59 protein-coding genes and 2 tRNA genes (1 of these 61 only partly in view) are annotated in these 53,719 nt (G+C 62.7%); 28 read left to right on the top strand and 33 right to left on the bottom strand.

The genetic code is table 11. The features are described 5' to 3' along the window. Window positions 1–88: 88 nt before the first annotated feature. Genes ACGYLY_RS18090 through ACGYLY_RS18075 form a run of 4 tightly spaced genes read left to right on the top strand, consistent with a single transcriptional unit; the run spans window position 89 to window position 1,700 of the window. The gene (locus ACGYLY_RS18090; RefSeq protein ID WP_395283503.1) at window positions 89–364 is read left to right on the top strand and encodes a 4a-hydroxytetrahydrobiopterin dehydratase; all 276 of its coding nucleotides are present in this window, start codon (window positions 89–91) and stop codon (window positions 362–364) included. Continuing rightward, entirely contained in the window at window positions 364–735 is a 372-nt protein-coding gene (lwrS, locus tag ACGYLY_RS18085; RefSeq protein ID WP_395283502.1) for an LWR-salt protein, read from the top strand. The genes ACGYLY_RS18090 and lwrS overlap by 1 nt, the downstream gene beginning before the upstream one ends. Before the next feature lie 38 nt (window positions 736–773). After that, complete coding sequence (locus ACGYLY_RS18080) at window positions 774–1,247, top strand: pyruvoyl-dependent arginine decarboxylase (protein ID WP_395283501.1); 474 nt, start codon at window positions 774–776, stop codon at window positions 1,245–1,247. Between the two features lie 57 nt (window positions 1,248–1,304). Next, window positions 1,305–1,700, top strand: a complete 396-nt coding sequence (locus ACGYLY_RS18075) for a DUF5811 family protein (protein WP_395283500.1) — start codon at window positions 1,305–1,307, stop codon at window positions 1,698–1,700. Here the strand turns inward: ACGYLY_RS18075 and ACGYLY_RS18070 are convergent. After that, window positions 1,681–1,911, bottom strand: coding sequence for a hypothetical protein (locus tag ACGYLY_RS18070; RefSeq protein WP_395283499.1), 231 nt, complete (start codon window positions 1,909–1,911; stop codon window positions 1,681–1,683). The two genes, ACGYLY_RS18075 and ACGYLY_RS18070, sit on opposite strands and share 20 nt — an antisense overlap. 83 nt (window positions 1,912–1,994) lie before the next feature. Further along, on the bottom strand, window positions 1,995–3,800 hold the full coding sequence (gene infB, locus ACGYLY_RS18065; protein WP_395283498.1) for a translation initiation factor IF-2: 1,806 nt from the start codon (window positions 3,798–3,800) through the stop codon (window positions 1,995–1,997). A 161-nt stretch (window positions 3,801–3,961) separates the two neighbouring features. Here infB and ACGYLY_RS18060 point away from each other — a divergent pair, with 161 nt between their 5' ends. Continuing rightward, entirely contained in the window at window positions 3,962–4,207 is a 246-nt protein-coding gene (locus ACGYLY_RS18060) for a PRC-barrel domain-containing protein (RefSeq protein ID WP_231185508.1), read from the top strand. Beyond that, window positions 4,208–4,666, top strand: coding sequence for an NOB1 family endonuclease (locus tag ACGYLY_RS18055; protein WP_231185509.1), 459 nt, complete (start codon window positions 4,208–4,210; stop codon window positions 4,664–4,666). Window positions 4,667–4,705: 39 nt separating this feature from the next. Here the strand turns inward: ACGYLY_RS18055 and ACGYLY_RS18050 are convergent, their stop codons facing one another. The 5 genes from ACGYLY_RS18050 to pepF all read right to left on the bottom strand — a co-directional run bounded on the left by ACGYLY_RS18050 (window position 4,706) and on the right by pepF (window position 11,166). Next, window positions 4,706–5,467, bottom strand: coding sequence for a lysostaphin resistance A-like protein (locus ACGYLY_RS18050; protein WP_395283497.1), 762 nt, complete (start codon window positions 5,465–5,467; stop codon window positions 4,706–4,708). Window positions 5,468–5,509: 42 nt separating this feature from the next. Beyond that, window positions 5,510–6,112: a BGTF surface domain-containing protein gene (locus tag ACGYLY_RS18045; protein WP_395283496.1), complete on the bottom strand. Its 603-nt coding sequence runs from the start codon at window positions 6,110–6,112 to the stop codon at window positions 5,510–5,512. A 184-nt stretch (window positions 6,113–6,296) separates the two neighbouring features. Next, window positions 6,297–7,589 (bottom strand): glucose-6-phosphate isomerase, encoded by a 1,293-nt coding sequence (locus tag ACGYLY_RS18040; RefSeq protein WP_395283495.1) that lies wholly within the window; start codon window positions 7,587–7,589, stop codon window positions 6,297–6,299. Between the two features lie 410 nt (window positions 7,590–7,999). After that, on the bottom strand, window positions 8,000–9,223 hold the full coding sequence (locus tag ACGYLY_RS18035) for a proteasome-activating nucleotidase (RefSeq protein ID WP_395283494.1): 1,224 nt from the start codon (window positions 9,221–9,223) through the stop codon (window positions 8,000–8,002). A 152-nt stretch (window positions 9,224–9,375) separates the two neighbouring features. Beyond that, window positions 9,376–11,166: an oligoendopeptidase F gene (gene pepF, locus ACGYLY_RS18030; protein WP_395283493.1), complete on the bottom strand. Its 1,791-nt coding sequence runs from the start codon at window positions 11,164–11,166 to the stop codon at window positions 9,376–9,378. Window positions 11,167–11,254: 88 nt separating this feature from the next. Here pepF and ACGYLY_RS18025 point away from each other — a divergent pair, with 88 nt between their 5' ends. Continuing rightward, a complete protein-coding gene (locus ACGYLY_RS18025) occupies window positions 11,255–12,598 on the top strand; it encodes a M28 family peptidase (RefSeq protein WP_395283492.1) in 1,344 nt (447 codons plus the stop codon). Here ACGYLY_RS18025 and ACGYLY_RS18020 read toward each other — a convergent pair. The 6 genes from ACGYLY_RS18020 to ACGYLY_RS17995 all read right to left on the bottom strand — a co-directional run bounded on the left by ACGYLY_RS18020 (window position 12,595) and on the right by ACGYLY_RS17995 (window position 16,446). After that, complete coding sequence (locus ACGYLY_RS18020; RefSeq protein ID WP_395283491.1) at window positions 12,595–12,831, bottom strand: hypothetical protein; 237 nt, start codon at window positions 12,829–12,831, stop codon at window positions 12,595–12,597. The genes ACGYLY_RS18025 and ACGYLY_RS18020 overlap by 4 nt on opposite strands. A 31-nt stretch (window positions 12,832–12,862) precedes the next feature. Next, window positions 12,863–13,654 (bottom strand): tRNA pseudouridine(38-40) synthase TruA, encoded by a 792-nt coding sequence (truA, locus tag ACGYLY_RS18015; RefSeq protein WP_395283490.1) that lies wholly within the window; start codon window positions 13,652–13,654, stop codon window positions 12,863–12,865. 135 nt (window positions 13,655–13,789) lie between these two features. After that, a complete protein-coding gene (locus ACGYLY_RS18010; RefSeq protein ID WP_395283489.1) occupies window positions 13,790–14,389 on the bottom strand; it encodes an asparagine synthase-related protein in 600 nt (199 codons plus the stop codon). Between the two features lies 1 nt (window position 14,390). Further along, complete coding sequence (locus ACGYLY_RS18005; protein ID WP_231185519.1) at window positions 14,391–14,732, bottom strand: DNA-binding protein; 342 nt, start codon at window positions 14,730–14,732, stop codon at window positions 14,391–14,393. Between the two features lie 139 nt (window positions 14,733–14,871). Next, window positions 14,872–15,327: a 30S ribosomal protein S19e gene (locus tag ACGYLY_RS18000; protein ID WP_231185520.1), complete on the bottom strand. Its 456-nt coding sequence runs from the start codon at window positions 15,325–15,327 to the stop codon at window positions 14,872–14,874. A 69-nt stretch (window positions 15,328–15,396) separates the two neighbouring features. Further along, window positions 15,397–16,446 carry a lysylphosphatidylglycerol synthase transmembrane domain-containing protein gene (locus ACGYLY_RS17995; RefSeq protein ID WP_395283488.1) on the bottom strand — a complete coding sequence of 350 codons (1,050 nt, stop codon included), beginning with the start codon at window positions 16,444–16,446 and terminating at the stop codon, window positions 15,397–15,399. An 80-nt stretch (window positions 16,447–16,526) separates the two neighbouring features. Between ACGYLY_RS17995 and thiL the strand changes: the two genes are divergently transcribed. Then, window positions 16,527–17,429 (top strand): thiamine-phosphate kinase, encoded by a 903-nt coding sequence (gene thiL, locus ACGYLY_RS17990; RefSeq protein ID WP_395283487.1) that lies wholly within the window; start codon window positions 16,527–16,529, stop codon window positions 17,427–17,429. Between the two features lie 50 nt (window positions 17,430–17,479). Here thiL and ACGYLY_RS17985 read toward each other — a convergent pair whose 3' ends face one another. The 4 genes from ACGYLY_RS17985 to ACGYLY_RS17970 all read right to left on the bottom strand — a co-directional run bounded on the left by ACGYLY_RS17985 (window position 17,480) and on the right by ACGYLY_RS17970 (window position 21,277). Continuing rightward, complete coding sequence (locus tag ACGYLY_RS17985; RefSeq protein ID WP_395283486.1) at window positions 17,480–18,601, bottom strand: site-2 protease family protein; 1,122 nt, start codon at window positions 18,599–18,601, stop codon at window positions 17,480–17,482. Window positions 18,602–18,635: 34 nt separating this feature from the next. After that, window positions 18,636–19,589 carry an AEC family transporter gene (locus ACGYLY_RS17980; RefSeq protein ID WP_395283485.1) on the bottom strand — a complete coding sequence of 318 codons (954 nt, stop codon included), beginning with the start codon at window positions 19,587–19,589 and terminating at the stop codon, window positions 18,636–18,638. 371 nt (window positions 19,590–19,960) lie between these two features. After that, entirely contained in the window at window positions 19,961–20,212 is a 252-nt protein-coding gene (locus ACGYLY_RS17975; protein WP_395283484.1) for a hypothetical protein, read from the bottom strand. Between the two features lie 243 nt (window positions 20,213–20,455). Continuing rightward, complete coding sequence (locus ACGYLY_RS17970) at window positions 20,456–21,277, bottom strand: molybdopterin synthase (protein ID WP_395283483.1); 822 nt, start codon at window positions 21,275–21,277, stop codon at window positions 20,456–20,458. Between the two features lie 87 nt (window positions 21,278–21,364). Between ACGYLY_RS17970 and pyrH the strand changes: the two genes are divergently transcribed. The 4 genes from pyrH (at window position 21,365) to ACGYLY_RS17950 (ending at window position 26,065) form a co-directional block, all read left to right on the top strand. Beyond that, entirely contained in the window at window positions 21,365–22,084 is a 720-nt protein-coding gene (gene pyrH, locus ACGYLY_RS17965; protein ID WP_231185527.1) for a UMP kinase, read from the top strand. After that, window positions 22,081–23,736: a lysine--tRNA ligase gene (gene lysS / locus ACGYLY_RS17960; RefSeq protein WP_395283482.1), complete on the top strand. Its 1,656-nt coding sequence runs from the start codon at window positions 22,081–22,083 to the stop codon at window positions 23,734–23,736. Before pyrH ends, lysS begins: the two co-directional genes overlap by 4 nt. Window positions 23,737–23,881: 145 nt before the next feature. Continuing rightward, window positions 23,882–24,184, top strand: a complete 303-nt coding sequence (locus ACGYLY_RS17955; RefSeq protein ID WP_395283481.1) for a hypothetical protein — start codon at window positions 23,882–23,884, stop codon at window positions 24,182–24,184. A 72-nt stretch (window positions 24,185–24,256) separates the two neighbouring features. Beyond that, the gene (locus ACGYLY_RS17950) at window positions 24,257–26,065 is read left to right on the top strand and encodes a site-2 protease family protein (protein ID WP_395283480.1); all 1,809 of its coding nucleotides are present in this window, start codon (window positions 24,257–24,259) and stop codon (window positions 26,063–26,065) included. A 55-nt stretch (window positions 26,066–26,120) separates the two neighbouring features. Here ACGYLY_RS17950 and ACGYLY_RS17945 read toward each other — a convergent pair whose 3' ends face one another. Beyond that, complete coding sequence (locus ACGYLY_RS17945) at window positions 26,121–26,636, bottom strand: PadR family transcriptional regulator (protein ID WP_395283479.1); 516 nt, start codon at window positions 26,634–26,636, stop codon at window positions 26,121–26,123. Window positions 26,637–26,761: 125 nt separating this feature from the next. Here ACGYLY_RS17945 and ACGYLY_RS17940 point away from each other — a divergent pair, with 125 nt between their 5' ends. From ACGYLY_RS17940 to ACGYLY_RS17920, 5 genes are all read left to right on the top strand, one after another. After that, window positions 26,762–28,300 (top strand): heme-binding protein, encoded by a 1,539-nt coding sequence (locus tag ACGYLY_RS17940; protein ID WP_395283478.1) that lies wholly within the window; start codon window positions 26,762–26,764, stop codon window positions 28,298–28,300. A gap of 206 nt (window positions 28,301–28,506) precedes the next feature. Next, a complete protein-coding gene (locus ACGYLY_RS17935) occupies window positions 28,507–29,406 on the top strand; it encodes an acyltransferase (RefSeq protein ID WP_395283477.1) in 900 nt (299 codons plus the stop codon). Window positions 29,407–29,445: 39 nt separating this feature from the next. Further along, a complete protein-coding gene (locus ACGYLY_RS17930; RefSeq protein ID WP_395283476.1) occupies window positions 29,446–30,525 on the top strand; it encodes a PQQ-dependent sugar dehydrogenase in 1,080 nt (359 codons plus the stop codon). A gap of 147 nt (window positions 30,526–30,672) precedes the next feature. Continuing rightward, window positions 30,673–30,951, top strand: a complete 279-nt coding sequence (locus tag ACGYLY_RS17925) for a zinc ribbon domain-containing protein (RefSeq protein ID WP_395283475.1) — start codon at window positions 30,673–30,675, stop codon at window positions 30,949–30,951. 35 nt (window positions 30,952–30,986) lie between these two features. Continuing rightward, the gene (locus ACGYLY_RS17920) at window positions 30,987–31,694 is read left to right on the top strand and encodes a hypothetical protein (protein WP_395283474.1); all 708 of its coding nucleotides are present in this window, start codon (window positions 30,987–30,989) and stop codon (window positions 31,692–31,694) included. Window positions 31,695–31,731: 37 nt separating this feature from the next. Here the strand turns inward: ACGYLY_RS17920 and ACGYLY_RS17915 are convergent. Next, window positions 31,732–31,802 (bottom strand) — tRNA-Gly (locus ACGYLY_RS17915). 219 nt (window positions 31,803–32,021) lie between these two features. Here ACGYLY_RS17915 and ACGYLY_RS17910 point away from each other — a divergent pair. Next, window positions 32,022–32,816: an NAD+ synthase gene (locus tag ACGYLY_RS17910; RefSeq protein WP_395283473.1), complete on the top strand. Its 795-nt coding sequence runs from the start codon at window positions 32,022–32,024 to the stop codon at window positions 32,814–32,816. Window positions 32,817–32,935: 119 nt separating this feature from the next. On the opposite strand, the gene ACGYLY_RS17905 is transcribed toward ACGYLY_RS17910, so the two are convergent. Further along, window positions 32,936–33,634 carry an enoyl-CoA hydratase/isomerase family protein gene (locus tag ACGYLY_RS17905; protein WP_395283472.1) on the bottom strand — a complete coding sequence of 233 codons (699 nt, stop codon included), beginning with the start codon at window positions 33,632–33,634 and terminating at the stop codon, window positions 32,936–32,938. 59 nt (window positions 33,635–33,693) lie between these two features. Here ACGYLY_RS17905 and ACGYLY_RS17900 point away from each other — a divergent pair, with 59 nt between their 5' ends. The 5 genes from ACGYLY_RS17900 (at window position 33,694) to ACGYLY_RS17880 (ending at window position 38,494) form a co-directional block, all read left to right on the top strand. Then, window positions 33,694–34,335, top strand: a complete 642-nt coding sequence (locus tag ACGYLY_RS17900; protein ID WP_395283471.1) for a hypothetical protein — start codon at window positions 33,694–33,696, stop codon at window positions 34,333–34,335. A gap of 50 nt (window positions 34,336–34,385) precedes the next feature. Further along, window positions 34,386–34,457 (top strand) — tRNA-Thr (locus tag ACGYLY_RS17895). A 165-nt stretch (window positions 34,458–34,622) separates the two neighbouring features. Then, a complete protein-coding gene (locus tag ACGYLY_RS17890; protein WP_395283470.1) occupies window positions 34,623–35,282 on the top strand; it encodes a potassium channel family protein in 660 nt (219 codons plus the stop codon). An 802-nt stretch (window positions 35,283–36,084) separates the two neighbouring features. Further along, window positions 36,085–37,911, top strand: a complete 1,827-nt coding sequence (locus ACGYLY_RS17885; protein ID WP_395283469.1) for an LEA type 2 family protein — start codon at window positions 36,085–36,087, stop codon at window positions 37,909–37,911. Between the two features lie 88 nt (window positions 37,912–37,999). After that, the gene (locus tag ACGYLY_RS17880; RefSeq protein WP_395283468.1) at window positions 38,000–38,494 is read left to right on the top strand and encodes a hypothetical protein; all 495 of its coding nucleotides are present in this window, start codon (window positions 38,000–38,002) and stop codon (window positions 38,492–38,494) included. 27 nt (window positions 38,495–38,521) lie between these two features. Here the strand turns inward: ACGYLY_RS17880 and ACGYLY_RS17875 are convergent, their stop codons facing one another. Continuing rightward, a complete protein-coding gene (locus tag ACGYLY_RS17875; RefSeq protein WP_395283467.1) occupies window positions 38,522–40,414 on the bottom strand; it encodes a PGF-CTERM sorting domain-containing protein in 1,893 nt (630 codons plus the stop codon). A gap of 235 nt (window positions 40,415–40,649) precedes the next feature. On the opposite strand from ACGYLY_RS17875, the gene ACGYLY_RS17870 reads away from it, so the two are divergent. Continuing rightward, window positions 40,650–41,120: a hypothetical protein gene (locus ACGYLY_RS17870; RefSeq protein WP_395283466.1), complete on the top strand. Its 471-nt coding sequence runs from the start codon at window positions 40,650–40,652 to the stop codon at window positions 41,118–41,120. 27 nt (window positions 41,121–41,147) lie between these two features. Here ACGYLY_RS17870 and ACGYLY_RS17865 read toward each other — a convergent pair whose 3' ends face one another. The 10 genes from ACGYLY_RS17865 to ACGYLY_RS17820 form a co-directional block, all read right to left on the bottom strand. Next, window positions 41,148–41,684 (bottom strand): XTP/dITP diphosphatase, encoded by a 537-nt coding sequence (locus ACGYLY_RS17865; protein WP_395283465.1) that lies wholly within the window; start codon window positions 41,682–41,684, stop codon window positions 41,148–41,150. Window positions 41,685–41,723: 39 nt separating this feature from the next. Beyond that, the gene (locus tag ACGYLY_RS17860; protein ID WP_231185550.1) at window positions 41,724–41,996 is read right to left on the bottom strand and encodes a DUF5808 domain-containing protein; all 273 of its coding nucleotides are present in this window, start codon (window positions 41,994–41,996) and stop codon (window positions 41,724–41,726) included. A gap of 378 nt (window positions 41,997–42,374) precedes the next feature. After that, window positions 42,375–43,949, bottom strand: coding sequence for a bifunctional N(6)-L-threonylcarbamoyladenine synthase/serine/threonine protein kinase (locus ACGYLY_RS17855; RefSeq protein WP_395283464.1), 1,575 nt, complete (start codon window positions 43,947–43,949; stop codon window positions 42,375–42,377). Next, window positions 43,950–44,084, bottom strand: a complete 135-nt coding sequence (locus tag ACGYLY_RS17850; protein ID WP_007976639.1) for a 30S ribosomal protein S27ae — start codon at window positions 44,082–44,084, stop codon at window positions 43,950–43,952. Further along, window positions 44,084–44,407 (bottom strand): 30S ribosomal protein S24e, encoded by a 324-nt coding sequence (locus ACGYLY_RS17845; RefSeq protein ID WP_231185553.1) that lies wholly within the window; start codon window positions 44,405–44,407, stop codon window positions 44,084–44,086. The genes ACGYLY_RS17850 and ACGYLY_RS17845 overlap by 1 nt, the downstream gene beginning before the upstream one ends. Before the next feature lie 219 nt (window positions 44,408–44,626). Further along, window positions 44,627–45,172, bottom strand: coding sequence for a GTP-dependent dephospho-CoA kinase family protein (locus tag ACGYLY_RS17840; protein WP_395283463.1), 546 nt, complete (start codon window positions 45,170–45,172; stop codon window positions 44,627–44,629). A 4-nt stretch (window positions 45,173–45,176) separates the two neighbouring features. Then, window positions 45,177–45,374 carry a transcription elongation factor subunit Spt4 gene (spt4, locus tag ACGYLY_RS17835; RefSeq protein ID WP_231185555.1) on the bottom strand — a complete coding sequence of 66 codons (198 nt, stop codon included), beginning with the start codon at window positions 45,372–45,374 and terminating at the stop codon, window positions 45,177–45,179. A gap of 2 nt (window positions 45,375–45,376) precedes the next feature. Then, entirely contained in the window at window positions 45,377–45,949 is a 573-nt protein-coding gene (locus tag ACGYLY_RS17830) for a DNA-directed RNA polymerase (RefSeq protein ID WP_231185556.1), read from the bottom strand. Between the two features lies 1 nt (window position 45,950). Further along, window positions 45,951–46,328, bottom strand: a complete 378-nt coding sequence (locus ACGYLY_RS17825; protein WP_395283462.1) for a PIN domain-containing protein — start codon at window positions 46,326–46,328, stop codon at window positions 45,951–45,953. Then, the gene (locus ACGYLY_RS17820) at window positions 46,328–47,566 is read right to left on the bottom strand and encodes a translation initiation factor IF-2 subunit gamma (RefSeq protein WP_395283461.1); all 1,239 of its coding nucleotides are present in this window, start codon (window positions 47,564–47,566) and stop codon (window positions 46,328–46,330) included. The genes ACGYLY_RS17825 and ACGYLY_RS17820 overlap by 1 nt, the downstream gene beginning before the upstream one ends. A 146-nt stretch (window positions 47,567–47,712) precedes the next feature. Here ACGYLY_RS17820 and ACGYLY_RS17815 point away from each other — a divergent pair, with 146 nt between their 5' ends. The 4 genes from ACGYLY_RS17815 to ACGYLY_RS17800 all read left to right on the top strand — a co-directional run bounded on the left by ACGYLY_RS17815 (window position 47,713) and on the right by ACGYLY_RS17800 (window position 52,097). Continuing rightward, the gene (locus ACGYLY_RS17815; protein ID WP_395283460.1) at window positions 47,713–48,624 is read left to right on the top strand and encodes a winged helix-turn-helix domain-containing protein; all 912 of its coding nucleotides are present in this window, start codon (window positions 47,713–47,715) and stop codon (window positions 48,622–48,624) included. Window positions 48,625–48,728: 104 nt separating this feature from the next. Beyond that, the gene (locus ACGYLY_RS17810) at window positions 48,729–48,995 is read left to right on the top strand and encodes a hypothetical protein (protein ID WP_395283459.1); all 267 of its coding nucleotides are present in this window, start codon (window positions 48,729–48,731) and stop codon (window positions 48,993–48,995) included. Between the two features lie 631 nt (window positions 48,996–49,626). Next, a complete protein-coding gene (locus ACGYLY_RS17805) occupies window positions 49,627–50,619 on the top strand; it encodes a DUF5787 family protein (protein ID WP_395283458.1) in 993 nt (330 codons plus the stop codon). A gap of 68 nt (window positions 50,620–50,687) precedes the next feature. Next, window positions 50,688–52,097, top strand: a complete 1,410-nt coding sequence (locus ACGYLY_RS17800) for an arylsulfotransferase family protein (RefSeq protein ID WP_395283457.1) — start codon at window positions 50,688–50,690, stop codon at window positions 52,095–52,097. On the opposite strand, the gene ACGYLY_RS17795 is transcribed toward ACGYLY_RS17800, so the two are convergent. Beyond that, window positions 52,094–52,912, bottom strand: a complete 819-nt coding sequence (locus tag ACGYLY_RS17795; protein WP_395283456.1) for an MBL fold metallo-hydrolase — start codon at window positions 52,910–52,912, stop codon at window positions 52,094–52,096. The genes ACGYLY_RS17800 and ACGYLY_RS17795 overlap by 4 nt on opposite strands. 74 nt (window positions 52,913–52,986) lie before the next feature. Then, on the bottom strand, window positions 52,987–53,719 hold the 3' portion of the coding sequence (locus ACGYLY_RS17790) for an ATP-binding protein (protein ID WP_395283455.1). 596 nt of this gene lie beyond the right edge of the window; the window shows 733 of its 1,329 coding nt (coding positions 597–1,329); its start codon lies beyond the right edge, outside the window — the gene reads right to left on this strand; its stop codon occupies window positions 52,987–52,989.

Below are 53,719 nucleotides of genomic sequence, written 5' to 3'. Positions count from 1 at the left end.
CGCGGGTCGATTCGACCCGCGCCGAACGCTCGACCGTCGTAAAAGCTGGGCGAGTGGCTTTATTTACGTCCCTCCCGTTCACGGGCGTATGGCGAATTTGCTCTCGGACGAGGAGATAGACAGTCAGAAACCGGACGACTGGGAGCGGGAGGGTGACGAAATCGTCCGCACATACGAGTTCGACGACTACTTGGACGGCGTCTCGTTCGCCACGGACGTCGGCGAAGTCGCAGAAGAGGAGTTCCATCACCCCGAAATAATTATCGGGTACAAGGAAGTCGAGGTTCGGTTGACGAGTCACGAGGAGGGCGGCATCACGGACGACGACGTGGAGATGGCGGAGCGGTTCGACGATCTGCGCTGATGGACGCCCGCTACGTCTTCGCTGTTCGGTTCCGCCTCGAACCGGACGTCCCGGGGGTCGGTCTCGACCCGCAGGAGTTCGAGACGCGGCTGTATCGCCGCGCCGACCCGCCGGGGGAGGACGGATGGCAGTTCTTCCGCGACAACCTCTGGCGGGGGAACATCGGCGACGAACGCTACTTTCGGACGTTGACGAGCGAAGCATTGGGCGTACCCGTGACGAGCGTCGAGTATCGCGTATTCGAAACGGACGAGGAGTATTACGACGCGTTGAAGGCCGAAATCGCCGAGGATTTGGCGGCGTTCAAGGCCGATTCGGTGTCGGAAGTGATTTCGAAGTACCTCGGGAGTTCGGTCGAAGTCGAGCGCTAATCGACAGACCCTTTCCCGCGACGGACCGACCACCGACCATGAGCACGATTCGGGTCGTCTGGGGAACCGCGAGCGGACCGACAAGGATGTCGTCGTACGACGCCGCGCTGGCGGAGGCGAACGTTCACAACTACAACCTCGTCTCCGTCTCGTCGGTCATCCCCGCCGACACGTCGGTCGAAACGGTCGGGACCGCACCCGACCTCGGACCGGCCGGAAATCGCCTGACGGTGGTAGAGGCACGCGCGACGCGCGCCGGACCGGGGCACGTCTCGGCCGGATTGGGATGGACGGAAAGCGACGGCGCGGGACTGTTCTACGAGGCCGCCGGCGACACCGACGCGACGGAGATCGAAGACCGCGTCCGGGCGGGGTTGGACGCGGGTCGCGACCTGCGCGACTGGAATTTTTCGGGAGAAGAGACGAAAATCGTCAGCACCGACGCCGAATCCGGGACGTACGTCACCGCCCTCGTCCTCGCGGTGTACGGCGAAAGCGAGCCGATTTGTTAGTTTCCGGGGACGACGGGTTTATACGGCACTCCCCCTTATCAAAGGGCAGTAGCCCGAATGAATGGAAATACTCCCTACGCTGGCACCCCCGACGTGACGCCGGCCGGCCAACAAGCGGCCGTCGATGTCGATGAACTTACTCCCGAGCAGCGGCGCCATCTACGGGACAGCGTTGCGGATATCGCAACGCTGACTCGCAAGTACCTCCCCGAGGAGTACGTCATCGGTTCGCAGGTGACGAACAGCCTCACCGGTCCGCAGGCGTCCGTGTCGGTGCAACCTCCCGTTGGTCACATCGTCAGCGCCGGGTTCGAACCGGAAACGCACGAACTCGACGACAACGAACTCATCGACGCCGAAGAGCGCGACGAAGTCGCCCGCGGCCTCGCGGCCAGCGCCGCCCTGCAAGTCAAGCAGGCGATCGAGGACAAAATCACGCCGACCGCCCGCTAGGCGGCCGGTTCGACGGCGGTCGATTGAACATCGCGTCGGCGATGAAACTCGCCGAGACGATACTTGCGACGGTTATTCCGAGGTGAAACGGAATCGAGAGCGTCGCCGCCGCAACCAACCCGACGAGCAACACGGACGGCACGGCGAGCAGGACGAGGTCGTAGTACGAAACCGGCCAGCGGGCGATACGACTGTCGAATCGGTTTCTCACACGCACGATTCATCCCTCCGGGGGAAACTATTACCGCGAAAAACTAAAGCGTAACTCCCGCACCGTATCGCCCGCCTCGGGTTTTACTTGCCCCAGAAGGGGTCGCGTTTGCGCTGCTTGTCGAGATACATCCGAAGCGCTTCGAGTTCGTCGCCGGGGATGTCGTCCGATAGCTCCTGTTCCAGAATCTTGGCGTGTTTTTCGGGGAGTTCGATCCACAACTCGTCGCCCTCGTCTATCTGCCGGCCGACCGTCGGGCCGTCGATGGCGACGCTGACGCGACTTCCCGCGCGTGCCTCGTCCACGTCCTCGCCCTGCTCCTGAATCCCTTTGATGGTGCCGACGCGCTTCGGTTCGTTCGCCTCGAACTTGGCGACGAAAGAGTTGTTCCGCACCGTGCCCGACATGACTTCGACGCCGACGACCGCCGGGTCGTTCTGTCGGAACACGTGGTCTTCGAGGATACGGAAGCGGGCCGGTCGGGAGATGTTGTCGAGGACGGTCCGTTGCTGGGCGCGCTCCATCTCGTCCACGTACTCCTCGTACTCCTCGATGAGTTGGTAGATGACGTCGCTGTCGAATAGTCGAACGTCACGCTGTTCCGCCTCGTCCGCCGCGTCGGCGAGGACATCCACGTTGAACGCCAGAATCGTCTCGTGCTTCCGTTCGTCCGCCGTGGTCGCAAAGCGGATGTCCCGCGGGGCCACGTCGCCGACCTCCGCACGCATGACCGGGATCTCTTCCTCTTCGAGCGTACTGACGATGGCTTCGAGGCTGCCGAGGGTGTCCGCCTTGACGACGACGCCCTCTTCTTGAGTACTGACCTCGACTTCCGCGAGTTCCGCTTGGACCTCCTCGACGACGTCCTCGATTTCGCGGTCGCGGACGACGCGGACGGGCGCACCCGCCATCGCCTCGTCCAAATTCGGTGCCGCGATCTTCACCCCGGCCGCCGCCGCGATGGAATCGACCTTCTCGAACCGGTCCTCGGTCCGGATTTCGGCCAGCGGTCGCGGTTTCAACAGGGCGCGGACGTCCGTCACGATGGGTTCGTTCATCCCACCGACGACGATGGTCTCGTCGGTTCGGATGGTGCCGTCGTACAGCACCACGTCGAGCGTCGTCCCGAAGCCCTTCTCCTCCTTGACTTCGAGGACGGTTCCGGCACCCGGTCCCGTCACGTCTATCTCCATGTCCTCGCGCATGTAGCGCTGGGCCAATCCCATCAACACCGTGAGGACGTCGGGGACGCCCTCGCCCGTCTCCGCGCTGACGGGGACGACGCCGATGTTGTTCTGGAAGTTCTGGACGCGCCAGTAGAGGTCCGCCGAAAAGCCCGCGTCGCTGAGTTCTCCGATGAGTTCGTACAGGCTGCTGTCGAGCGTCGAGCGCGCGCGGTCGCTTTGTGCGTCGTACGTTTGCTGGACCGGGGCGTCCATCTCGGGGTTCCATCCCGGCGTTGTGTCTATCTTGTTCGCGGCGACGATGAACGGCGTCTGTGACTGTTTGAGGATGTTGATGGCCTCCACCGTCTGCGGCTGGAAGCCGTCGTTTACGTCCACCACGAGGATGGCGATGTCCGCGAGCGCCCCGCCTCGTGAACGAAGGGTCGTAAACGAATGGTGACCCGGGGTATCGATGAAGAGTAGCCCCGGCAGGTCGAAGTCGTCCGGGTTGACCAGTTTCCCGGCGACTTTCGACACCACGTCGAGCGGCACGGCCGTCGCACCGATGTGTTGTGTAATCGCTCCCGCCTCGCCCTCGATGACCGTCGAGCCGCGGATCTTGTCGAGCAGGCTGGTCTTGCCGTGGTCGACGTGACCGAGGACTGCGACGATGGGAGTCCTGAGGGATCGAGTTTCCGTTTCGTGTGTATCTGTGTCCGACATACCTACCACCCGGGAGAAGTTCTTATCACAGAACAGCCCCGCACGGCATTTAACTCCATCGCCACGCTCGTCCGGCTGTCCCTCGATTCGCCGGACATTCCGTCGAAGCGGACGGCTACTCCCCGTGGAGTTTATGTAGTAGCGGTCGGTAATCACCTCGTATGCCGAGCATACTCGCGGAAAACCTCTCGGGAAAGGCCGTCATGGGTTCTGACGGTACGGAACTGGGAATGCTCTACAACATCACGATGAACCTGAAGACGGGGGGGCTATCGAGCCTCGTCGTCGAACCCGACGAACAGCTCGATACAGACACCGTCGACCTCGACACCAACGAAGACGGTCATTTCGAACTACCCGTAAACCGAGTGCAAGCGGTTAAAGACTACATCGTCGTTCAGCGGTAAATGTACGTTTTAGACTCCTCAGCCTTCATCAACGAGTATCACACCACCCAACAGACGGCGTCGATTCCGATGGTTCAGGACGAACTCGAAGGCGAACACGCCTTCCGATTCGACGCCATGGAGGGTTCGGGAATGCACATTCACATCCCCCGCGACGACGCCGTCGAGAAGGTGCAACGCGCGGCGGACCACACGGGCGATTTGGACGTGCTCTCGGATACCGACATCCGACTCGTCGCGTCCGCGTTCGAACTCGATGGAACCCTCGTCACGGACGATTACGCGATGCAGAACGTCGCCGACCGATTGGACGTGACCGTCGAGGTCATCGCGCAGGACGGTATCGAGGAACAGCTCGACTGGTCGTTCCAGTGTTCGGGCTGTGGTCGGGAGTTCGACGAGAACAAGGACCGGTGCCCCATCTGCGGCAGCCCGCTCTCGCGGAAGAATCCAAACTGACGGGGCGTACGGACGAACGCGGTTCCCGCTCGTCCGCATTCAGCCGGCGAACTGGAGATACATCAACGCAAAGAGGATGGCGTCGAACGTCCCGTGAACGAGAGCCGACGCCGTGAGGTTCCCCGTCTTCAGGTACACCGTTCCGAGGACGAGCGAGAGGAAGAAGATGACGAGGAGCGTCCCCGCCAGTTCGAGGAGCGTCGAACCCGTCGCGTAGGCGAGGACGTGGGCGAGCGCGAACACGATGCTCGCGACGACGACGGCACCGTACTCCGAGAAAGAATCGTACAGTGACTTCTGAATGATGTTCCGATACAGCAGCTCCTCGCACGGCCCGATGACGAGCCACGAGAGCGGGATGAAAAGCAGTAGAATGGCCGGATTGCCGTTTCGCGCCTGTTGCTCGACGCTGTGACTTGCCGTCCGGACGCCGAGTTGAGTCAGCAGGAACGACAGCAGGAACATCACGAGGAAGATTACGACGATTCCCGCGGCGGTGTAGCCGAGGTCACGTCGAGTCGGAATTTCGAAATCGAGGTAGGAGCGACCCAGTCCTCGCCCGGCGAGGAAAATGAGGGCGACGGTCCCCGTTCCGAGACCCAACGAAACGACACTGAGACCGGATTGAACCATGGTTCCGACCCGACCGCCGGCAAGAACGAGGAGGATCGACGCCCACACGGAGATGGCGAGGAGCCCCGAAAAACCGAGCGCGCCGCTTTGAAGCACTGCACGCACCATCTCGCCGAGCGATGTAGGGGCCGAAGATTCGCCGACGCCTGTCACGGTACCGTCTTCCATGTCGAAACGATGCGCCCACGACGGTAAATGTTCTCCGACCGGTCAGTCGGTTCGACGGAACAAGCCGAGGCCCAAAAGCCCGACGAGCGCGAGGAGGACGCCGAATCCCGGTTGCCCCTCGCTCTCGGTCCGCGGGTCCGCGGCCTTTTCGAGGTCCGTGCTGGCGGTTCGAGTGGTGGTTTCGGTCGCTTTCGAAGTGCTCGCCTCGGACGTCTCCGACGCCATCGCCGTGGTTTCGGTCGCGGTCGTGGACGTCATCGCTTCGGTCGTCGTCGCGGTGTCGTTCGCCGTCGTTTTCGACCGGGTTCGGAGGACGCCATGGACGGTGGCCAAGGCGTCGAGGTCCGTCGAGTTGTTTCGTGGTAACCCGACGACCACGCCGAACTCCGTGCCGGATTCGAAATCGGAGAAGTTGAACGTTACGGCGAACGTGCCGTCGGAGGAAACCGCCACCGATTGGGACATGAAGAACTGATTCGGGGCCTGAATCTGCACTTCGAGTTTCGTACCCGGGTCGAGCGTCGTGTTCCCGCGGATCGATTGGTCGCCCGCGGCTTCGAGAACGATGGGGGTCTCCTCGTGATTAATCGACACCGAACTGTTGTTCGCGGTGGTCTCCTCGTGGTTGAGCGGGGTAGTACGCATCACGCCGGATTCGTGTGATACCCACGCAGATGTCACGCCAGCAACGGCTGAGAGGAGAACGGCTATCATAACGACCATGCGAATCAAATGTCGCCTGTACATACTGAAAATGCGCCGTTCAGCGTCCGACGCAGTGGACATACGAGCGAAGTTCGTCGGTCGGTATATGCTTTGTGAACGGCGGTTATTCTACCGTAAGCGTCGATTTTTCTGCAACTTCGTCCGCTTCCTCGAAGTCGCCGCCGCCGAGAAGGCCGCGAGCGGCACGTTTCCCCCACTCGACCGCCGGTTGGTCGAACGTCTCGACGCTGTACAGTTCGCCCGCGAGAACGCACGCGGCTTCGAAACAGTAACAGAGTTCGCCGAGTCCGTACTCGTCGACGCGGTCGATTTCGAGGCGGACGTTGGGTTGGCCCGACGCCGCGAGACTCGCTTCGGTCGCCTCGAACTCGGCCGAGAGGAGTTCCCCGAGACTGGCACCGCCGAGGTATTCGAGGCCGGAAAGGTCGGTTTCGGGAATCGAGCGGTTCTCCCGCTCGGTCGGCCGAACGAACGTCACCATCTTGTCGCTGGGTCCGGCGCGATACAGTTGGAGCTGTGAGTGTTGGTCCGTCGCGCCGAGCGCCCGCACCGGCGTCTGTCCCAATCCGTCCTTGCCGAGGCTTTCGGCCCACAACTGCGCGAACCACTCCGCGAAGGTTTCGAGCGATTCCGCGTAGGGCATCACGGCGTTGATTCCCGCGCCGCGTTCGTCCAGCGCGTAGGTCGCCGCGCCGTAGGCGTAGGCGGGCGACTCGAACAGCGACCCCGAAAGTCGGTCGGCCTCGGCTTGCGCACCGTCGAGAACGGCGTCGATGTCGTGACCCTGAATCGCGGCACAGGCGAGTCCGACGGTCGAGAGCATCGAGAACCGACCCGGAACGCCGTCGGGGACGTCGAGCGCGGGCAGGTCGTGACGGTCGGCGAGGTTTCTGAGGTTTCCCTCCTCGCCCGTTGTGACGAACGTTCGGTCCGTCCAATCCACGTTCGCGTCCTCCATCGCGTCGCGGACGACGAGGAAATTCGCCAACGTCTCCGCCGTCGTTCCCGAGCGCGAGACGACGTTGACCGCCGTGTCGGAGAGCGGGAGTCGGTCGAGGAGCGACGCGACGTGTTCGGGGTCCACGTTGTCGAGGAAGTAGGCGTCCACGTCCGAGTCGAGTCCGTTCGCCAGCGTCGCCGCCCCGAGCGCGCTGCCGCCGATGCCGACGGTGAGCACCGCTTCCGCGTCGGCGAACGGTTCGACCGCGGTTCGGATTTCCTCCGCGTCGGTGGTTTGTGGGAGGTTCAACGACGCGTAGCCGTGTTCGTCGTTCGCGCGGCCGGTTTCGATTCGCTCGTGGGCGTCCGCGACGCGTTCGTCCAATCGGGAGAGTGCGTCGCGTGAAACGCCGGGTGAGGCAACTGTGTCGAGAGCGTTGCCGAGGTCAACTCGCATACGAAACTCCGCATCCTCGGACGTAAAAAAGACACCTCCTTCGACGCGGTGAACGGTAGTTTTCGGATAGCAGGTCGATTTTCCGTGGAGAGGGAATCTTCGACGAACGTCGTCGTTTCTCGGACTTTCACGACCGCTGGAATCGGCCGACGGCACAACCGCCAAATCAGCAATCGAGACAACCACCGAAACCCGAATGTTCACAACAGCCAGAGAACAGCAATCGACGCACCCGCAGGTTCCTCGTTACTTCCCGTGAGCGAAGCGAACGGACTCGGAGCGGACCGGAGAGGTGCTTCGCACCTCGCAGGGAGCACCGAGGTTTTGGTCCAGATTTTGCAAGGGAGGAAGGCCGAAAGCGACGCCGCTCGGCGTCGCTTTCGGCTCCCGACCACAGCAAAAGGTGGGTATTAGTACGCGTACCGCAGGTTCGGCACCGTCGACTGGTCGCCCGCCTCCATCGTTTCGAGCGCGCCCTCGAAGTCGTCCATGGTCACTTCGGTCCGCCCGTCGCGGATGGCGAACATGCCGGATTCGGTCGTCAGGCTCTCTATCTCCGCACCGCTGAAGTCCTCCGTCGCCCGGGAGAGTCGGTCGAAATCCACGTCGTCGTCGAGGTTCATGCCGTCCGTGTGGATTTCGAGGATGCGACGGCGACCCTCCGCGGTCGGGTTCGGGACTTCGATGAGGCGGTCGAAGCGACCCGGGCGGAGGATGGCGCTGTCGAGCATGTCGAAGCGGTTGGTCGCCGCGATGATGCGGATGTTGCCGCGATCCTCGAAGCCGTCCATCTCCGAGAGCAGTTGCATCATCGTCCGCTGGACCTCCGCGTCACCGGAGGTCTTCGAGTCGGTGCGCTTCGACGCCACGGCGTCGATTTCGTCGATGAAGATGACGGCAGGTTCGCGCTCCGCCGCGAGGGAGAACAGGTCGCGGACGAGTTTCGCGCCCTCGCCGATGAACTTCTGGACGAGTTCGGATCCGGCCATCTTGATGAACGTTGCGTCGGTTTCGTTGGCGACTGCTTTCGCCAACATCGTCTTCCCGGTGCCGGGCGGGCCGTAGAGCAGGACGCCGGACGGCGGTTCGATACCGGCCTCCTCGAACTGCTCGGGGTTGACGAGGGGTTCCTCGACCGCTTCCCGAACCTCCCGAATCTGGTCGTCGATGCCGCCGATGTCTCCGTAGGTGACGGCCGGGGACGCATCGACTTCCATCGCCTGCGCTCGGGCGTCCTTTTCGGTGTCCAACAACCGCTGGATGGTGAACGAATCGTTGACCGCGACGCGGTCACCCGCCTCGATGTCTTCCCGGAGTTGGACCGCCATGTCGGTCAGCACCTCCTGGTTGTTCCCGTGCTGTTTGATGATGACGCCGTCCTCGGTCACGTCCTCGACGGTTGCGACGTACAGCGAGGTCGTCTTCAGCATCTCGTTCTCGCGCTGGAGTTTGTCGACCTCCTCCGCGAGGTCCTCCCGCCGGTCGGCCGCCGCATCGACGCGCTCACCGAGTTTGTCGTTGACCTTCGTGATATCCGTGAAATGCTCTTGGAGCGCCGACAGGCGCTCTTCGTCGGACATCTCCGGGTCCAATTCGAGCGTCGGTCTGTCTGGGACGGATGGACTGCGTGACATTTCTTGTTCAAGCGTATGGCGCCACATTAAAAGTGCCTTTGGGTCGCGGGTGGACTCGGAAGGTCGGTATCAGTCGACCTTCGACGCTCACTCTCGGGGTTTCACGCGTAATACGGAGCAGAGATGACGCGAAACGTACGGAACCGTCCCTCTCAGAGCAGCGCTTCCATCTCGTCCAACTGCTCCCCGTACACGTCGAGGGCGCGCTGAATCGGTTCCGGCGAACTCATATCGACGCCGGCACCGCGAAGGAGTTCGAGGGGATACTCGCGCGACCCGTTGCTGAGGAAGTCGAGGTACCGCTCGGCGGCGGGTTCGCCCTCCTTCAGAATTTTGTCGGCCAGTGCGACGGCGGCGCTGATTCCCGTGCTGTACTGGTAGACGTAGTAGGCGCGGTAGAAGTGGGGGATACGCATCCACTCGCGCTCGATTCGCTCGTCGACGGCGGCGGGTTCGTAGAACTCGCGTTTCAGGTCGCCGTAAATCCCGTCCAACCTGTCGGGGGTGAGCGCCTCGTTGTTCTCCGCGACTTGGTGGGTGCGATACTCGAAGTCGGCGAACAGCGTCTGTCGGTACAGGGTCGAACGGAACCGTTCGAGGTACTCGTTGAGGACGTGGCGGCGGAAATCGGGGTCCTCGACGGTTTCGAGCAGGTGATGGGTCAACAGCGCCTCGTTGACGGTACTCGCCACCTCGGCGACGAATATCTCGTATCCGCTGTAGGCGTACGGTTGCGTCTCGCTCGTCAACTGCGAGTGCAGCGAGTGGCCGAGTTCGTGGGCCAACGTGTACATCGACGCGATGTCGTCCTGATAGTTCATCAGGATGAACGGCTGGGTGTCGTAGGTCCCGCCGCTGTAGGCACCGCTTCGCTTGTCCTGCGATTCGTACACGTCGATCCATCGGGACTCGATTCCCTCCGCGACGCGCGACTGGTAATCCTCGCCGAGCGCACCCACCGCGTCCACGACGTACTCGACCGCCTGGTCGTAGTCGAGGTCCGGGCTTTCGGTGTCGGTCATCGGCATGTAGACGTCCCACATCCGGAGTACGTCCACGTCGAGGCTTCGGCGCTTGAGTTCCGCGTGACGGTGGAGTTTGTCGAGGTTGTCCCGGACGGTGTCGAGGAGGTTGTCGTACACCTCGACGGGGACGTTCGGCCCGTCGAGCGCCGCCTCCCGTGCCGTGTCGTAGTTCCGGGCACGGGCGTACTTCACGTCGGCCTTGACGCTGTTCTTGTACGCCGCGCCGACGGCGTTTCGGACGTCGCTCCACTCGTCGAAGTAGCCCTCGTACACCGTCTGGCGGAACTCGCGGTCGGGGTTCTTGAGGAGGTTGACGAAGTTGCTCTGGGTGATTTCCACCGACTCCCCGTCGGGGTCTTCGACCGTCGGGAACGTCATGTCGGCGTTCGAGAGCATGCTGTAGATGTCGTTCGGCGCGCCCGTGACCTCGCCGAACTCCGCGAGGAGGTTCTCGATTTCCGCGGAACGGGTGTGTTCTTTCATCCGAATCACGTCGTCCAAGGCATGTTCGTACGTCTCCAGTCCGTCCGTCTCGGCTATCATCCGGTCGAGTTCGTCGCGGTCCAACGACTGGATTTCGGGTTCGACGAAACTCGTCGCGCTCCCGGCGCGCGACGCGAGAGACTGGGCGCGCGTGGCGAGCGCCTGATACTCCTGGTCGGACGTGTCCTCGTCGCTCCGCATTCGGGCGTAGGAGGCGACCATGGACACCTCGCGCCCGAGTTCGTCCGAAAGTTGGAGGACGGTGAACAGCGTTTCGCCGTCGTCCGTCACCTGACCTTCGTACTTCTCCAACTCGCCGAGGCGCTCCTCCACGTCCTCGTACGCCTCCTCCCACTCCTCGTCGGTCGCGTATATGCTCTCCAAATTCCACTTGTATTGGGCGTCGATATCGCTCCGTTCGGGAACAGAACTCATACCATACCTTGAACCACCCCGCCCGTAAACGTTGAGATTCCGGTGGCAGGAATTCCGCCAAAAAGAGGTTTTTAACGGATGACGACGCATGGCCAGTATGTCCGAGGAGATATGCGGCGCGCTCGGAGAGATGTGGCAGGACGACTATCCGTGGGAATTTCTGACGAAACTGACGGAGCTCGAAAACAGGATGGGCGGCCATCCCGGCGAGCGGCGGGCGGCAGAGTTGGTGGTAGAGGGATTCGAACGGGCCGGAGCGCGGAACGCCCACCTCGAACCGTTCGACATGGACTGTTGGAGTCGCGGGTCCGCGGAACTCGCCCTGACGGACCCCGTAGAACGGTCGTTCGAGACCATCGCGCTCCCGTATTCGATCGCGGGGGACGTCCGGGGGGAACTGGTGGACGTGGGTCACGGTATGCCGGACGAGATAGACGGAAAGGACGTGGCCGGAAAGATAGCCATCGCCAGCACGACGACCCCGGAGGGCAGCAGGTTCATCCACCGGATGGAGAAGTTCGGCTACGCCGCCGCCGCGGGTGCGGAGGGGTTCATCTTCCACAACCACGTTCCGGGTCAGCTACCGCCGACCGGTTCGCTCACGTTCGGCGACGAGGCCGCGCTTCCCGCCGTCGGCGTCAGCAAGGAGTCCGGCGCGTGGTTGACCGAATACGCGGCGAAAAACGGGACCGCACGGCTGGTCGTGGACGCCCGAACCGAACCGGGAACGAGCCACAACGCCGTCGCGGAACTCGGCCCGGAGACGGACGAGGAAGTGGTCGTCGTCGCGCACTTGGACGCACACGATATCGCGGAGGGTGCCCTCGACAACGGGTGTGGAATCACCGTGGTCGTCGCGATGGCGCACCTGCTCTCGAAGGTGGACCTCGACGCCCGCGTCCGGGTCGTGGGCGTCGGCTGTGAGGAAATCGGCCTGCTGGGTGCCGAAGCGCTGGTCGAGTCGCTCGACACGGACCGGGTCAAAGCGGTCGTGAACGTCGACGGCGCGGGACGGTTCCGCGACATGCGGGCGTACCTCCACGGTTCTGAGACGATGCGTTCGGTCGTCGAAACCGTCTCCGGGGAGTCGAATCAGCCGATTCTGCTTCAGGAGGGCGTCCACCCGTTCAGCGACCACTGGCCGTTCCTAAAGGCGGGCGTCCCGGCGCTGCAACTGCACAGCGAACCGGACAACAGTGCGCCCGGCGAACGCGGCCGAGGGTGGGGTCACACCCACGCCGACACGCGGGACAAGGTGGACGACCGGAACCTCCGCGAACACGCCATGCTGGCGGCGCTTCTCGTCCGCGAGGTGGCCGCCCGCGAAGACATTCCGCGACCGAAACCCGAAGACCTCGTGGAAAACCTCCGCGAGCAGGAGTACGAAGAAGGGATGCGGGCGGCCGGTGTTTGGCCGGAGGACTGGAACTAAGCCCGGTGTCTGACTTCGCGCCGGACTATTTCTTCGACGAGTTTTCCGGCCCCGCGAACGACGAGGTAGACGCCGATGACCAGCGAGGCGAGCGCGAAGAGGGCATACAGAATTATTCCGAAGAAACCGAAAGCGCTCGCGGCGATACCGCCGAGGACCTGTCCGACGGAGATGGCAACGACGCCGAGAACGACGTTCGTCGTTACGTCCCACAATAGTTCATCGTTAACCATGCACGCGAAAAAGAGGGGAGCCGGGATAAAATTATTCCACGCCGAGGCGGATGTCGCGTGCCACGCGGCTTCTGCTTCGGCGTTCAACCGCGAGGTCCCCGAACACGTCGCGGAGGGTTTTCACCGCCGCGCCGTCCACCGAGAACTCACAGTCGTACTCGACGTGGGAGAGGTAGAGCGGATGCGCGGGTGCACAGGGAACGCCCTCATTTCCGTCGAGGGAGTCCGGCGCGAGGACGGAATCGATTTTCGACATCTCGGCGTCACCGGTCGCGATGGAGTGAATCAGCGAGACGACTCGGCGGACGAGGTTTCTGGCGAACCCACCCGCGGAGAGCGTGAAGACGAGGTAATCGCCGTCCCGAACGACCTGAACGTCGAGATCCCGGACCGTCCCATCGGTGTCCGACGTCAGGTTGTGAAAGTCGTGTTCGCCCGACAGTCGCTCGGATGCGTCCTTCGCCAATCCGAGGTTCGCACGCGGCGCATAGCAGTGGTAGACGTACTCCCGATAGTAGACGTCGTGGGTCGCGTGGAACGCGGGAACGACGTCCGTACTCGCCCACGCGCGAATTTCGCCCGGGAGTTCGCTGTTGAACGCCGACGGCGTGAGCCAATCGGGACAGTCGAACGCGACCGTCTGTGCGAGGGCGGACACCCCCGAATCCGTCCGACCGGCGGCGGCATACCCGTCCGGGACGGTGTCGGTGACACCGAGCGCACGAAGCGACTCGAACATCGCATCTTCGACCGTCGGAACGTCCGGCTGTCGTTGAAATCCGTAGAACGGACGACCATCATAGGCGATTCGAAAGGCACGCATCGACATTCGATACAGAAGCCGAGGGTATAGTTCGTCGGTTGTTACCGTGTCTGCACGCGTCCGTTGAGAAACCGTCACGAAAAACAGGGCCGACGTTCGAGGACAGTATCGGTGGGATATGGTCGAATGTGGGAGTTACGGTCGCTCGGTGAATCCAGTAACGTAGGTCTGTTCGTGAGCAGGGAACACCTCGTCCACGGTTTGCGCGCCGTGCTCGCGGGCGAGAAGCGTTCGGAGTTCTGCCTCGTAGTCCGCCTTCCGAATCTCGTCGCTCGGCCCGGACTCCACATCGAGCGTCGCCGCGACGAGGCGGTCGACCGCCCCGCGACCGAACCCGGAAAGCGGAACGATGTAGTCGATATCGTGTCGGTCTTCGAGGCTCTGAGCCTGTGCGCGCGAGACGCTCGGAACGCGGTCGTCGCGTCGAGTGCCGTCCGCGATGGCGTCGAAACCCATCGACGCGACGGCTTCCAACGCGTGGAGGTGCACGTGCTGGATGCCGTTTCGCGGGTAGCCGTCCTCGACCATGCGTTCGACCGCCGTCGCCGCGGCGTCGCCGTCGAGTTCGACCGTCTCGAAGTCGAATCCCGTCGTCTCGGCGGTGTCGCGGGCGTTTTTCCAATCGTCCGTCACGCCGAAATGGGCGGTGATGAGGGTGACGTCGTAGAAGTCGTCGAGCAAGAGGGCGGCGAGCGTCGAATCCTTGCCGCCGCTGTAGAGGAGTCCGAGGTCCATCTCAGCGGCGCTTGATGTTGAAGCTCTTCTTGTCGGGTTTCAGTTCGCGGAGCAACTCCTTCATCTTCGCGTCGTCTATTTTACCGTTGATTCGGCCGCTCTGTGCGATGGCGAGTATCTGCTGTTCGACCTGGTCCGCGAACTGCGGTTTGCTCATTCGAACCGAGTTCAGTCGCTTTCGCGCGCCGTCGGTCAGGTACTGGCGAAGGAGCGCTTGTTTCTGCGCGTCCGCCTGTTGCTGGGCCTGCTGTTGGGCTTCCTCCTGCTGTTGTTGGTCCTGTAGCTCCTCCATCTTCTGTTTCCGAAGCTCTTCGAGTCGGTCGTCGTCGGGACTTCCACTCATACCTTATCGGTTGTTTACCGCGCACGACCAAAAACAATTACGGAGGCGGTCGTTCCGCGAGGAACATGGGTGATGTGTCTCGAACAGTCGAATACGGGAGACTATCGGGGAGAGAATAGCCGAAAAGACTGCGGTCGGTTTACGCGTAGCGTTCGAGTTCCGGACGGTCGAGGTCCGAGAGGACTTCGCCGGCCGTGTCGTCCAGGAAGCTGCGACCCTCGGCCGTGATTTCGCGGCCGCGGTGTTCGTTGGACTGGATGAGATCTTCCTCTTCGAGTTGCTGGAGGATGGCGCGGATGACCTTCTTGCTGCCGTCGGAACGGTGGGCCGGTGCGACGGCGTAGCGGTTCGAACCGCTCTTGCTGCCACCGTACTCGGTCGAGAGGCGTTCGACGCCGATCGGGCCGTTCATGGCGACCTTTCGGAGGAGGCTTCCCGCACGGACGTACCAGAAGTTCTCCTGTTCGGGCGGGAGTTCGCGCTGTGCGCCCGTCTTCGTGAATTCGGCCCAGTCAGGTCGGTCGAATCGATCCTCGAGTTTGTCGGCGAGCGCGTCGATAAGCGCATCCGCCGGAACGTCGTAAAGCGTCGTCATACGACAGATTTCCGTGCGGCGGCGTTTAAAGCCATCGTTACGGAGTTCGACGGGGGCGAGCGATTCCCGTCAATCGCTGTTGATGCTGCCGGTTTTGGCGTTGTCGGCCTCCAACATCGCGGTCGTGGAGCCGCCGATGAGGACCGGGAGGAAGTACGTCGCACCGCGGTGGATGATGGCCGCCGCGCTGGCCGTCGGTACCGAAACGCCGGCCATCGGAACGAGCAGGAGGACCAGCGCGGCGTCCACGCCGCCGAGACCGCCGGGAAGCGGCGCGATACTGGCCATGCTACCGATGGGAACGACGAACAACACCGCGGCGAACGGGACGGTGTAGCCGAGCGCGTAGAACGATAGCCACAGCGACACCGACGAGAGGAGCCATCCGAGCGCGGAGAAGAAGACCGAGAGCAACAGTCCGCGGCGGTCCCCGGCGATGCGTTCGATGGCACCGAAGAATCCGCGGAGTCGATGGATCACCGCTGGCTTCGTCGGCGGGGAGAGCCGCGGGATAAATCGGGCGAGAGCACCGGCTACGCGCACAACGTTGTTCGCGATAGCGAACTCGACCTTGGTCCTGTTTCGCCATCCGAAGACAGCGGCGGCGGGAACCACGACGGCGATTGCAACGATGGCGAGCGCTATCATCACCACCGTGTCGCCGAGCGTGAGCACCGTCGCGTAGTAGGCGACGCCGACGAGCGCGAACGAAATGGAGGGCACGAAGTTGATGGAGTCCACGCTCGCGATGGCCCCGAGGCTGGACTCGTAGTCGGCCTTCGTCGTCCGTGAGATGAGGAGGGCGGCGAACGGTTCGCCGCCCGCCTGTCCGAACGGGGTTACGTTGTTGGCGAACGTTGCACCCGAATAGAGGAAGAACGCTCGGATGACGGAGATTCGAATCCCGAGAACGCGGAGAACGGTACGGAGCGACATCGACCACGCGAAGAGCCATCCGAGGGCGACGACGGCGACGACGGCGACGACGCGGCCGTCCGCCATCGACAGCGTCGCCGTCACCTCGTCGATACCGGCGAGCGAAAAGATGAGGACGAGAACGGCAAGCGCGGCTACGAAGCCGACGAGTATCGTCCGCACGTCGCCCAAGTCGAGACGCATCTACTTTCCAATATCGTGGGGGTGGCTTGAAGCCAGCGAAGACCATTCGTCTTTTTCCCCACCGTGAGAGAAGCACGGGTATGGACGAACGGGCCGCGCTCCGTCTGTTGGCGGGAGAACTCGACCACGCGGGCGACGACGCGGCGGTCATCGACGGACACGTGCTGACGACGGATATGCTACACGAGACGACCGACTTCCCCCGAGGAACGACCCGGTACACCGCCGGCTGGCGGTCGGTCGGTGCCTCCCTGTCGGACGTCGCCGCGATGGGAGCGGACGCCGTCGCGGGCGTCGCCGTCTACGCCGCGCCGACGTTCGAACCGGACGACCTCGAATCGTTCGTCGCGGGCGCGCGGGACGTGTGTGAGTCGGTCGGCGCGCGGTACGTCGGCGGCGATCTGGACACGTTCGAGGAGTTCACGGCCTCGACGACGGTGCTCGGGAGAACGGACGAACCGATACTGCGTTCGGGTGCGAACCCCGGCGACGTGCTCTGTGTGACCGGAACGCTCGGCCGAAGCGGGGCCGCGCTCCGCCTGTTCGAAGCGGGCGAGACGGAGCGGGCCAACGAACTGTTCCGGTTCGAACCACGGATCGCCGCCGGGCGGGCGCTCGCGCCGTTCGCGACGGCGATGATGGATTCGAGCGACGGCCTCGCACGGTCGGTCCACCAACTCGCGGAGGCGAGCGAGTGCGGGTTCGAACTCGACGGCGAATCGATTCCCGTCGCGAAGAGCGTCGGTGAAGTCGCGGACGGTGCGGAGGAAGAGCGGGACCTGAGCCTCTTTTTCGGCGAGGACTTCGAACTCGTGTTCGCCGTTCCCGCGGACGAGGTGGGGGACGCACGGGACGCGTCACCCACGCCGATTTCCGTCGTCGGAGCGGTGACAGACGAAGACGGAAGGTCGGAATCCAACATCACCATCGACGGCGAACCGCTCCCCGACCGCGGCTATACGCACGGGAAAGACGATCAGTAGTCGGTGAACGTGGATAACGGAGAGATAGATAGGCGGCGAACGGTCGACGGTTACGGAATTATCTTGATCGGCGTCGGCGTGAAACAGAGGATGCCGAGGGCGAACGTGAGGAGCCCGAGGAGTTTCCGCCGCGTATCGAGGGCGTTGTCGTCGATGGGCGTCGCCGGACCGACGTAGGCGAAGAACATCGAGAGGAAGCCCCAGATGACCCACAGCACGGTCGCGTTGCTCACGTCGAGGACGTAGAAGACGTACGCCGCGAGGCCGAACAGGACCGCGGGAACGAGCGCGGCGATGCTCTCCTGTCGTTCGCCGATCATCGCGCGGACGATGTGCCCGCCATCGAGTTGGCCGACCGGGATGAGGTTGAGGAAGGTGACGAACATGCCGACCCACCCGCCGATGACGACGGGGTTGACCGATTTCGCTGGGTCGTCGTAGGTGAGCGGTTGGCCCATCACGGCGGCGATACCCTTCAGGAGGGGCGGATAGCCGAACTGCACTTCCATGGTGTTCGCGCTGTGGAGTATCGAATCGGGAACCGTCACCGGATCGAGCGTCAACCCGATTGCGGTAACGATGACGGTTGCGACCAGACCAGCGAGCGGTCCGGAGACGCCGATATCGAAGAGCGCTTCGCGGTCCGGCATCTGGCCTTTCATCCGAATGACGGCACCCATCGTCCCGATGAGGGTTGGCATCGGGATGAAGTAGGGAAGCGTCGCGTCCACGCCGTGGTAGCGACTCATGATGTAGTGACCGAACTCGTGGGTTCCGAGTACCCCCAGTACGGCGAACGCGAACGGCCACGCCGCCGCGACTGCCCCGACCGGATTCGAAACGGGGTCGACGTGGTACCACACCGCCCCAGCCCACAGCGTCGAGAGAACGGTGGCGAGGAACAGGAGGACGTTTTTCCACGGAACACCGTCCGGGCCGAGGCGAATCGGTTCGGCGACGAGAACGTACTCCCCCATTCGCGTCGAAAGCGAGACTTCATACCCCTGTTCCCTGAAGAGCGGCCAAATGGTCTGCATCAGTCGCTCTTGGGTGACGAGCGGTTCCCCGTAATAGACCAACTGCTCGCCATCAGTTCGAACGTCGTACACTCGAAACACCGAGCGCAACCGTTCTAGCGAGGGCCCTGCGTCGGGCAGCTCCGTTGAAGCCATTCGCTCGTACTACGGAACGAACGGCTATAAACCCTTAGACGACGGCACCGGACTGGAGTATGGCGATAAGAAGTGTCAGGACTGGGACGCTCACGAGCGTGCTTACGAAGATGGCGGTACTCACGTACTCCGGAGCGGACAATCCGACGCCCGAACTGCGGTCGTACTCGATACTGAGGATGAGCGGCGTCACGGCGGCGGGCATCGCGCATTCGAGGATGAACACGCGTGCGACGGTGAGGTCTTCGAACCCGAGGAGGAAGACGACGCCGACGGCGAGAACGGGTGCCACGACGAGTTTTAGCGCGTTCGAGACACCGACGCGGGCGACCGCCGCCCCGGAATCGGTGTTCGCCAACTGAATCCCGAGCATGAGCAACATGATGGGGATGGCAGCGTTTCCTGTCAGTTCCAACGTACTCATCACCGCGGAATCGGGGGACGGGACCATACCGAGGAATCGGACGAGTCCGGCGGCGAGAACGGCGTAGACGAGCGGCAATTTGAACACTTCCCGGACGGCGGCGAGGTTCGACGTTTCGTCGCCCCGCGAAGCGATGTAGACGCCGAGCGTGTAGGTCAGCACCGACTGGGCAGCGATGTAAAGGATAGCTGTACTGCGTCCGACGTCGTCGAAGGCGAACTGCGAGAGCGGAATCCCGTAATTGCCCGCGTTGGGAAACGTACTCGACAGAACGAGCGCGCCGAGGACGGGTTCCGACTCGCCGAGGGCACGCCCGACGAGTTCGGCGACGGCGGCCATCCCGAGGGTGAAGGCGAGAACACCGGCGGCGAGCGTCACCACGGTTTCCCCGCCGAGCGAGGAGGTGGTCAGACTGTGAAACACTAACGAAGGCGTCAGCACGTAAATCGTGACGGTTCCGAGCACACTGACTTCGATGTCACGGACGGTTCCGAGGAGAAAACCGACGGCGGCGACTGCGAGAACGGGCAGAACGGCGGACGTGAGCGCGGAGACGAGTGACACTGGTCGAACGAACCCATCGAAGGACTACAAAGGCGTCGAAGGAGGAAAATAGGGCGAGGGATAGGGGTGAGAGGGAACTGTGGGGGATTGAGGTGAGAGGACGAGGGGAGTGGAAGGGGCTGTGAGGGGGACCGGCTCGGATGTGAACCGGGCGGCGCGGTCGTTTTCAGGGAAGACGTGGCAGGTTGCGTTCGGGTGCTCCGAGGGGTTCGGAGGAGCGGAGGTCGGGTCGTGGTGGGAATGTGACCGTGGTGTGAACGGTGTGGCTGTGGTGCGGGGGTTGTGGGACGTGGTGGAGGGGTGGGATTCAGGGCGTGGAGTTCGGGAAGCTGTCGGGGGTTCGGTTGCACACGGGGACCCGTGAGCCGAAGTTACGCGGGAGCGATGCGCCACGTGGTCGCACTCGTGTACGACCACTTCTCGACTTCGAGTTCGGCACAGTCGGTCAGTTTGACCATCAGCGCGCCGATCTCCTTGGAGGAGAGACCGACTTCGTCGGCGATGAACTTGCTCTTGAAGTAGAGTTCGCCATCGCTCGCTTTCTCGCAGAGGTACTGCTTGAGGCGGGCTTCCTTGGATTCCGGTTCAGGGCTTTCGGTGGCGGCGTGGGTGGTAGCGCTCATATGCTGACTCCGGTTTCACCATGGAACGGGGATATGTTATAAAGGAAGGAAGCTTAGGGTAGTTTCGGGAATCTTCAGCTGAATTGAATGCAAATCGGCGTGAAAGCGGATAAAAGGGACATTTTACGAACCACTTTGAGAGCCTCTAACCGTTTAAAATGCCTTTTGGTATTTTATTTCATCGAAAATTGGTTGCTAGCCGATATCGACAGAAAATGTCAGTTAAAATAATAAATGTGGGCGTTATCGCTCGTGAACCCAGAACTGTTCGTCGAGCGTCACCTCCTTCTTGAATATCGGCACTTCCGCCTTCAACCGGTCGATGCCGTCCTCGACGGTTCGAAACGCCTCCGCACGGTGCCCGGCGAGGACGACGACGAAGACGATGTCCTCACCGTAGTCGATTCGACCCGTTCGATGGTGCATGAGGACGGTGAAAACGCCGTCGCGCGCTTCGAGGTCCGCTCGAATGGCGTTCATCTTCTCGTCGGCGACGCCCTCGTACATCTCGAAATCGAGGAATTCCGTCGGCGTGTCGTCGTCCGAATCCCTCGCCCTGACGCGGCCCGTGAACGTGGCGATCGCCCCCGAACGCTCCGCTTTCGGGTCGCGTTTTACCCGTGCGACGAGCGATTCGAGCGTTTCGTAGGGCTCGATTGTCCCGAGTTGGGTGACGACCTCCTCGACGTCGAGGGCGTCGGGACTGTCCACTCGGACGAGGAGCGTCCCGGCGTGGTCCGCATCGCCGACCACGACGCGTGGCAGGTCGGCGGAGGGAAACCCGGAGACGACGGCGTAGTCGTGCGTCGGTGCGAGCCTATCGAGAACGTCGTTCAGGGAAACGTCGGCCAAGGAGTCGTTCTTCCCGCGTGCGCACCATCCGTCGGGACCGAGTTCGAACGCGGTTTCGGCGGTCGAACCACTCGGCACCTCGGAGCCACCGGGGCCGCGGGAGTCGTGCGATTCACGTCGGACGGTCCCCACCGTTCCCCGCTCGTCGAACCGGTCGGCGAGTCGGTCGGCAACGGCGTCCGCCCCGTCGCCGACGACACCAACTACCTTCATGAACGTACAGGCGGGAGCGAGGCGCTTTTAGCCTTCGGTCGGAAGTTGAGAACGCTTAAGGCCGCGTCCGGGTAAGACGGCGATAGCATGAAGGTGGTCGTTTCTATCGGCGGTAGCGTGCTCGCGCCGGACTTAGAGTCACAACGGGTGCGTGGACACGCCGAAGTCATCGAATCGCTCGCAACGGAGGGGTGTACCATCGGCGCGGTCGTCGGCGGCGGCGGCGTCGCGCGGGAGTACATCGGAACCGCGCGAAACCTCGGCGCGAACGAGATTGAACTGGACGATATCGGTATCGACGTGACGCGACTCAACGCGCGATTGCTCATCGCCGCCCTCGGTGAGCAGGCCGCCCCGAGTCCGGCGGAAACGTACGAGAAGGCGGGAACCGCGATGCACCGCGGCGACATCGCCGTCATGGGCGGCGTGATGCCCGGACAGACGACGGACGCCGTGAGCGCCGCGCTGGCGGAGTACACGAACGCGGACCTCCTCGTGTACGCCACGAGCGTGAACGGCGTGTACAGCGACGACCCGAACGAAGTCGCGGACGCGACCAAGTACGACGAACTCTCGGCGAGCGAACTCGTGGACGTCATCGCCGACCTCGAAATGACCGCGGGCAGTTCCGCGCCGGTGGACCTGCTGGCCGCGAAACTCATCGGGCGTTCGGGCGTCAGAACCATCGTTCTCGACGGGACGGAACCGGAGCGAATCGCCGATGCGGTCCTCAACGGGGAACACAGCGGAACGGACATCATCCCCGAGGGGGCGGCCGACGAGATGACCTACTGGGTACAAAAATGAGCGCCGGGACGGCACCGACCGACGAACGCGAGGACGGGAACGAGGGGACCCATCACGTCTTCTGGGCCGACGAGGTAGCCGACCGAATCGAGGCGCGAAACCCCGACGACCCCATCGTCATCAAGGGCGGAATATCGCCGTCCGGCGTTCCCCACCTCGGCAACGTCAACGAAATCATGCGCGGTTACTTCGTCGCCGAGGTGCTTCGCGACAGGGGTCACAACGTTCGGCAGGTGTTCACCGCCGACGACCGGGACCCGCTCCGAAAGCTTCCCCGAAAGCTCGCCGACTTGGACGGCAACATCGTCGAGTTGGGCGACGTGAACGCGGGAGCCCTCGGACGCAACCTCGGAAAACCGTATACCGACATCCCGGACCCGTTCGACTGCTGTGAGTCCTACGGCGAACACTTCTCGAACCTCATCCAGCAGAGCGCGGACCTCCTCGGCGTCCCCATCGACGTGGTGTCGAACACCGAGATGTACACGTCCGGCGCACTGGAGGACGTGACACGCGACCTCCTCGAAAATTCGGAGAAAGCACGCGAGGTGCTCGCGGAGTACCAGGACAAGGTGGACGGGGAGTACATCCCCTTCAACCCCATCTGCGAGGAGTGCGGCAAGGTGACGGAGACGGTGACGGAGTTCGACGTGGACGCGGGCACCGTGGAGTACGTTTGCACCGACCTGAAGGCGGGCGACAACGTCATCGACGGCTGCGGACACGAAGGCACGGCGACGCTGCGCGACGGGAAACTCCCGTGGCGCTTCGAGTGGCCCGCCCAGTGGAAGACGCTCGGCGTGGACTTCGAACCGTTCGGCAAGGACCACGCGGAAGGGTCGTGGCCGAGCGGCGAGGACATCGCCCGGAACGTGATGGACTTCGAACCCCCGGTTCCGATGACCTACGAGTGGTTCACGCTCAACGGCCGACCGTTTTCCTCCTCGGAAGGGAACATCGTCCTCGTCGCCGAGGTGTTGGAACTCCTCGAACCCGAGGTGCTGCGCTACTTCTTTACCAAGGATCCGAGCAAGGCACGCGACTTCGACATCGACCGCCTCGACCTGCTCGTGGACGAGTTCGACCGCTTCGAACGGATTTACTTCGGCGAGGAGGACGCCGACGAGCGCGAACGGGCGCTCGCCGAGCGGGTGTACCCGATGGTCGTGGCCGAACCGCGGGAGGAGCGGATACGGATTCCGTACACGTTCGCCGCGATTCTGGGAATGACGGACGACCTCGAACTCCGCGAGGAAATCGCCCGGCGGGAAGGACACATCCCCGACGACGCACCCGAATGGGCCGTCGAAGCCGCCCTCGCGCGTGTCGAGCGCGCGGAGGCGTGGGCACAGCGCACGGGCAACGAGTACGACTACGACCTGAAGCGAACCGAACTGCCGGGCGTGGAACTCGACGACGAGACGGACGCCGCGCTGACGGAACTCGCCGATTTCATCGAGGCGGGCCACGACGGCGAGGAGATTCAGGGCGAAATCTACGAGACGGCAAAGCGCCACGACATCGACATCGGCGACTTCTTCGGCGTCGGCTATCAGCTCTTTTTCGACGAGGAACAGGGACCGAAACTCGGACCGTTCCTCTCGAACCTGGACGAGGAGTTCGTTCTGCGGCGTCTGCGACGCGAGGGCTGACCGCCAATAGAACTAAGTTACTTGGCAGGTAGTTCCTTATTACGTCCATCTAGCAAGGACATAACAAAGTACCTCCCAGTAGTACGGAAGGACGTACAGTCGGATTGACGATCGATTACGTCAACGACTAACCCGAAATAATATCATGGCCCTGATAGAACTCAATCTCGAGAAGCCAGCGTTGAAGCGAACCGAACTCGTCAAGGAATCCGAAGTCGAGACGGCAGAGGAACCCGAGACGGAAACCGAAGCGGCGGACGCGGACGTCGAAGAGACGGAAGCCGAGGAGACGAAGGGACGCGGCAAAGCCCGCACCTTCGCCCGCCGTGCTGCAGTCCTCGGCGGCACCGCCGCCGGTCTCGCCGCGGCCCGAAAGCTCCAGCAGAAACGGAGCGGCAAGGGCGAAGAAGAGCAGGAATTCGAAGAAGACTGGCAGACCGCGGAATAGCGGACCGCGTTTCGAAGTTTTTTCACGTTCGTTCCCAAACGCCTTTGAGCGGCGGCGCCCTTCGTTTCACCAATGGATACGCTCCTCTGGGTCCTCCTCGGACTCGCCGCCTACTGGTTCATCCTGCTCGGACTACGGGCGAACGATATGTTGCCCTCCTATATCGGCATGCAGGGACCGGTGTTGACTCTGCACACGCAACGAGGAAAGAAACTCATCGACCGTCTCGCACGGCCGAAACGGTTCTGGCGAGCGTGGGGGAACTTCGGACTCGGAATCGCGCTCGTCGTGATGGTCGGGACCTTCCTGCTCCTCGTCGTGCAGGCCATCATCGTCGTGCAGAATCCGCCAGCGCCGACGGCGGTCACGCAACCCCGAAACGTACTCGTCATACCGGGCGTCAACGAGTTCCTGCCGTTGTCCGTCGCCCCGGAAATCATGCTCGGCCTCCTCATCGGACTCGTGGTCCACGAAGGGGGTCACGGCATCTTCTGTCGCGTCGAGGACATCGAAATCCAGTCGATGGGACTGGCGCTCCTCGCGTTCCTCCCGGTCGGCGCGTTCGTCGAACCGGACGAGGAGAGCAGAAGGGACGCGGACAGGGGAAGTCAAAGCCGCATGTTCGCGGCGGGCGTGACGAACAACTTCGCGATAACGATCATCGCCTTCCTGCTCCTGTTCGGGCCGGTGATGGCCTCGATTTCCGTCGCGTCGGGCGCGGCGGTCGGCGGGGTGTTTCCGGGGTCCGCGGCGGATAACGCGAACGTCCAACGCGGCGACCGAATCGTCGCCGTGAACGGGACCGCCGTGAAGAGCAACGGCGACCTCCACGACAAACTCGCCGACATCCAAGGTCGGTCGGTGTCGGTGACGATGAATCGCGACGGCGAGGAGCGCGAGACGACGATTCGGCGGTCGCTCCTGATCACAGGCGTCGCACGGGATTCGCCGTTTGCGGCAGGTGTCGAGAAACGGGAGAACATCACGGCGGTCAACGGAAAGTCGGTGTACACGGAACGGGCGCTGACCCAACAACTGGCGAAGAAAAACGTCTCCACCCTGACCGTGAACGGGACGAAGGTGAGCGGCCCCGTCGGCGCGCTCTCCACCGTGCAGAAAGACGGCCCCATCGAGAAGCAGACGGACTTGAAGACCGGTGACGCCGTCGTCATCACGTCGATAGATGGCGAGCGCATCCTGAACAGCAGCGAGTTGAGCGCGACGCTCGGCGACTACGAAGCGGGACGGACGGTCACCGTCGAAGCCTACGTCAACCAGAGCGGAACGTACGTGCGCCACAGTTACGACGTGACGCTCGAAGACAACGGCAACGGAAAGGCCATCGTCGGCATCCTCGTCGCGCCGGGCGTGTCCGGGATTTCCGTGAGCAGTTTCGGAACCCAACTCTACCCGGCCGATACGTTCCACGACCTCGTTTCGGGGAGCTTCGTCTCCGTGTTTGGCGGAAACGGAGGCAACGGACCGTTGACCACGTTCCTCCTCGGTATCGCGGGGACGCTGTTGCTCCCGTTCGCAAGCCTCTCGATGCCCGTGGGATACAACTTCGCGGGCTTCGTCGGATGGAACAGCAACTTCTACGTCGTGCAGGGACCGCTGTCGCCCCTCGGCGGCGGTGCCTTCCTGCTGGCGAACGTGCTATTCTGGACGGGATGGATAAACCTGAACCTCGGCTTCTTCAACTGCATCCCCGCGTTCCCGCTCGACGGCGGGCACATCCTGCGCATGGGAGCGGAGGCCATCGTCTCCCGACTCCCGACGAGTCAGGGACGACAGGTCACCACCATGATAACGACGACTATCGGGCTGGTCATGCTCGCCAGTCTCCTGCTCATGGTGTTCGGGCCGCGACTGTTGGCCTGAACGGTCGGGGTAGAACGGTCGGTGCTTCGTTTTGGATTTCGACTTCAGTACCGGGTCAGTCTTCCAGACCCATCCGGTCGTAGAACTCCTCCGGCGTGTCGGGGATACGCTCGAAATCCCCGAAGTCGCGCTCGTGATGGCGGATTATCTGCTCGAGAATCCACGCACTGAAGGTCTCGTCGAACTGCCATTCGCCCTCGGGGCTTTCGACCTCGAACCGGTCGTCGGTCGCAAAGGAGACGTAGACGTGGTAGAAACCGAGGATGACGTCCGCGAACTCGCGGGCTTTCGTCCCGCTTTCCGTGCGTTTCTCTTCGAGTTCCTCCCGCCCTTCCTCGGTCAGCTTGAAGTATTTTCGGTCCGATTCGTCCTCACGCTCGATTCGTTCGGTCCATCCCTTGTCTTCGAACTTGTAGAGGATGGGGTACACCGACCCGTAGGACGGTTCCCAGTGGCCGCCGCTTATCTCGCGTATCTCTTTCAGTATCTCGTACCCGTACCGTGGTTTTTCGTCCAGAAGTTCGAGCACGAGGTACGATATCAGGCCTTTCGGTGGGCCACTTTTCCGCATCGGGTTTGGGTTTCAGTCGAGATTGTGAAAGGCTTTCGGTCGGGGCGACGCATACCGGAGGAGAACGAAGCGAGATCCGAACGGAACTCAAAAGTTCCTTGTTCGGTCGCTCCCAACCCTCACATATGCCGAAAAAAGCACCACCGACCCGCGAGGGGTGGTATGCGCTTCACGACTTCCGAACCGTCGACTGGGACGCGTGGCGAGACGCCCCGGAGCGGACTCGGGAGGCCGCGCTGGCGGATGGCGTCGAGTTCTTGAGCGCACACGAGGACGTGAGCGATGCGGAGGACGGCTCCTCGGCCGTGTTCAGCGTCATGGGCCACGAAGCGGACCTGCTGATACTCCACTTCCGTCCGACCGTCACGGCCCTCGACACCGCCGAACGCGCCTTCGAAGGGACCGAGTTCGCGGACTTCACGGAGCGGACCGACTCCTACACCTCCGTCACCGAAGTCGGGAGCTACACCTCCGACGAGATGGTGAAGGACCCGGAGGACATCGAGGACACCGGCATGGCCCGCTACGTGGCGAGCAAACTCTATCCCGATATCCCGGACGCGGAGTTCGTCTGTTTCTATCCGATGAGCAAACACCGCCTCCCCGACGCGAACTGGTACGACACGCCGTACGACGAGCGCGCGGAAATGATGGCGAGCCACGGCGAGATCGGGAAGACCTACGCCGGAAAGGTAACCCAAATCATCACCGGCAGCATCGGCATGGAGGACTACGAGTGGGGCGTCGACCTGTTCAGCAACGACCCGACGCACATCAAGGACATCCTCTACGAGATGCGCTTCGACGAGGCGAGTTCCCGCTTCGCGGAGTTCGGTTCGTTCTCCTTCGGGCGGCGGTTCCCGTCGGAGGACCTCCCGGCGTTCATGGCCGGCGAGGAGATTCCGACGCCGGAGGACGCACATCCGCACGGTGACGGACACGCACACGGAAGCGAGCACGGACACGGTGACGGACATCACGGAAGCGGGCACGAACACGGCGAAAGCAGCGGCCACGGAGAGGACAAATCGGATAGCCCGCACGGGACGGACGAGGAGGAAGCGGAGGGTATTCGCGGGGAACTCCAAGACCTCGACATCTACGCCGGACAGCCACACGGCGAGGACGTGTACTCCATCGTGCTGTACTCCGAGGCCGACGCGGACGAACTGTTCGAGGAGGTCGATGGCCTCCGGAAGAACTTCGACCACTACGACACCCACGTCAAGACGGCGGTGTACGAGGGCGACGAGCGCGCCGCCGTCGTGAGCATCTGGGACACCCAGAGCGCGGCCGAAACGGCGGGCGGATTCCTCGCCGACCTTCCCGGAATCGTCGCTCGCGCTGGTGAACGTGGCGGTGGCCACGCAGGCGAGGAGAGCGGCTTCGGGACGATGGGGATGTTCTACGCCGTCAAGCCCGAACACCGCGACGACTTCGTCGAGAAATTCGGAATGGTCGGCGAAGTCCTCGCGGATATGGAAGGACACTTCGACACCGAACTGCTCTCGAACTACGAGGACGAAAACGACATGTTCATCGCCAGCCAGTGGCGCTCGAAGGACGACGCGATGACCTTCTTCCGAAGCGACGACTTCAGGAACACGGTTAGCTGGGGCCGAGACGTGCTGGCCGACCGACCGCGACACGTCTTCTTGGCGTAAGAGGTTGACACGCCCGGGATGTCCGTTTTGGATTCGACTCGGTCAGCGGTTCGGACCGAAGAACGAACCACAAAGAACTCGGTACCGTTCTCCCAATCCCGAACGAAGGCGAAAATCGAAGACCGGGCACTCGCCGCCGCAACCAAAACCCCCTTCCCCACGGAAGAGTTACTAAGCGATAAGAAAGTAGAGAGTGAAATAAGCCTATGACAAAGCGACACGTCACACTCCCCGAGTCCGCGGAAGCGGGCGTACGCGGGTTTATCGACGAAGTGGACGAACGACTCGCAAGTGACGAGGACACGTGCAGGGTGGTAAAGGAGGTGCTCATCGACCTGCACGGCGACCGGGACGCCTACGAATCGTGGCAGAACGGGGAACCGGTGTCGAACGCGGAACGCGTTCGTCTCCAGAGCTACGACCCCTGTAACTCGACGCTGGAAAGCGAATATTACGCCGAGAAGGACGAGGAAAAGTTCCGAACGTCCAAACACCTTCAGTGGCTCTGGCGGCAGTTCGACGCGACGCCGATGGCCGACAACGTCGAATTCGCCCTCCGATTCCGCGAGATGCTCGCGAACCACCTCTTCGAGGAGGCGGGCGAGAACCTCCGCATCTTCAAGGGCGTCTCGATGACCTACGGCCACAACATCTCTGTCGGCGACAACACGGTCATCCACGACGACGTTCACCTCGACGACCGGGGCAAGTTGACCATCGGCAACCGCTGTTCCATCAGCGACAACGTACACATCTACAGCCACGACCACGATATCACCGACCAGACGGACGTGACGAACTTCCACACGATAATCGAGGACGACGCGCGCGTGACCTACGACGCGATGGTGCGTGCAGGAATGAAAATCGGAGAAGACGCCGTCGTCGGCGCGCGCTCCGTCGTTCAGAGCGACATTCCGGCACATCACATCGCCGTCGGAACGCCCGCGAAGAGCATCAAAATCAAGTCCGGATGGGAGGACGAGGCCGCCCCGCTGGACGATATTCCACCGACCGAAAAGGAGTCACGGCGTATCGATTACGAACTGCCCAAGGACTTCGAGCAGTTCGACGAGTTCCAGCGCACTCTCGGTTCGTCGGAGTAACCCGTATCGCTTTTCTCCTATCAATCCGTCATGTGGAGTATGCGACGACGCACGTACCTCCAATCGTTGGCACTCGGTATCGCGGGACTTGCCGGGTGTATGAGATCTCCCGGACGCTCTACGGGCGCGACGACGGTGGACGGAGAGCGAGGAGTGCGTATCAAAACGGTGGCAATGAACCTCGAAGTCCCGTGGGGCGCGGACTTCTCCCCCGACGGCGACCTCTATTTTACCGAGCGACCGGGTCGGATCCGACGGATTCGGGACAACGACCACGAGATAATCGCCGACATGACCAACCGAATCGAGGACGCCGGTGAAGGCGGGTTGCTCGGCCTCGCGTTCCACCCGAAAAACGAGAATCTGGCATACACGTATCAGACGTACGAGAAGGGCGGAAGCTTGCGGAATCGGGTCGTCCGCCATCGCGTCAGCGACGGATTCGAACGCGAGATGGTCGTTCTCGACGGGATCCCGGCATCGTCAATTCACGACGGCGGGAGACTGCTGATTCACGACGACTCGTTGTTCGTCACCACGGGGGATGCGTCGGACAGTGAACAGGCACAGGACACGGATTCGTTGGCCGGGAAGGTTCTCAGGGTGACGCTGGACGGGCAACCGCATCCCGACAACCCCTTCGACAACGAGGTGTTCACCTACGGGCACCGGAATCCCCAAGGGCTCGCGTTCCGCGACGGAACCCTGTTCAGCACGGAACACGGACCGGACGTGAACGACGAAATCAACGTCCTCGAAGCGGGGAACAACTACGGATGGCCCGACGTGACCGGAAAGAGCGAGGAGTACACGGACCCGATCACGACGTACACCCCGACCATCGCACCCGGCGGAGCGACGTTCTACGACGGTCCGATTTCACAGTGGAAAGGCGACTTCCTATTCGGGTCGCTCGTCGGCACGCACCTCCATCGAGTGCGGATCGACGGACGAAAGGTGGTCGAACAGGAGCGCTTGCTCAACGGCGAGTACGGACGTCTCCGAACCACCTTCACCGGACCGAAGGGGGACCTGTACGTGATGACGAGCAACCGGGACGGCCGGGCCGAGAATCCCGCGCCGCAGGACGATCGCATCCTCAAACTCCAACCTGCGTGACATCCTCCCCGCGCTAAAGCGCGAGGATTCCTCAAGGCTTTCGCCTCGAATTTTCCGTAATCCGCAAATCCATTCAGTTCAAAAACACTTCTGAATCCTGTCGTGCGAAGCTACCAAGTAGCATGGTGGCGTATGTCATGATATCCCATGAACGTCTGGGGGTGGATAATCCTGTACGTCGTCCTGTTCGTAGGCCTACAGCTCCTCATCTACCGATATCTACGGAGTGAGGACGATTCGCCGCTGTTCGCGTCTACGCCGTCCGGACCCGACGGAGGGATTCCCGACGACATTCGGCGGGAGAGCATCCTCGAAGAGTTCAGCGACGAGAACGGCGACAGGCGCGTCTGTCCGCACTGCGGCACGGAGAACGGGACCGAGTACACGTTCTGCCGGGAGTGCATCGGCCCGCTCGGCGTGTGGTAGCCACGTTTTTCCCGCCCGCCAACCGACCGTGAGACATGCCTCGCGCCGTCGCCATCAACGTCGCCGCCAACACGAACCAGCCGGGCGTCCGCGGCCCAATTTTTCCGGACGGGCGGTTCGAGTACCTCCCGATTCCCGAGTCCGAACCGACCGAACGGGAGGTTCCGACCTACGCCGACCTCGAAACGACCGTCGAACTCCCGGACGGAGCGGACGAACTGCCCGTCCACCTCGACCCGGAGTTCACGGAGTACCCCTGCTGTGAACGCTACACCTACGGCGACCCCTTCGACGTCAAAGCCCGACCGCTACTGTCGCTGAGCGCGGGCGATTACGTCCTCTTCTACGCGACGCTCTCGACGGCCGGAGAACCGAATCGAGAGTGGATTTCACCGGAGTGGGGGACGTACATCATCGGCCAGTTCCGACTCGCACGCGACCCCATTTCCGGCGAGGAGTTCGCGGGACTCCCGGCGGAAACGCGGGCGGTGTTCGAGAACAACGCCCACCTGAAGCGCGTGGAGTTCGACGCGAAGGTGTTGGTGGAGGGAAGAACGGACGAATCGGGACTGTACGAAACCGCGATTCCGCTGAGCAGTCCCGAGGCGGGGGCGACAGCGAACAGAGTGGTTACGGAGTTGTCGAGCGACTCCGGAAAAGGACCGTGGTGGCGGCGACCGATGAAGTTCGATGAAGACGGAGTTGCAGAGATTCTGGAGATGCGGGACGCCGGTCAGTTTTGATGAGCGCATTCGCTCGTCACCTTCGTTCCTCGCAGAATGCACCGACCGGGAGTTGAACCCGGGCTATAAGCTTGGGAAGCTTATGTCCTGCCACTAGACCACCGGTGCACACTCGCTCCGCTTCGAGTGTGCACCGTGACTCGCAAATCCTTCGGATTTGCTCACCACGGGTGCTTCTGAACCCAAACGGGTTCAACCGAACGAGAGCGAGCAGTTGCGTCACTTACCGTTTCATTCCGCGCTCACTTCAACGTAGCGTTTCGGACGTTCGTCCAGAAATACGAGGGGGAGGGGAGGTTTTAGTCACCCGCGTACCTACGGACGTACATGATAGACCTCGAACTGTCGGACGAGGAACTCGATGCACACCGCGACCACATCGTGTCGTTCATCCGCGAGACGGTTGCGGACGCGGGAACTGACTCCGCAGTCCTCGGTTTGTCGGGCGGTATCGACAGCACGTTGACGGCCTACCTCGCGGCAGAAGCGTTGGGAACGGAGAACCTCCACGGCCTCGTCATGCCCGGCGCGGTGAGCAGGGAGGACAACATGACCGACGCCGAATGGGTCGCCACGGAACTCGGCATCGCCTACGACGTGTTCGAAATCAACCCTATCGTGGACACGTTCCTCGACGCCTACTCGGAGGCCGAGGGTGACCAGATGGCGGTCGGCAACGCCCGCGCCCGAACCCGCGCGGTGATGAACTACCTCGTCGCCAACGCCGAGGGGTCGGTCGTCCTCGGAACCGGCAACCGGACCGAGGCGCTGGTCGGGTACTTCACGAAGTACGGCGACGGCGCGGTGGACTGCCACCCCATCGGAAACCTCTACAAACAGCAGGTGCGCCAACTCGCAAAGCACGTCGGCGTGACCGACGAACTCGCCGAAAAGGAAGCGACGGCGGGACTGTGGGCCGGACAGACCGACGAGGAGGAGTTGGGCATCGACTATGACACGCTCGATGCGATTCTGGTGCTGCACGTGGATGGTCCGCTGTCGGTCTCGGCGACGGCGCGACAGGTCGAAGGTGCGACGGAGGCAGACGTGCGACGAATCGGCGAGATGTACGAGCGAAGCGAACACAAACGCGCCGCCCCGCCAGCGCCGGAGTCGTTGTAGGTTCCCACGTTCCGCTTTCCCGCTTTCCCGCTTTCCCGCTTTCCCGCTTTTCTATCCTTTCCAGCCGTTCCGGCCTTTCATCCTTTTTGCCTTTCTATCACACCTGTCGGGTTTCTCGGCTACTCGCGGCGGGCGGCGATGTCGTCGGCGTTCGCCGCGACGAGTTTTCCGAACACGTTCGCTTCGCGGGCAAGTTGATCGGACCGCGACGAGCGGTCACGGAGTCGACCTTTGACGGCACGAAGTGCGTCGGGGTCGTTCGCCGCGAGCTCGTCGGCCACCTCACGCGGCCGGTCGGTGACGCGGGAGACCAGTCCCATCCGGTGGGCCTCGGCGGCGTCGATGACGCGCCCCGAAAGCGCGAGGTCGAGCGCGTCGCCCATCCCGACGATTTCCGGGAGGCGGGCCGTCCCGCCCCACGCGCCGAAGATGCCGAGACGGACGCCCGGTTCGGCGAACGTCGCCTCCGGGGTGGCGACCCGCAGGTCACACGCCAGTGCGAGTTCGACGCCGCCGCCGCGCGCCGGGCCGTCGATTCCGGCGACGACGACGCTTTCTGCGCCCTCGATATCGTCCGCCACCCGTTGGCCGTGGGTGGCGAGCGCGTTCGCCGACTCCTCGTCCGACCCGGCCACCACGTCGAGGTCCGCACCGGCACAGAACGCCGTGCCCGCGCCACGGAGATAGACGATGGGTTGTTCGGCCTCCCGAACAGCCTCGGAGAGGGCATCCAGTCCGTCGAGGGTGAGCGCGTTTCTGCGTTCCGGACGGTCGAAGGTCACGATTCTAGTTTTCGGGTCGTCAGCGATGCGAATCATGGAAACGCGTTGGAGACGCTTTCCAAAGGTCTTTGGCGATTCCGTCGTAAGTTCCGATAATGGAAGAGGCCGCCCGGGCGCGCGGAGCTGCGCGCGAGGCTATCGGAGATATCACGCCAGTGCACCTCCGCGACCACATCGACGGACTGCTGAAGTCATCGACGGTCGTTCCGGGGGTGTTGACGGTATTGAGCGCACAAGCGGTCGAGAGCGGAGCCAGCGCCACGGAAGTCGAGACTCGCGCCGCGGGAGTACAACTCATCTACGAAGGGTTGGGTCTCACCCGAACACTCTCGCGCGACGAACCGTGGAACGGCGATCCGCCGCACACCGAGAGCAACGTCGCCATCCTGGCGGCTGACGTGATGGTATCGCGCGGATTTTCGTTGTTGGCTCGAACGGAAGCGGCCGATACGGCCGTTCGGACCGTCAAATCGTTCGGTCGGGACCAGACCGAGCGCCGAACCGACAACGCACTCGAAACCGACGTGTTCGAACTCGCGATCGTCGCGGGGACGACGGCCACCGGCAGCGACGTTCCCACCGGCATCCGACGATACGCCGAACGCCTCGCCGTCACGGTCGCCGACCGCGACTCGACGGAGATGCTCTTCGACGAGGCGGTAGATATGCTGACAAAACTGTCGGGGAGACAGCCGAATTGGGGGGACGAAACCCCGTCGTCGGCCACCGATCCCTGACGCGAATCGAAACGCCTAAACCCGGTTCGGCGTGTAGAAATTATTGCCGCGCCTGGGTAGCTTAGCGGTAAAGCGCGTCCTTGGTAAGGACGAGAGCCCGGGTTCAAATCCCGGCCTAGGCTTTCTTCGAAATCACTCTTCAGCGATGGCTCTCGTCTCGAAGAACCCGACAGCCACCCGTGATTTATCGCCGTCTCGGAGAATGGTGAAGTGGACTCGCAGTGAGTCGCCGCACAATTTTGATTTCTGACACCAACGTTTTTGTCCCTGCCGTGCTATTCGAACCCATGCAATTTGTTATCGTGGGATACGGACGCGTGGGAATTCGAACCTCTCAAATCCTCTCCGAGGAGGGTCACGAGGTGGTTATCGTGGAGGAAGACCCGGACAAAGCGAACCGAGCGCGCGATGACGGATTCGAGGTCATCGAGGGAGACGGGTCGGACGAGACCGTCCTGACCGAGGCGGGCGTCGACACCGCGGACGCCCTCGGCGGGTTGACGGGCGACCTGAACGTCAACTTCGCGGCCTGCATGGTCGGCAAACACCACGGCTGTCGGACCGTCATGCGCATCGACGAGGACTATCGAGAGGACATCTACCACAAATACGCGGACGACGTGGACGAGGTGATCTATCCCGAACGTCTCGGTGCTGCGGGCGCAAAGACCGCGATGCTGGGCGGGGATTTCGACGTCATCGCGGACTTGACCGAGAGCCTGCAGTTGACAACGGTAACGATTTCGGACGATTCGTCGCTCGTCGGAACGCGGGTTCACGCTGTGGAGCTACCGACCGACGCGCGAATCTACGCCCACGGTCGGAAGAAAGAACGGATGACGATTCCCCTTCCGGGGACGAAACTCGAAGCGGGTGATCGGGTCGCACTCATCGCCGCACGGGACGCGCTCCCCTCGGTGCGCGAGCGACTACAGGCGAGCGCCTGAGGAGTACCGTTCGGTGGTCGGTTTCGGGGAGTAATCGGGTTCGTATGTTCGGGAAATATAACGCGACGAGCGACTGCGACGTATCTCTGGATGTGTAGTCACCGAAGCGAAAAACGATTGGGCAGCGCGGGGTTCTAGGGTCGTCCGGGACGAGAACTTTCGTGGGGGGGTTGGTGACACTGTAACGGGAAGCCAACCCGTCGCCAGAGCCCCCGGCCCCGCCGGGAGACCCACCGCGAGACTGCGACACGCTTCGCGCCCGAGCCGTCGGGCGCAACTGTACGAATGGCCGGATACCCCTTTGTTATGTGCCGTTTGCCGGGTCGATAGGTGCCCTCTGACCCGGTCAGGACGGGTCTACGGCGATGAAAGCGTGCCCTACGAGGGGAAAATATCGCACCATGCAAAGGGGGAGTGCCGAGCGGAGGGGGTGGGAGAGCGAGGGAGTTCAGGGAGTTGTGGGTGGTGTGTGCCGGGCGCGCGGAGTGGGAGGATGGGAGAGAGGGTGATGTGCGCGCCCGTTTCCGGATGGGTATGGTGAGGACTTAAAACCGCGTCAGACAGCCGTATGCTCCTGCCGCCGAACACTGACCCGAACCGAGCATTTTCGCCGGGTGTAACGGTATGATAGATGAGAATTTTGTCCCGTTGAGGAAATCTGTAAAACGAGGGATCTGACACTTCCGCCGATATTCTCACCGAGTCGAGTGGATGATTACAGGTAAAGTTACTTGGTGGTGGGTTCGAATTGACCCGATAATGAACTGTGTGTTAGAATATATATCATCAAAGGGAGATGTCGATGGCGATTCGTAGCATCATCGGGAAGGTACTCGTCGCAATGGTGACCCTCTGTGTCGTGACTGCGGGAGGGATCGGAATCGCGTTGACGTCCGGGATAGTGACGGTCGGGCAACCGAGCGTCGAAAACATCCAAACGGAGTGGGGAGCAGTCACCCCGAAAACGACGGAGATCCGAACGAACATCGCGGTGAACAACCCCAGTTCGGTCGGAATACCGAACGTAGCGGACGTCGACTACGAAGTCGGGATGAACGACGTGACGGTTGCCTCGGGGCACGTCAACAACCTCGGCCTCCCGTCCGGGGAGTCCACGATTTCGACGACGACCGAGATGGACAACGGGAAGATACCGGCGTGGTGGGCGACCCACATCAACAACGGCGAGAAGACGACGGTCAGCATCGCACCGTCCATCAGCGTGCCGCTGTTCTCGAAGGACCTCCCCGCGGAGAAGCGAAGTTTCGAAACCGACCTCCTCAGCGCGTTCAACAGCACCGAGACGCGCACGATGACCGCCGGAAACGAGGAGGTATTGCGGGTGACGAAAACGGACGCCTCGTGGGGGCACGCGACGGCCGAGGAGACACCCCTGCACGTCAGCGCAACCGTCGAAAACCCGACCAGCGGCGAGGTCGTGTTCTCCCAACTCGGCTACAGCATCACGATGAACGACGTGACGGTCGCCGGCGGAACGACGGACGACGAAGTACACGTGGAATCCGAGGAGACGACGTCGTTCAGCATCGACTCGACGTTCGACAACGGAAAGCTCCCCGAGTGGTGGCAAAGCCACGTCGAGAACGGCGAGAAGACCACGATGGACGTGCAGTTTTACGCGACCATCACCGAAGACGGTGAGACGAAAAAAGTCGAACTGCCGTTCCTGAGCAAGCGTATCGTCTTCACGACGAACGTCCTCGGCGGCGGCAAGACGACGACGAAGGAGGTGCCGCGAAACGGGGCACAGTCGTTCGCCCCGCCGACGCTCCAGTCGCTCGAAAGCGAGTGGGTCGTTCCCGAAACGGGGAACACGGGCGTTCGAACCCACGCGACCGTCAACAACCGGAACGAACCGGGGTCGGTGTTCGCCGATCACCTCTCGGTCGACGCCGAGTACCGCGTGCTGATGAACGACGTGTCGTTGGTCGAGAGCGAGACGAGCGAGAAAATCGAACCGGGAACGACCGACTTCGAGATTACCGGCAAAATCGCGGACGGGACGATACAGCGGTGGTGGGTCAGCCACGTCAACAACGACGAGCGGACGACCCGAACCGTCGAACGCGACGTGACCGTCGATGCCGGATTCGCCCGCCTCCCCGTGGGCGGAAAAGCGGACCGCGGAACCGTCCGAACCGACATGCTCGGCGCGGTGGATTCGAACACGAGTCAGACGTATTCGGTCGCCGGACAGCCCATAGGCCGCATCGAGAACGTGCAGGCGGACTGGGGTCGCGCGACGATGGCGGAGACGCCCATCGAAGCGTCCGCTACCGTGAAGAACGAGCGAAGCGATTCGATTCACATCGTTGAAATCGGCTCGAAGATATCGATGAACGGCGTCGTCCTCTCCGACGAATCGACGCCGAAGAACGTCGAAATCGGTCCGCACAGCGAGGTAACGGTGAACGACACGGTGATGCTCGACAACTCGAAACTCGGCACGTGGTGGAAGACCCACCTTCGCCGCGGCGAGGAGAGCACGCTCGACGTCGGTTACTACGTCGTCATCGAGTACCACGGAATCACCCAGCGAATCGATCTGGATTCGCTCAACTATCAAACGACGATGAAGACTAACATTCTCGGTGACACATCGGCCTGAGCCGACCGTTTTCGTCAGTTCGTGCTTTGGGCAGTCACATGATAACAACCAGCATAATTTATTAGTGCTTCACGGTCGAGGTATCCGTATGCCTTCGAGACGTGACGTGTTAGCGATCCTGTCCGCGTGCGTGGCAGGCGGAAGTCTCGCTGGCTGTTCGGCACTCGGTGCCGCGGGTGGCTACATCGAGAGCAAGGAAATCACGGGGAAGCGACGGCAAAAAGGAGGACTGCACGACGAAACGGTCGTCAACGTCGGCCTGAGCGATTTGGCCGATGACCCCGTCATCACCGTCGCCGAGGAGTGGGCCACGCAGTTCACGGACCCGACCCGGTTGCAGGTCTCCTCGGCGCTTCACGACCGTTTGATGGGCGAGTACGAGGATATCGGCTACGTCATCGGCGTGTGCAGTCCCGATTGGTCGAGCGGGTCCGACTCGTTCGGGTGTTACACCGGGGCGACACACCGTGGCGATTTCAATCGAGCGGAGGTCGGCGACCGCGTGCGAGCCAGCTATTCGAACTCGAACATCGAGATTCGAAGCGTCGAAGGGTCGTGGGGCGGCGGCGAAAAAAGCGAATAAATCGTTCTACGTCGGTCGAATGCCGAATCAGTCGCGCCGCGAGAGCAGCGCCGCACCCGCGAGGGCGACGACCGCAACCCCGACGCCGAAACCGGGCTGTCCCGATTCGTTCGTGGATTTCGACTGCGTGTCGTTCGCGTTCTGAACGCCGAGATACGTCGCCGCTTCCTCGGTGTCCATCGACGGGAACTCCCGGTCCCACTCGCCGGGCATGTGGATGTTCGTGTCGGCATCGGCGACGGCGAGCGCGCGAACGTCCGCTTTCGAGGCGTTCTCGCCGACCAAGCCCGTCACGCGGACGTAGGTCGTCGTGGTGTCACCGTTCGTTCGCCCAACGATGCTGGAAACGTCCGTGTCTCCATACGATTCGCCGAGTGCGTCGGCGAGGGCGCTCATGTTATCGAACTGCGCGCCACCTTCGACCGTGACGGTTCCCGACTGGACGTTCATATCCACCCGGGCGGATTGGAACTCGCTGCTCTGGAACGCCTGTACCAGTTTAGAGCCACCGGCGTTCGCCTCCGACGACCCGAGCGAGGAGAGCATCGAATCGGTCATCTTCGAGAGCATCGCCCGCTGTTTCATCTCGACCGACCCGCGTGCCGTCACCTCGTCGCCGTCGGATTCGACGTGGAGCGTTACCGACGAGCGACCCAATTCGACGTCACGGTTCTGAAGTTCCCGCGTGTACGCTCGCCAGTTGTCCGTTCGGTAGTGGACCTCGGTGGACACCGCCGTCGTTTCGGCGGCGGGGTGGGACGCTTCGGCGGACCATTCGACCGTCTGTTCGAGGTTCGCGGCCTGCTGTGCTTCGAACATCCGCTTCGTTCGGTCGAGGGTCTGTCCGCTCATCCCCGACGCGTTCGTGTTCTCCGCGATTTCGAGCGCGGCGGACACCGCGGCGTCGTAGTTCTCTATTTTGACGTCCCAACTGAACGTCGTCGTGCCGTTCTGCTGGCTCATTCCGAACGTCACGTGGTCGATTTTCATCCGTTCGATGTCCGCGGAGAGGTCGTCTATCTCCTCGTCCGAGAGTGAGACTTGCGGTGAAGACTTCAAACTCCGTGCGACGGTTTTGGAAATCGAGTCTTTGAGACCGGTGAACTCGACGTGATAGTCGATGTCGAGCGTCAGTTCGTCGCCCGATGCGTCGTAGGCGTAGCTGTCGATAACCACCGTCGCGGAGCCATCGTTCCGCGTGGCGATGGAACCGTACTGGGCTTCGAGGTGCGCTTTCGCCTTCTCACGGGTTCTCCACGAGTCGGACATGAACGGCGAAATCGCGCCGCGTTGGGAGCCTTTCAGAACGAATCCGTCCGCCGTCTCGCGGAGGTCGTACTGGAGGCTCTTGTCGGTTCCCGACATCGAGGCTCCGGACACCGTGCCCGACCCCTTCGTGCTGAACGAGTCGCCCGTGACCGTCACGTGACCTTCGGTGTTCATCGAATCGACGCTCGACGCGAGCGATTCGCCGTCGAGCGTCGCGTCGAGCGTCAGGTCGCCGGTCGCCGTTTGCTCGTCCTGCTTGCTGTTCACGTCGAGCGTGAGGTCCGAAATCGAGTCGGGACTATCGGCGGTGAGCGACCCGTTGCCGCTGTAGCCGTCGGGCGTCATCACGAGCGACGCCGCGGCGTCCATGTCCGATTCGGTTTCGTCCGTCGCGAGGATGTGAACGAGCCCTTCGGTCACGTTCGCGCCGAACTCCGCGGTGCTGTTGCCCGCGTTGGTCTCGTTGTAGGCGAGAACCGCATCGCCGTTCTCCATAACGTAGATGGAGTCGGCGGATTCGACTTGGTTGGAGAGCTGTTGCTGGGAGGAGTGCGGGCCGGAAACCGGTCCGGTCGCCGCAACGGGGGCCATCAGTAACACCAAGACCTGCGCGAGCGCGAGGATGGTGTAGGTCGATACGTTCCGTACCATAAAAATAACACTATGCTGATGTGTTAAAACACTTCTGCTATCCGGAGACGTCGCTGTACTGTACCGATGTCCCCTTCATCCGTTCGGTGACAGATATCGAGACCCGAACTATCCAAATCAGTTTTCCCGCTCGGGGCCTCACATCGGACCATGACGTGGCGCGAACTGTTCGACCGGACGAACGGGACCGAGATCGACCTCGAAACGGTTCGGCGTACCCTCGCGGAGCGACGCGATGAGTGAACCGAATCCGGCCCGCCTCGTCGCTGACGCCGACGTGTTGGCCGCGGACGTGCTGGTCGGCGGCGACGCCCGCGACGCGATGGACATCGTGCGAGGCCACTCGTGGGTCGAACTCGTCGCCAGCGACGAACTCATCGACGACGCCGAGGCCGTCATCCGCGACCTCGGGGACGACGAACTCGCTCTCGACTGGCGGGGGAAAATCGAGGACCTGCGAACCAAAGTCGAACAGACGCCGGGCGACCATCCCGCGCTCGCCAGTGCCAACGCTGGAAACGCGGCGCACATCCTCTCCTACGACGATTCACTGCGAAACGCGGAAACCGGAATCGCGCTTCAGGGTCGGATTTCCGTCAGCGTGAAGCGACCCGACGGGTTCGTGAACCTGTTCGACCCCGAGAGCCTGTACGACGTCGTGGTCGGCGGGGAGTATCCCGGCCCGGACAGGGACGTGCGGAACTAACTGCGACCGATGTGAAGGGAGTCGTTGTTACCGCTCCGCCAACCAGTCCGCGAACTTCGCCAGCGCCCGCCCGCGGTGGGAGATGGCGTTTTTCTCCTCGGTGCTCATCTCCGCGAGCGTCTTCCCCTCGTGTTCGAAGATGGGGTCGTAGCCGAACCCGCCGTCGCCACGCGGAGCGACGAGCGTTCCCGGCACCGCGCCGGAGAAGGTCTCCGCGTTCTCGCCGTCGTAGTAAGCGACGACGCAGCGGAAGTGCGCGCGACGGTTCTCCTCGCGCTCGGCGAGTTGCCAGACGCGCTCGACGCCGAGCGTGTCCTCGACGTAGGCGGAGTACGGCCCGGGAAAGCCACCGACCGCGTCGATGAACAGACCCGCGTCGTCCACGACGATTGGCTCGTCGTTACCGGTTTCTTCGAACGCCTCGCGCGCGCCGTGGAGCGCGATTTCGGCGAGGTCGTCGCTCTGGACCTCCGTGTAGTCGTAGTCGATTTGGCGAACCTCGTCGTCGAGATACTCGCGCGCTTCGCGTACTTTACCGTCGTTGCCGGTGACGAACCGAATCATACGCGAGGGAGGGTCACGCGGGGAAAAAGAAGCGTCGAATCAGTCGTCGTCGACGATGACTTCGACGGGTTCGTTTTCGGACTCCGTCTCGCCTTCCTTGTTGCTCTCCATCCAGAACAGGACGCCGGCGACGGCGAGGATGACCCACGAACGCCAGTTGGCGAGGTTGAGCGTGTAGCCGACGCCGAACGGCTTTTCGACCAGCATTCCCTCGCCCGGCTTCCAGTACGAAGAGAGCATGCGCCCCATGCTGGGTCGTTCGAAGTTGTACGGGACTCCAAAGAGCGTTCCCGAAGTTTCCTTGTCGGACATGCGATAGACATGGGTCGCACCTATTATAGCGTTTGGGGCATTCGATCGGAAGGGTCGATTCGGTAGGTTACGTCAACGATGATGGCGATGCTCGGCAGAGCCAAAGCCCGAAAAAGGGGACGGCACTGCCGACGAAGACGAGGAAACGATGGCGACGAACGTGATATCTAGGGAACACCCACTCAAACTGCTCCGCGTTCGGACGCGAAGCGTCCGAACGCTCCTCACTCACCACCCACAGCACCACCGCCCGCTACCGCAGACAACAGGACGGACAGGCCGAGCCTGTCCGTCCAATTTCCGTGTCCAGCGCCGAAAAACCGGTTGGGACAAGATGTTCGGACGAATCGACGTGAAGATTCGGCGTGAAAATCGCCGTCACTGATACCGGCCGCGGCCTTCGATTTCGCGCAGTTGGTCGAGGACCGCGGCGGTTCCCGTCTCCTCGTAGGCCGCTTCGAAAGCCCGCTGGAGTTCCGCGGCGTCGTCCGCGGTGCCTGCGAGGCTTTGACTGAAGACGTGGAGGTCCATCGCGTAGTCCTCCACGTCGTCCGAATAGTAGCCCAAACCGAAGTCGATGACGTAGGTTCGGTCGGCGGCACACCGCAGGTTCCGCGTGGTCGGATCGCCGTGGACGATGCCGCTCCGGTGGAGCGTTCCGAGATGTCGGCCCACGTCGCGCACCCGGTCTGCGGTGAGTTCGTCACGCAGGTCGCCGTGGCCGACGCGTTCGAACTCGATTGCCGATTCGGCGAGGTCGATGTCAGAGACGACCGGCGTCGGGACGCCTGCACGTCGCGCGTCGCTCGTGAGGCGCGCTTCGAGCGTCGTCCGCTCCTTTCGGAGGTGTGCATCGAGCGAAGGATGACGGTAGGATTTGGGCGTCCGGCGTTTCGTCACGCGCTCTTCGCCGATGGAGACCGTCGCTTCCGCGCCGCGAACCTCGTCCGCTTCGGCCGGGAGAAAGGCATCGTCCGCTTCCGTTCCGCGCCACGTGACGGCCACTTGGTCGGGGCGGAAGTTCGAGTCCACCGACGAGTCGGACACCGGAATCGTGTCGCCTGCTGCCAGCATCTCCGCGCCGAGGACGGCTATCATCCCGGCGTTGTCCCGCAAGAATCGCGGTTCCGGCGCGTAAAAGTTCGCCCCACGCTGGTCGCACATCTCGGTGAGCATCTCACGGAGTCGTGCGTTTTGCCCGACGCCGCCGCCGAGGACGAGTTCGTCCCGGTCGGTCAGCGAGAGGGCGCGTTCCGTCACCTCGGTCAGCATGGCGAAGACGTTCTCCTGCATCGAGAAACAGACGTCTTCGACGTCGTGGCCGTCGTCTACGGCTTGTTTCGCCGCGCTCATGATGCCGGAAAACGAGAAGTCCATTCCCTTCACGACGTAGGGCATGTCGATGTACTCGCCGTCCCTCGCGGCCTCCTCGACCTTCGGCCCGCCGGGATGCGACCACCCGACGTGGCGGGTGAACTTGTCGATGGCGTTGCCGACGCCCGTGTCCATCGTCTCGCCGAGGACGCGATACCGACCGTTTCGATAGCCCAACACGTGGGCGTTGGCACCGCTCGCATTGAGACAGACCGGGGAGTCGAAGCCGGAACGCTGCCGACCGATTTCGAGGTGGGCGACCATGTGGTTCACGCCGATGAGGGGCACGTCCAGCGTTTGCGACAGCGCGCGCGCCGCCGTCCCGACGATGCGCAGACACGGACCGAGTCCCGGGCCTCGGGAGAAGGCGACGGCGTCGATGTCGCCGTCCGCTTCAGCGAGCGCCGTCTCGATGACGCGGGGAATCGCGTCGCTCATGTGTTCTGCGGCTTCCCGCGGATGAATACCACCGCTCTCCGGTTGGTAGGCGTCGGTTTCGATAAAAACGGAATCGGTGTTCGAATCGTAGACGGACGCGCTGGCCGCCCACGCGGTACCCTCGACGCCGAGGATTCGCATTTACTTCCACTCGGTGTAGCTGCACTTGCCGCAGTGAAGCCGGTCACCGTGGTCCGCGAGGAACGAGTCGCCACAGCGCGGGCACTGCTCTCGCTCGGTCGTGCCGTCGTCGTTGTAGAGTTCGTGTCGCGGCATTATTCGGCCTCCTCGGCTTCGGGTTCGGACTCGCCTTCGGAGTCGGCCGTGATCTTGTTGCGTTCGAGCATGTAGTCCTGTTCGACGTCGCGGGCGTGCTCCGAACTGTCGTAGACCTTCGCGTAGCCGACGGTCTTTCGCATGCCGAACTTGGTGTTCATCTCGTGAACGACGACTTCGTCGGCGTTCTTGTCGAGTTTCGCCGCGAGACTGTCGCGGACGGAGAGACGCGACGGCGTTGCCTCGTCGTGAACGATCTGAAACCGCACTTCGGTCCGGTGGAGCATTGGATTCTGCTCCTGTGAGAGGATTTCGACTTCCATGTGTAACACTCAGTTATACTGTTCTTCTCCCCGAAGCCTGTAAAAGGATTTCGAAGTGGGCGATTCCACCGGCGACCGGTCAGTGCGGAAGCCACGGAGAGCGAAGGTCACGATGCGGAAAGTGCCACCGCTCTTCCTCCCCGGCATCGACGCGATACATCGTGGGAGAACAGTTCGAGCCATTGCGGAACCCGTTTCGTCTCCTCGCCGACGGTCGCGTCACGCGTCGTGGCCGAGGAGCGAGAACAGACGGTCCGTCTCGCCGTCCATTCGAGCCAACAGGTTCCGGGCCTTGCCCTGCACCTCGGGCGTGACCCGCGCGAGAACCATTCCCTCGTCCGGTTGCCCGTAGACGACGCTCCCCCCAGTCGGCACCGCGAGGACCGCGGGAAGCGCCGCGAGGTCCTCTTCACCGTCGACCACGAGAACGGTCGGCGCTGGCGACTCGATTGCCTTCACGAGCGACCGGAGGAGGTCGTCCGTGAGGACGCCTGCCGGGTTCTCGACCCGAATGCGGCGAGCGTCGTCGCTGACCGCGTTTCGTATCTCGGGGTCGACGCGCTCGCGTTTCGTGATTCCGTCGACCAGCGCGACGTCGGGCGTGACGCCGACCGATTCGAGGTGGTACGTGACGACGTCGCCGACCGCGACGATCGGTCCGTCCGCCGATTCGAGCAGTCGCTCGGCGTCGGTGAAAATCGGTCCGAGCGGCTCCTTTAGCTCACCGCGCAGCGCACGCGGAAGCGAGACGACGGTTTCCGACACGTCCCTACCTGACTTTCAGCGCGTAGCTTCCCGGCTTTTTGACTTCCATCTCCCGTCCGATTTCGCTCTCCTCGGGGTGCGCGATGGAGACGTAACCGCTCCAGTCCTCGGTGAGGCTGGTGGAGTTGCAGATCGGACAGATCTCCTCGTCCGCTTCGATAACGGCGTGGCAGTCGCGACAGGCGACTCGATTGCTCGCCACGGTTATTCACTCTCCGTCGTCGCGTGGCGTTTCTGTCGGTCCTCTTTCAGCCACCCGTGTTTGCCGAGACCGACCTGCTTCGCCGTGAGGCCGATTTTGCTCTCGCGCGGGTTGCGCTCGTCGATGCTCTTCGTGACGATGCGCGTTCGAACGGAGTCGCCGACGCCGAGGGCGCGGTTGGACTCACGCGAGGCGAGCGCTTGGCCTTCCTCGTCGAACGCGAGGTACTCGTCGGAAATCTGGGAGACGTGGAGCAGTCCGTCCACCGGTCCGATACCGACGAACGCCCCGAAATTGACGACTTCGACGACTTCGCCGTCCACGACTTCCTGCATCTGCGGGTCGAACGTCAGCGCGTCGAACTCCGCTTCGTAGTAGACGCCGGGGCGGTTGGGAAGCACCGCGCCCTCACCGATGTCGTGTACTTCGGTGACGCTGACGACGCTGCCGACGTCCTCGTCCATCCGTCCTTCGAGTTTATCCTGTAGTAGCCGCTTCACCAGTCCCGGCGTAACGTCCGCGAGGAACTGGGGAGGCACTTCGACCGTGTCCTTCAATCTGGCCCGTTTGTACATGCTATGGTTGAGTGATTGCGAGTTTGTTCTTCCCCCTTATATGAATTACCGGTACGCCAGCGTCGAGCAGGCGTGTCCGAAGGGGTGCGTCGTTCGTGACGACGAAGTCGAACTCGGGTCCGAGTTCGACCAACGCGTCGTCCGCGTACGATTCCTCGTGGTCGACGGTTCGACACCGCGTCGCCAAGTCGGCACCCACACTCGCAGCGGTTGCCTCCTTCCCGTTGCCCTGTGATAGGCCGTCGAGTTCGTTCACGACGGCGCGAGGGGTGACGCATTCGAACCGGCCCAACAGGCGGTCGAGTTCGTCGAACACCCTGACGCCGGATTCGACGGGCATCATGAGGGCACTGGTATCCATGACGACGATGTGAACCATCAGTTCTCGGTCGTGAGCGTTCCGATGCCGATGAGTCGCCAACGTGCGCCGATACGGCGGTTGATGGCGATTTTCGCCCCTTCGGGTGCGCAGACGGGACGTTTGAGCGAGACTTCACACTCGTCGTCGCGCGCGCTGGTGACGGCACCGACCGTCGTCGCCGTCCCGACCGTCAGCATGAGCGGTTCGCCCGTACTGATTTCGTCCACGTTCTGCTCGTCCATGCCGACGAGACGGTCGAGCAGGTCGATCTTCATGGTGAACTGCTCCCACGTCGGCGGGAGGCTACCGGGCGTTCCGGCGACCTGCCCGGCGAGCGCGTCACCTTTGGTGAGGCTCGGGTCCAGGCCGGTTCCGACGCCGAGGAGTCCACCGGGCGTCACCTCGTCCACGATCTCGCCGCCCGCCTGGAGGGAGCGAACGTCGGTCTGGATGGGTTCCCACTGCGTCTGGCCGCCTTCGTCCACCTCTCGACCGGGACGAAGTTCGAGTTCGTCGCCCTTGGAGAGTTTTCCCTGCACGAGACTGCCGCCGAGAACGCCGCCCGTGAGGTCGTCCCACGTCGTTCCGGGACGGTTGATGTCGAAACTGCGGGCGACGTACATCTGCGGTTCGTCGCTCGGGTTTCGTTCCGGCGTCGGAATCTCCTCCTCGATGGCCTGAATCAGCAGGTCGACGTTGACCTCCTGTTGAGCGCTTATCGGGACGACGGGCGCGTCCTCCGCGACCGTCCCCTCGACGAACTCCTGAATCTGTTCGTAGTTTCGTCGTGCGCGGTCGGGACTGACGAGGTCGATCTTGTTCTGTGCGATGACGATGTTCTCGATGCCGATGATGTCGAGCGCCATCAGGTGCTCTTCCGTCTGGGCCTGCGGGACGTTCTCCGTGGCCGAGACGACGAGCACGGCGCCGTCCATCAGCGATGCTCCCGAGAGCATGGTCGCCATGAGCGTTTCGTGGCCGGGCGCGTCCACGAACGATACTGTACGAATCGGTTCGCTTTCCGAACCGTCGGCGCACGTCTCGTCTACCGTGTAGCACTCCGGCGCATCGACGTCCGGGCACTGCCTGAACGTCGCGTCCGCGTAACCGAGTCTGATGGAAATCCCCCGCTTCATCTCCTCGGAGTGCTGGTCGGTCCATTCGCCGGAAAGAGCCTGCACGAGCGTTGTCTTTCCGTGGTCTACGTGGCCGACGAGTCCGATATTCACCTCCGGTTGGTTGTGTGTTCCTGTCAACGTTGACCTCCTGAAGTAATTTGTCGTAGATTCGGCCCGAACGACTGATAAACCTACTGTTCTCGTATCGCGCGCGCTCCTGACAGAAACGTTACAAAAATGTAATTCAGGTAACGTTTTATCTGCCTTCCGGTACTGCTAGAACCATGAGCAGCGATACCGGATTACAGGAGTGTGAGGACTGCCTCGCCCCGGCGGAGGCGTTCTCGGTCATCGCCAACGAGACGCGCCTCTCGATTTTGGAGGCGCTCTGGCAGGCCCCGGAGCGGCCGATCGGCTTCTCGGAACTGCGCAAACAGGTCGGAATGCGCGACAGCGCGCAGTTCAACTACCACCTGAAGCAGTTGACCGACCACTTCGTCGTTCGAACCGACGCGGGCTACGACTTTCGGCAGGCCGGGAAGAAGGTCGTGAGCGCGATTCTCGCCGGGTCGTTCAACGAACACCCGCACCTCGACCCCATCGAACTCGATGAAACGTGCGTAGATTGCGACGCCCACCTCCGGGCGGCCTACGAGGAAGAGACCCTGACCGTCGCCTGCCCCGACTGCGGCAAGGCCCACGGCAACTACCCGTTCCCGCCCGGCGGCCTGAACGACCGAACGGACGCAGAAATCATGGACGCGTTCAACCAGCGCGTGCGCCACCTCCACTGCCTGGCCGCCGACGGCGTCTGCCCGGAGTGCAACGGTCGGATGGAGACGACGGTAAGCCGCGACACCGAGGAGGTCCTCGGCACGAAGGTTCGAGTGGACCACGAGTGCGCGCAGTGTCATCACCGACTCCACTCGACGGCGGGACTGTCGCTCCTCGACCAGTCGCAGGTCGTCACGTTCTACAGCGACCACGGCATCGACCTCTGTACGAAACCGTTCTGGGCGCTCCCGTGGTGTGTGGACGACGGAAACACGACGGTTCGGTCGGAGGATCCGTGGCGAATCCACGTTGCGATTTCGCTGGACGACGAGGCGCTCGACGTGACCCTCGACGGCGATATGAACGTGATCGAAATCGACCGCACCCACACCGCTTCCGCCGACGCCAAGGGCACCGTCTGACAACCCTTTTACAGGAGTGTGTTTCAGTAACGCGTCCTACAGAAGTGTTTTTCAGCTAACAGTTTTGTCGGTGTCTCCCCTCTTTCAACCTGAGGAGAGCCCCCATGAAGTACGAAGCAATCCCCGGTCTCGCCGAACCGACTCCCGGAAACGACATCGTTCGCCGAGCGCTCGCCACCCTGTTGATCCTCGCGATCGGTATCGCGAGCGCCCTCGCGGTGGGCACCGCCTTCGTCTACGGGGTCGAGGCCATCGGAGCGAACGTCCCGGTGATACTCGTCGGTTGGGCCGCCAGCATCGGCATCGCGTTCGCCCTCCCGTTCCTCGTCGTCCGCGTCGTGACCGCGGCCCTCACCGCGTTTCGACTCTGAGACAGATCGCGACCATCTTCCCGCTGACGCCCTTCTTTCCCGTTCGTTTCGATAAAGGCAGTTTTCGAACACCCCCGCTACGACATGGTGTAGTCGAGAGTGACCGAATCGTAACGACCCGGAAGCAGACCCCGCCACGCTCGCTACGAACAAACAATGATTATGGTGTGATTGCAATCACTACGAGACAGCCCTCGAACGCCCCCGCCACGCTCCGAGATGACTTTGGTTCCCGGTTCGACGTGAATGCTGAATCAGTCCCCGAAAGCCCCCGCCCGCTCGCGGTCGCTCGCCCACATCTCGACTTGGCACAAACCGCGTGCCTCGCCGAGAGGGGTCGGCGAAACGACCACGACAAGCGCGAGCGTGCGGCCCCTTTCAGTCCTCCTACGACGCCACAACCCCCACAGCACCGCGACAGCCACACCCTCCCCACCCGATTCCGTTCCTCACTCCGTTGCGGTACTCATCCCTCGCACGCTACAGCGAGAGGACGCGGCCACTCTCGGCCGCGTCCTCTCGCCAGCACGCGCCACGGTGGTACTTCACCATCCGAGAAATCGAACGAACTGAACCCCTCGATTCCACCCTTCCCGCGGCTTTTTTGCCGACCGAATCCCTCTGGAGAGTCGTGCGAGAGTTTCCGTTCGAGTTGGCGTTGTGCGCCCATCTGGAAGCGACGACTGGCAACGTTATCGCCCGACAGGTCGGCGCTGGCGTCCACGCGCCCTCGAACCGAATCATCGACGTGCTGTGCGTCGAACCCGGCCCGGACTTCGACGCCCGGACGAAACTCACGGCGGAGCGGATTCCCGACGCGGCTATCGAGAGCGACGTCGGCGTCGGGGAAGCGCGCTACTGGCGCGACGCCTTCGACACGTCGCCCGAGTACGCCCGGGAGATGGTAGACCGGGCAGTCGATATCGGGTTCTTCGAGCGCGAACGGCGTGGCGGGCGGGAGTACGTCCGGCAGGTCGCCCGCTATCCCGACTGGTTCGGGCGATTGGTGGGCATCGAGAACAAACCCGACCTCTCGGACCCCGGCGACCTCGAAACGCAACTCCGCAAGGACGTGAGCCTCGGCCTCGTCGACGAGGTGATTCTGGCGACCGAGAGCTACGTCACGGGGGCACACCTGAACCGCATCCCCGAGGAGGTCGGCGTCTGGCGATTCCACGTCGAAGAAACGGGACGTGGAGCGGTGGGGAACGGGGGAGAAATCGAAGTGGTTCGCGAACCGACACCGCTCGACGCGGACGGGGCGGGGACGGAACTCATCGAGGAACGCGTCGGCAGAACGGACGTTCGCGTGGCGAGCGCGGAACAAAAAGCCGGACGGCGACGGCGGATGGCGGAACGAGCATACGGGAAGGGCTGGCGGACGTACGATTTTCCCGCCTGCGGCGAAATCGAAGCCCGTTCCGGCGCGCTCCCGTACTGTCGCTGGAAGGGGCGGGTCGTCAACCCCGCGCGGTGTGGAAACGACTGTCCGGGACACGACCCCGCCGACGCGCCTGCGGTCGATACCGATACGGAGCGGGACGCCCGGACGCCGTGGGTTGGCGAGCCGACAGGACGGACGCGGCGACAGGTCGGACTCGACAGATTCGGCCGAGACATGTAAAATACAATCCGTTTCCGTCGAGGCGTGAAGTGTAAACATACAAGAACCGGGATCAAGAATGGGGGTGTATGCAAACGCCCTCCCGACGGCAGTCGCTGGCCGTCGGCGCGATACTCCTGTGTTGTCTCTCCTTGTTCGCACCGACGCTCGCCGCGCAGTCGAACGGACAGGAAAGCGTCGCCGATAACGGAAGCATCGCCGATAACCCGTGCGTCGGAACCATCACCGGCCCCGCGAACGGAACGACCGTCGTCGCCGTACAGGGCTACTCGTGGATAGACGACGGACAGAAGCGCGAAGCGAAACTCGTCGCCATCGGCCCGAACGGCACGGTAAAGTGGGTCCATCACACCGGCGAGCACGGCATGGTCTGGGGCTACGACGTGGACCCGATGCCGAACGGCAACCTGTTCGTCACCGGGACGGCGAACGGGGAAACCGTCGTCTACGAGTTCAACCCCCGAACGCAGGAACACGTCTGGAAGGAGACGCTCCCCATCGAGGACACCCACGACGTAGACCTCATCAACAACGGGACGCAACTCCTCGTCGCCAACCTGCGCAACTACAACGAGAAGGAGGAACGCAACGACGACAGCATCTTCGTCTACGACCTCCAGAAGGACGAAGTGGTCTGGCGCTGGTTCTTCCGCGACCACTACGATTCGAGCGTCGGCGGGAACTACACGAAAGACTGGACGCACGTCAACGACGTAGACAAAATCGGTCCCGGCGAGTACCTCGCCTCGCCGCGCAACTTCGATCAGGCCATCGTCATCAACCGTTCGACGGGGAACGTCGACATGCAACTCGGGTCCTATGGCGAGAAGGACGTCCTCGACAAACAGCACAACCCCGACTACTTGGAGAGCGAGGACGGTACCCCGACGCTCCTCGTCGCCGATTCCGAGAACAACCGTATCGTGGAGTACGAAAAGGAGGGCGACGGGTGGAACCGAACGTGGTCGATGGGCAAAGGCGACGACCTCTCGTGGCCGCGCGATTCGGACCGCCTCGCGAACGGTAACACCCTCATCGGCGACTCGAAACACGAGCGGGTGCTGGAAGTCACCCCGAAAGGGAAGGTCGTCTGGGAGTTCTACACGCCGTGGCTCGTCTACGACGTGGCGCGCATCCCGGACGAACGGGTCGAAAGCCCGACCATCGCCGACCAGAACGCCACCGGAAGCTACGCGTTCAAAGGGGCGACCCAGAAGTACGACGCGGAGTCGATGAAGCAGTGTAACGCCTACCTCAACTCCATCGACGGGTGGGCCGACGGGCAGAAACCCGACAACACGACCACCTCGGACGGAGCGGGCGTGCAGGACAACGACGAGCGCAACAACGGAAGCCTCGGTGGTTCGGACGGCGACTCCGGCGACACCAGCACGTCGCTCCCCGGGTTCAACGTCGTCGTGGCACTCGTCAGCCTCCTCGCCGCAGCGGCGCTGTTGGTTTCCGACCGGCGGGACTAAATCCGGTACTGCTCGCCGTCAACCGCCAAGGGCTCCTCGAACGCCTCTTCTTCGGAGTAGAAGTGCGACACGTGTACCAGACGCGTTACCTCCGCATCCAGTTCGTCGGCCAACGAGAGCGCCCCTTCGCGCGTCATGTGTTTGTACCCGAAAGTGCGCGGAACGCCGTCGTCGGTGTGATGGCGGCCGCCCGCCGGATGGTACTCACAGAGCGATGCGGGGACGATGGCGTCGGCCAAAAAGAGGTCGGCGTCCGACAGGGCCTCCCGAGACGCGTCCGGAATCGAATAGCCCGTGTCGCCCGTGAGCGCGAGTTTCGAACCGTCGTTCTCCACGATGACGCCGTAACAGACGAGCGGCGGGTGTTCGACGGGGACGAACGTCACGTCGAACCCACAGGCGGAAAACGACACGAGCGGTTCTCGGTCGTGGACCGTGATTTGGTCGAGGTAGTCGAACTTGTCCCGAATCGTGTCGGCGACGCTCTCGTCCGTCTTCGGGTCGGTTTCGCCCGTCGCGTGGACGGGCAACGAATCGAACAGTCGATAGGCGTTCCCCAACCCATCGAGGTGGTCGAAGTGGATGTGCGTGATGAGAACCTCGTCGGGCAGCGAGACGTCGTTGTCGAGAAACTGCGAGCGAAAATCCGGGCTGGCGTCGATGAGGAGGCACTCGTCCGTCTCCTCGTTGCGGACGTGAACCGAGAACCGCGAGCGCTCCACACCGCGGTCCCAGGCCTCGCGGCAGGTGTCGCAGTCGCATCCGACCGTCGGAGTGCCAGTCGTGTCGCCGGTTCCGAGGAGGGTGACTTCCATCGGTACAAGATGCACGGCGACGGATGCTAAATGTCGCGGTCCGCGATGGTATCGCGGGAAAAGTCGTCGCGCCGTCAGTGGTCGTGGGAGTGACCGCTGATGTCGCCGCCCGCGACCAGCGCGTCGTGGTCGCCGTCGATCATGTCCATGTCCTTCAGGTGGTCGCGCTCCTCGAAGTCCTGAATCGCGTAGTGGAGGTCCTCCTGCGTGAGTTCCGTTCGTTCCTCCGTGAGCGCTTCGAGGACCGCTTCGCGGAGGACCAACCGCAGGTCGCTCCCGGTGAGGCCCTCGGTCATCTCCGCGATTTCGTCGGGGTCGAAGTCGGCGATGCGCATCCGCCGGGTGATGACCCGAAGGATGTCCGAACGCATCCCCTCGTCCGGTTTCGGGAAGTTCAGAATGTCGTCGAAGCGCCGCCACGCCGCCGCGTCGAGTTGGTCGGGGTGGTTGGTCGCGCCGATGAGCAACACGTCGTCCTCGATGAGCGAGATGTTGTCGATGCTCTTGAGGAGGGTGTTGACGGCGCGTTTGATTGCCGCGTGCTCGTCGCTCCGGCGGGTTTTCGCCACGAAGTCGAACTCGTCCATGAAGAGGATACACGGCGAGAGTCGCTTTGCAACCTCGAACACCTTCTCGACGTTCTTCGCTGTTTCGCCGAGATACTGGCTGGTTATCATCGACAGTTTCACTTCCACGAACGGGAGATCCAAGTCGTAACCCAGCGCCCGCGCCGTCGAGGTTTTCGCCGTTCCCGGCGGTCCGACGAAGAGGAGTTTCCCGATTTCGCGCAGGCCGATTTGGGCCAGA

Source organism: Haladaptatus sp. CMAA 1909, from assembly GCF_043952005.1.
Classification (GTDB): Archaea; Halobacteriota; Halobacteria; order Halobacteriales; family Haladaptataceae; genus Haladaptatus.
This window is presented reverse-complemented; position numbering and strand designations above follow the sequence as displayed.

Coding starts and splice junctions, on each gene's coding strand:
- ACGYLY_RS18055 (WP_231185509.1), top strand. CDS start 4,208: ATGTACGTTTTAGACTCCTCAGCCTTCATCAACGAGTATCACACCACC.
- ACGYLY_RS17830 (WP_231185556.1), bottom strand. CDS start 45,949: ATGTACAAACGGGCCAGATTGAAGGACACGGTCGAAGTGCCTCCCCAG.
- ACGYLY_RS18035 (WP_395283494.1), bottom strand. CDS start 9,223: ATGTCACGCAGTCCATCCGTCCCAGACAGACCGACGCTCGAATTGGAC.
- ACGYLY_RS17985 (WP_395283486.1), bottom strand. CDS start 18,601: ATGGCTTCAACGGAGCTGCCCGACGCAGGGCCCTCGCTAGAACGGTTG.
- ACGYLY_RS17995 (WP_395283488.1), bottom strand. CDS start 16,446: ATGCGTCTCGACTTGGGCGACGTGCGGACGATACTCGTCGGCTTCGTA.
- ACGYLY_RS17845 (WP_231185553.1), bottom strand. CDS start 44,407: ATGGAAGTCGAAATCCTCTCACAGGAGCAGAATCCAATGCTCCACCGG.
- ACGYLY_RS17870 (WP_395283466.1), top strand. CDS start 40,650: ATGAGTGAACCGAATCCGGCCCGCCTCGTCGCTGACGCCGACGTGTTG.
- ACGYLY_RS18050 (WP_395283497.1), bottom strand. CDS start 5,467: ATGGAAGACGGTACCGTGACAGGCGTCGGCGAATCTTCGGCCCCTACA.
- lwrS (WP_395283502.1), top strand. CDS start 364: ATGGACGCCCGCTACGTCTTCGCTGTTCGGTTCCGCCTCGAACCGGAC.
- ACGYLY_RS17795 (WP_395283456.1), bottom strand. CDS start 52,912: ATGGAAGTCACCCTCCTCGGAACCGGCGACACGACTGGCACTCCGACG.
- ACGYLY_RS17930 (WP_395283476.1), top strand. CDS start 29,446: ATGCGACGACGCACGTACCTCCAATCGTTGGCACTCGGTATCGCGGGA.
- ACGYLY_RS17900 (WP_395283471.1), top strand. CDS start 33,694: ATGGAAGAGGCCGCCCGGGCGCGCGGAGCTGCGCGCGAGGCTATCGGA.
- ACGYLY_RS18000 (WP_231185520.1), bottom strand. CDS start 15,327: ATGACGACGCTTTACGACGTTCCGGCGGATGCGCTTATCGACGCGCTC.
- ACGYLY_RS17815 (WP_395283460.1), top strand. CDS start 47,713: ATGAGCAGCGATACCGGATTACAGGAGTGTGAGGACTGCCTCGCCCCG.
- ACGYLY_RS18005 (WP_231185519.1), bottom strand. CDS start 14,732: ATGAGTGGAAGTCCCGACGACGACCGACTCGAAGAGCTTCGGAAACAG.
- ACGYLY_RS17970 (WP_395283483.1), bottom strand. CDS start 21,277: ATGAAGGTAGTTGGTGTCGTCGGCGACGGGGCGGACGCCGTTGCCGAC.
- ACGYLY_RS17855 (WP_395283464.1), bottom strand. CDS start 43,949: ATGCGAATCCTCGGCGTCGAGGGTACCGCGTGGGCGGCCAGCGCGTCC.
- ACGYLY_RS17935 (WP_395283477.1), top strand. CDS start 28,507: ATGACAAAGCGACACGTCACACTCCCCGAGTCCGCGGAAGCGGGCGTA.
- ACGYLY_RS17860 (WP_231185550.1), bottom strand. CDS start 41,996: ATGTCCGACAAGGAAACTTCGGGAACGCTCTTTGGAGTCCCGTACAAC.
- ACGYLY_RS17975 (WP_395283484.1), bottom strand. CDS start 20,212: ATGAGCGCTACCACCCACGCCGCCACCGAAAGCCCTGAACCGGAATCC.
- ACGYLY_RS18075 (WP_395283500.1), top strand. CDS start 1,305: ATGAATGGAAATACTCCCTACGCTGGCACCCCCGACGTGACGCCGGCC.
- lysS (WP_395283482.1), top strand. CDS start 22,081: ATGAGCGCCGGGACGGCACCGACCGACGAACGCGAGGACGGGAACGAG.
- truA (WP_395283490.1), bottom strand. CDS start 13,654: ATGCGTGCCTTTCGAATCGCCTATGATGGTCGTCCGTTCTACGGATTT.
- ACGYLY_RS17810 (WP_395283459.1), top strand. CDS start 48,729: ATGAAGTACGAAGCAATCCCCGGTCTCGCCGAACCGACTCCCGGAAAC.
- ACGYLY_RS18060 (WP_231185508.1), top strand. CDS start 3,962: ATGCCGAGCATACTCGCGGAAAACCTCTCGGGAAAGGCCGTCATGGGT.
- ACGYLY_RS17945 (WP_395283479.1), bottom strand. CDS start 26,636: ATGCGGAAAAGTGGCCCACCGAAAGGCCTGATATCGTACCTCGTGCTC.
- infB (WP_395283498.1), bottom strand. CDS start 3,800: ATGTCGGACACAGATACACACGAAACGGAAACTCGATCCCTCAGGACT.
- ACGYLY_RS18010 (WP_395283489.1), bottom strand. CDS start 14,389: ATGGACCTCGGACTCCTCTACAGCGGCGGCAAGGATTCGACGCTCGCC.
- pyrH (WP_231185527.1), top strand. CDS start 21,365: ATGAAGGTGGTCGTTTCTATCGGCGGTAGCGTGCTCGCGCCGGACTTA.
- ACGYLY_RS17925 (WP_395283475.1), top strand. CDS start 30,673: ATGAACGTCTGGGGGTGGATAATCCTGTACGTCGTCCTGTTCGTAGGC.
- ACGYLY_RS17910 (WP_395283473.1), top strand. CDS start 32,022: ATGATAGACCTCGAACTGTCGGACGAGGAACTCGATGCACACCGCGAC.
- ACGYLY_RS17955 (WP_395283481.1), top strand. CDS start 23,882: ATGGCCCTGATAGAACTCAATCTCGAGAAGCCAGCGTTGAAGCGAACC.
- ACGYLY_RS17865 (WP_395283465.1), bottom strand. CDS start 41,684: ATGATTCGGTTCGTCACCGGCAACGACGGTAAAGTACGCGAAGCGCGC.
- ACGYLY_RS18040 (WP_395283495.1), bottom strand. CDS start 7,589: ATGCGAGTTGACCTCGGCAACGCTCTCGACACAGTTGCCTCACCCGGC.
- ACGYLY_RS17885 (WP_395283469.1), top strand. CDS start 36,085: ATGGCGATTCGTAGCATCATCGGGAAGGTACTCGTCGCAATGGTGACC.
- thiL (WP_395283487.1), top strand. CDS start 16,527: ATGGACGAACGGGCCGCGCTCCGTCTGTTGGCGGGAGAACTCGACCAC.
- ACGYLY_RS18045 (WP_395283496.1), bottom strand. CDS start 6,112: ATGCGTACTACCCCGCTCAACCACGAGGAGACCACCGCGAACAACAGT.
- ACGYLY_RS17800 (WP_395283457.1), top strand. CDS start 50,688: ATGCAAACGCCCTCCCGACGGCAGTCGCTGGCCGTCGGCGCGATACTC.
- ACGYLY_RS17875 (WP_395283467.1), bottom strand. CDS start 40,414: ATGGTACGGAACGTATCGACCTACACCATCCTCGCGCTCGCGCAGGTC.
- ACGYLY_RS17905 (WP_395283472.1), bottom strand. CDS start 33,634: ATGATTCGCATCGCTGACGACCCGAAAACTAGAATCGTGACCTTCGAC.
- ACGYLY_RS17920 (WP_395283474.1), top strand. CDS start 30,987: ATGCCTCGCGCCGTCGCCATCAACGTCGCCGCCAACACGAACCAGCCG.
- ACGYLY_RS18020 (WP_395283491.1), bottom strand. CDS start 12,831: ATGGTTAACGATGAACTATTGTGGGACGTAACGACGAACGTCGTTCTC.
- ACGYLY_RS18025 (WP_395283492.1), top strand. CDS start 11,255: ATGGCCAGTATGTCCGAGGAGATATGCGGCGCGCTCGGAGAGATGTGG.
- ACGYLY_RS17880 (WP_395283468.1), top strand. CDS start 38,000: ATGCCTTCGAGACGTGACGTGTTAGCGATCCTGTCCGCGTGCGTGGCA.
- ACGYLY_RS18080 (WP_395283501.1), top strand. CDS start 774: ATGAGCACGATTCGGGTCGTCTGGGGAACCGCGAGCGGACCGACAAGG.
- ACGYLY_RS18090 (WP_395283503.1), top strand. CDS start 89: ATGGCGAATTTGCTCTCGGACGAGGAGATAGACAGTCAGAAACCGGAC.
- ACGYLY_RS17825 (WP_395283462.1), bottom strand. CDS start 46,328: ATGGTTCACATCGTCGTCATGGATACCAGTGCCCTCATGATGCCCGTC.
- pepF (WP_395283493.1), bottom strand. CDS start 11,166: ATGAGTTCTGTTCCCGAACGGAGCGATATCGACGCCCAATACAAGTGG.
- ACGYLY_RS17950 (WP_395283480.1), top strand. CDS start 24,257: ATGGATACGCTCCTCTGGGTCCTCCTCGGACTCGCCGCCTACTGGTTC.
- ACGYLY_RS17890 (WP_395283470.1), top strand. CDS start 34,623: ATGCAATTTGTTATCGTGGGATACGGACGCGTGGGAATTCGAACCTCT.
- ACGYLY_RS17850 (WP_007976639.1), bottom strand. CDS start 44,084: ATGCCGCGACACGAACTCTACAACGACGACGGCACGACCGAGCGAGAG.
- ACGYLY_RS17940 (WP_395283478.1), top strand. CDS start 26,762: ATGCCGAAAAAAGCACCACCGACCCGCGAGGGGTGGTATGCGCTTCAC.